General features: G+C 64.4%; 35 protein-coding genes and 2 tRNA genes (2 of these 37 only partly in view). 18 read left to right on the top strand and 19 right to left on the bottom strand.

Annotated elements, in window-relative coordinates; genetic code table 11:
• Window positions 1-8,979 carry the 3' portion of a BTAD domain-containing putative transcriptional regulator gene (locus AC5Y4T_RS03795; protein ID WP_499952121.1) on the top strand. The gene continues 1,749 nt to the left of window position 1, outside the view, so the window shows 8,979 of its 10,728 coding nt (coding positions 1,750-10,728); the start codon falls outside the window, past its left edge; its stop codon occupies window positions 8,977-8,979.
• Window positions 8,976-9,677 (top strand): Type 1 glutamine amidotransferase-like domain-containing protein, encoded by a 702-nt coding sequence (locus tag AC5Y4T_RS03790; protein ID WP_499952119.1) that lies wholly within the window; start codon window positions 8,976-8,978, stop codon window positions 9,675-9,677. Before AC5Y4T_RS03795 ends, AC5Y4T_RS03790 begins: the two co-directional genes overlap by 4 nt.
• Here the strand turns inward: AC5Y4T_RS03790 and AC5Y4T_RS03785 are convergent.
• Window positions 9,667-10,593, bottom strand: coding sequence for a TPM domain-containing protein (locus AC5Y4T_RS03785; protein ID WP_499952117.1), 927 nt, complete (start codon window positions 10,591-10,593; stop codon window positions 9,667-9,669). The genes AC5Y4T_RS03790 and AC5Y4T_RS03785 overlap by 11 nt on opposite strands.
• Before the next feature lie 217 nt (window positions 10,594-10,810).
• On the opposite strand from AC5Y4T_RS03785, the gene AC5Y4T_RS03780 reads away from it, so the two are divergent.
• Together AC5Y4T_RS03780 and AC5Y4T_RS03775 are read left to right on the top strand one after the other, a co-directional pair.
• Window positions 10,811-12,217, top strand: a complete 1,407-nt coding sequence (locus tag AC5Y4T_RS03780) for an aldehyde dehydrogenase family protein (RefSeq protein WP_499952116.1) — start codon at window positions 10,811-10,813, stop codon at window positions 12,215-12,217.
• A gap of 98 nt (window positions 12,218-12,315) precedes the next feature.
• Window positions 12,316-12,389, top strand: a tRNA-Cys gene (locus AC5Y4T_RS03775).
• Window positions 12,390-12,410: 21 nt separating this feature from the next.
• Here AC5Y4T_RS03775 and AC5Y4T_RS03770 read toward each other — a convergent pair.
• The 8 genes from AC5Y4T_RS03770 to AC5Y4T_RS03735 are packed head-to-tail and all read right to left on the bottom strand — an operon-like array spanning window position 12,411 to window position 19,346.
• A complete protein-coding gene (locus tag AC5Y4T_RS03770; protein ID WP_499952113.1) occupies window positions 12,411-12,809 on the bottom strand; it encodes a YchJ family protein in 399 nt (132 codons plus the stop codon).
• A gap of 20 nt (window positions 12,810-12,829) precedes the next feature.
• Entirely contained in the window at window positions 12,830-13,573 is a 744-nt protein-coding gene (locus tag AC5Y4T_RS03765) for a hypothetical protein (RefSeq protein WP_499952109.1), read from the bottom strand.
• Entirely contained in the window at window positions 13,570-14,490 is a 921-nt protein-coding gene (locus tag AC5Y4T_RS03760) for a vWA domain-containing protein (protein ID WP_499952106.1), read from the bottom strand. Before AC5Y4T_RS03760 ends, AC5Y4T_RS03765 begins: the two co-directional genes overlap by 4 nt.
• Window positions 14,487-15,413, bottom strand: coding sequence for a vWA domain-containing protein (locus AC5Y4T_RS03755; RefSeq protein ID WP_499952329.1), 927 nt, complete (start codon window positions 15,411-15,413; stop codon window positions 14,487-14,489). The genes AC5Y4T_RS03760 and AC5Y4T_RS03755 overlap by 4 nt, the downstream gene beginning before the upstream one ends.
• Before the next feature lie 41 nt (window positions 15,414-15,454).
• On the bottom strand, window positions 15,455-15,928 hold the full coding sequence (locus AC5Y4T_RS03750; RefSeq protein ID WP_499952103.1) for a hypothetical protein: 474 nt from the start codon (window positions 15,926-15,928) through the stop codon (window positions 15,455-15,457).
• Window positions 15,918-16,784 (bottom strand): DUF58 domain-containing protein, encoded by an 867-nt coding sequence (locus AC5Y4T_RS03745; protein WP_499952102.1) that lies wholly within the window; start codon window positions 16,782-16,784, stop codon window positions 15,918-15,920. The genes AC5Y4T_RS03750 and AC5Y4T_RS03745 overlap by 11 nt, the downstream gene beginning before the upstream one ends.
• An 18-nt stretch (window positions 16,785-16,802) precedes the next feature.
• Window positions 16,803-17,804, bottom strand: a complete 1,002-nt coding sequence (locus AC5Y4T_RS03740; RefSeq protein WP_499952098.1) for an AAA family ATPase — start codon at window positions 17,802-17,804, stop codon at window positions 16,803-16,805.
• A 51-nt stretch (window positions 17,805-17,855) separates the two neighbouring features.
• The gene (locus AC5Y4T_RS03735; protein WP_499952095.1) at window positions 17,856-19,346 is read right to left on the bottom strand and encodes a hypothetical protein; all 1,491 of its coding nucleotides are present in this window, start codon (window positions 19,344-19,346) and stop codon (window positions 17,856-17,858) included.
• Window positions 19,347-19,827: 481 nt separating this feature from the next.
• Here AC5Y4T_RS03735 and AC5Y4T_RS03730 point away from each other — a divergent pair, with 481 nt between their 5' ends.
• The 4 genes from AC5Y4T_RS03730 (at window position 19,828) to AC5Y4T_RS03715 (ending at window position 35,323) form a co-directional block, all read left to right on the top strand.
• Complete coding sequence (locus AC5Y4T_RS03730; RefSeq protein WP_499952091.1) at window positions 19,828-20,568, top strand: TylF/MycF/NovP-related O-methyltransferase; 741 nt, start codon at window positions 19,828-19,830, stop codon at window positions 20,566-20,568.
• 164 nt (window positions 20,569-20,732) lie between these two features.
• A complete protein-coding gene (locus tag AC5Y4T_RS03725) occupies window positions 20,733-33,179 on the top strand; it encodes a BTAD domain-containing putative transcriptional regulator (RefSeq protein WP_499952087.1) in 12,447 nt (4,148 codons plus the stop codon).
• A 45-nt stretch (window positions 33,180-33,224) separates the two neighbouring features.
• Window positions 33,225-34,349 (top strand): glycoside hydrolase 5 family protein, encoded by a 1,125-nt coding sequence (locus AC5Y4T_RS03720; protein ID WP_499915614.1) that lies wholly within the window; start codon window positions 33,225-33,227, stop codon window positions 34,347-34,349.
• A gap of 104 nt (window positions 34,350-34,453) precedes the next feature.
• The gene (locus AC5Y4T_RS03715; protein WP_499915612.1) at window positions 34,454-35,323 is read left to right on the top strand and encodes a DUF1206 domain-containing protein; all 870 of its coding nucleotides are present in this window, start codon (window positions 34,454-34,456) and stop codon (window positions 35,321-35,323) included.
• On the opposite strand, the gene AC5Y4T_RS03710 is transcribed toward AC5Y4T_RS03715, so the two are convergent.
• Entirely contained in the window at window positions 35,308-37,878 is a 2,571-nt protein-coding gene (locus AC5Y4T_RS03710; RefSeq protein ID WP_499952084.1) for an excinuclease ABC subunit UvrA, read from the bottom strand. The two genes, AC5Y4T_RS03715 and AC5Y4T_RS03710, sit on opposite strands and share 16 nt — an antisense overlap.
• Before the next feature lie 121 nt (window positions 37,879-37,999).
• Between AC5Y4T_RS03710 and AC5Y4T_RS03705 the strand changes: the two genes are divergently transcribed.
• Entirely contained in the window at window positions 38,000-39,160 is a 1,161-nt protein-coding gene (locus AC5Y4T_RS03705) for an alpha/beta fold hydrolase (RefSeq protein WP_499916709.1), read from the top strand.
• Between the two features lie 53 nt (window positions 39,161-39,213).
• Here the strand turns inward: AC5Y4T_RS03705 and AC5Y4T_RS03700 are convergent, their stop codons facing one another.
• Together AC5Y4T_RS03700 and AC5Y4T_RS03695 are read right to left on the bottom strand one after the other, a co-directional pair.
• On the bottom strand, window positions 39,214-40,344 hold the full coding sequence (locus tag AC5Y4T_RS03700) for a BTAD domain-containing putative transcriptional regulator (RefSeq protein WP_499915607.1): 1,131 nt from the start codon (window positions 40,342-40,344) through the stop codon (window positions 39,214-39,216).
• Between the two features lie 27 nt (window positions 40,345-40,371).
• The gene (locus AC5Y4T_RS03695) at window positions 40,372-41,790 is read right to left on the bottom strand and encodes a serine/threonine-protein kinase (protein WP_499915605.1); all 1,419 of its coding nucleotides are present in this window, start codon (window positions 41,788-41,790) and stop codon (window positions 40,372-40,374) included.
• Window positions 41,791-42,016: 226 nt separating this feature from the next.
• Here AC5Y4T_RS03695 and AC5Y4T_RS03690 point away from each other — a divergent pair, with 226 nt between their 5' ends.
• Together AC5Y4T_RS03690 and AC5Y4T_RS03685 are read left to right on the top strand one after the other, a co-directional pair.
• Window positions 42,017-43,267, top strand: a complete 1,251-nt coding sequence (locus tag AC5Y4T_RS03690) for a hypothetical protein (RefSeq protein ID WP_499915603.1) — start codon at window positions 42,017-42,019, stop codon at window positions 43,265-43,267.
• Between the two features lie 181 nt (window positions 43,268-43,448).
• Window positions 43,449-43,628: a hypothetical protein gene (locus AC5Y4T_RS03685; RefSeq protein ID WP_499915601.1), complete on the top strand. Its 180-nt coding sequence runs from the start codon at window positions 43,449-43,451 to the stop codon at window positions 43,626-43,628.
• 135 nt (window positions 43,629-43,763) lie between these two features.
• On the opposite strand, the gene AC5Y4T_RS03680 is transcribed toward AC5Y4T_RS03685, so the two are convergent.
• A complete protein-coding gene (locus AC5Y4T_RS03680; protein WP_499915600.1) occupies window positions 43,764-44,534 on the bottom strand; it encodes an alpha/beta fold hydrolase in 771 nt (256 codons plus the stop codon).
• A gap of 186 nt (window positions 44,535-44,720) precedes the next feature.
• Here AC5Y4T_RS03680 and cax point away from each other — a divergent pair, with 186 nt between their 5' ends.
• Window positions 44,721-45,878, top strand: a complete 1,158-nt coding sequence (gene cax / locus AC5Y4T_RS03675) for a calcium/proton exchanger (RefSeq protein WP_499915598.1) — start codon at window positions 44,721-44,723, stop codon at window positions 45,876-45,878.
• Between the two features lie 101 nt (window positions 45,879-45,979).
• On the opposite strand, the gene AC5Y4T_RS03670 is transcribed toward cax, so the two are convergent.
• From AC5Y4T_RS03670 to AC5Y4T_RS03655, 4 genes are all read right to left on the bottom strand, one after another.
• A complete protein-coding gene (locus AC5Y4T_RS03670) occupies window positions 45,980-47,152 on the bottom strand; it encodes a CaiB/BaiF CoA transferase family protein (RefSeq protein ID WP_499915595.1) in 1,173 nt (390 codons plus the stop codon).
• 67 nt (window positions 47,153-47,219) lie between these two features.
• Window positions 47,220-48,743, bottom strand: coding sequence for an aldehyde dehydrogenase family protein (locus AC5Y4T_RS03665; RefSeq protein WP_499915593.1), 1,524 nt, complete (start codon window positions 48,741-48,743; stop codon window positions 47,220-47,222).
• A 15-nt stretch (window positions 48,744-48,758) separates the two neighbouring features.
• Entirely contained in the window at window positions 48,759-49,964 is a 1,206-nt protein-coding gene (locus AC5Y4T_RS03660) for an amidohydrolase family protein (RefSeq protein WP_499915591.1), read from the bottom strand.
• A 64-nt stretch (window positions 49,965-50,028) separates the two neighbouring features.
• Window positions 50,029-51,255 (bottom strand): cytochrome P450, encoded by a 1,227-nt coding sequence (locus AC5Y4T_RS03655; RefSeq protein ID WP_499915589.1) that lies wholly within the window; start codon window positions 51,253-51,255, stop codon window positions 50,029-50,031.
• 320 nt (window positions 51,256-51,575) lie between these two features.
• Here AC5Y4T_RS03655 and AC5Y4T_RS03650 point away from each other — a divergent pair, with 320 nt between their 5' ends.
• The 6 genes from AC5Y4T_RS03650 to AC5Y4T_RS03625 all read left to right on the top strand — a co-directional run bounded on the left by AC5Y4T_RS03650 (window position 51,576) and on the right by AC5Y4T_RS03625 (window position 57,083).
• Window positions 51,576-52,265, top strand: a complete 690-nt coding sequence (locus tag AC5Y4T_RS03650; RefSeq protein WP_499915587.1) for a TetR/AcrR family transcriptional regulator — start codon at window positions 51,576-51,578, stop codon at window positions 52,263-52,265.
• A 212-nt stretch (window positions 52,266-52,477) separates the two neighbouring features.
• Window positions 52,478-54,826: a CaiB/BaiF CoA transferase family protein gene (locus AC5Y4T_RS03645; protein WP_499915586.1), complete on the top strand. Its 2,349-nt coding sequence runs from the start codon at window positions 52,478-52,480 to the stop codon at window positions 54,824-54,826.
• 3 nt (window positions 54,827-54,829) lie between these two features.
• Window positions 54,830-55,030 (top strand): ferredoxin, encoded by a 201-nt coding sequence (locus AC5Y4T_RS03640; protein ID WP_499950367.1) that lies wholly within the window; start codon window positions 54,830-54,832, stop codon window positions 55,028-55,030.
• Window positions 55,027-56,142, top strand: a complete 1,116-nt coding sequence (locus AC5Y4T_RS03635) for an NDMA-dependent alcohol dehydrogenase (RefSeq protein WP_499915583.1) — start codon at window positions 55,027-55,029, stop codon at window positions 56,140-56,142. The genes AC5Y4T_RS03640 and AC5Y4T_RS03635 overlap by 4 nt, the downstream gene beginning before the upstream one ends.
• A gap of 91 nt (window positions 56,143-56,233) precedes the next feature.
• Window positions 56,234-56,647, top strand: a complete 414-nt coding sequence (locus AC5Y4T_RS03630) for a limonene-1,2-epoxide hydrolase family protein (RefSeq protein ID WP_499915582.1) — start codon at window positions 56,234-56,236, stop codon at window positions 56,645-56,647.
• Window positions 56,648-56,687: 40 nt separating this feature from the next.
• Window positions 56,688-57,083: a nitroreductase family deazaflavin-dependent oxidoreductase gene (locus AC5Y4T_RS03625; protein WP_499916707.1), complete on the top strand. Its 396-nt coding sequence runs from the start codon at window positions 56,688-56,690 to the stop codon at window positions 57,081-57,083.
• Window positions 57,084-57,368: 285 nt separating this feature from the next.
• Here AC5Y4T_RS03625 and AC5Y4T_RS03620 read toward each other — a convergent pair.
• Together AC5Y4T_RS03620 and AC5Y4T_RS03615 are read right to left on the bottom strand one after the other, a co-directional pair.
• Window positions 57,369-57,442: transfer RNA gene (locus AC5Y4T_RS03620), tRNA-Ile, on the bottom strand.
• Between the two features lie 118 nt (window positions 57,443-57,560).
• Window positions 57,561-57,671: the end of a hypothetical protein gene (locus tag AC5Y4T_RS03615; RefSeq protein ID WP_499916705.1), read on the bottom strand. Its footprint extends 270 nt past the window's final position; 111 of the gene's 381 nt are visible here — the last part of the coding sequence; the start codon falls outside the window, past its right edge; the stop codon is at window positions 57,561-57,563.

The raw sequence follows: 57,671 nt of genomic DNA, 5'->3' as shown, positions 1-57,671 counted from the left end.
GAAATCGCCTCCAAGAGCGCGCCGGTGGTGATGATCGTCGACGACCTGCACTGGGCAGCCAAGCCGACACTGCTGCTGTTGCGACATCTGCTGCGGTTCGGCGACCACGCCCGCGTGCAGATCGTCGGCACCTATCGCAGCACCGACCTCGACCGCTCACATCCCCTCGCCGCGACGCTCGCCGACCTGCATCGCGACGGGACGGCGAACCGGCTCACGCTGAGCGGACTCGACGAGGACGACGTGACGGCCTACGTGGCCGAGGCGGGCTACGACGACGAGGAACTCGCCCACGCATTGGCGTCTGTCACCGGTGGTAACCCCTTCTTCCTCATCGAGGCTCTGCGCCATGTCGACGAGAGCGGCGGCGTGTGGGACCAGAGCACCCTGCCCCAGGGTGTGCGGGAAGCGGTCAGCCGCAGGCTTTCTCGGCTCCCTGCCGACACCAACAAAGCCCTTGCCGCGGCCGCTGTTGTCGGCAGCCGGTTTGCCCTTGATCTGGTCGAGCAGGTGGTAGGAACTGACCTCATCGACGCGTTCGACGAAGCGCGCCAGGCCGGCATCGTCATCGAAGAGCCCGGCGGGTACTACCGCTTCAACCACGCGATCGTCCGGCAATCACTGCTGGCCGAGCTGGCATCCGTGCGGCGCATGCGACTGCACCAGCGCATCGCCACGACACTCGAGACGCTGCCCGGCGCCGACGACGAGTTGCTGGCCGAACTGGCGCATCACTATTTCGAATGCGCTTGGGCGGGAAACGCAGCCAAGGCGGCCTTTTATTGTCGGCGTGCCGCCGACCAGGCGATGGCTCGACTCGCCTACGAGGGTGCCGCCGATCTTTACGATCACGCCCTGCACGCGCTCGAGGACATCGACGACGAGCTCCCCGACCGTGACGACCAGACCGTTGAATTATTGGTCGCGCGCTGCGAGGCTCTGCTGGCCGCGGGTGACGTGGCCCCCGCAGCCGGTGCAGTCTCTCAATTGCAAGCCGCCGCAGCGGATTCGGCCCGGTTAGCGGCGTGGGCGACGTGCTTCGACGGTCAGCTGTCGATGCTGATTCATCCCGAGCGGCTCGACGAGGTGGAGATCGCGTTGGGTGCGGCTGCCGCCAAACTGGCGGAGCTGGACGACGCCGCCGGGGAAGCCAAGGCGCACACCGTCCGGGCCGGGTGCCTGGCGCGTCTCGGGCGAATCGGCGACTGCGAGATCGCTCTGGACGACGCCCTCACCGCGGCGCGTCGGGCGCGCGAACACCGCCGGGTGAACGCGGTTTTGGCGGGCGCGCCGCTCGCGGCGCTGTGGGGCCCCAATCCTGTTCCGCGCGCGGGCGGAAGGTGTCTTGACGTGGTGCGGCTGCTTCGCATCACGACCGACTCCCCCGCCGTCGAGGCCACCTCGACGCGATGCCAGGCGGTGTTGGAGGCGTTCCGCGGCCGCACGGCGGCGGCCCGGCGGATGATCGACTCGGCCCGGCGAACACTGACCGAGCTCGGCCTGCGCCACGCGTTGCTGGAAGTTGAGCAGTTCGCCGGCATCGTCGAACTCATCGGCAATGATGCCGCCGCCGCGGAGTCCCATCTGCGCAAGGCCTACAACGGCTTTCGCCGCATGGGCCTGGACGCCGATACCGCCGAGACCGCAGCGCTGCTGGGCCGGGGCTGCCTTGCGCTCGGTCGAGATGACGAGGCTCGTGAATTATGCTCGGAGAGTGAGCGTCTCGCCGGCCACGCGCTGAAGGCGTCGATCGCATGGCGGACGCTTCGGGCGCATCTACTGGCGCGAGACAATGATTTTGACGCGGCTCGACGGGTCGCCGAGGAGGCGGTCAATCTGGCCGAACGCACCGACGCCCTGGTCGATCACGGCGACGCATGCCTGACGCTGGCGACCGTTCTGGGCGCCGCCGGCGACATCGCGGGAGCGCGCATCGCCGCCGAGCGGGCGGTCGATCTGTATGAGCGAAAAGGCGCTGCGGCGCTTGCGGACGTGGCGCGGCAAGTTCTCGGCGAGCCAGCTCAGCCGCCCACCCCGGCTCCTCCCGAAGTGCCTGTTGTCGAATTGGACAGCGAATGCGTGCGAGTGGGCGAACGCGTGATGGCCGCCGTTCATCGCAAGGACTGGGATGAGTTCGAGCGGTTGTTCGCCCCGAATGTCTCGATCGAGAATCGGCGGAAGATCGTCGGCGTTGACCACCCATCGGACGCGGGGCGACGTGAGGTGAGGCGTGAGCTGGAAGCGGGCGCCACGCGCATCGACTATGTCATGGTCGCTGCGCGAGGCGAGCGGCTGGCTCTGTCTCGTTTGATGACGAGCACTGTCGACGAGAGTCCCGGAGCGCCGCACGACGAGCTGCTCCAGCTATACGCCATCGACGAGAATGGCCAAGTCGTGCGACAGGTGTGGTTCGACGTCGATGACATGGACGCCGCGATGGCCGAACTCGACGCGGCCTACGCTCGACTCGAGCACGAGCATGTGCGGAGGCTGGATAATGCTGCGACGCGGGCATACGAGCGCCTGCACGCGAATTTCAAAGCCCGCGACTGGGACGCGATAACCGAGCTCCTCACCGACGACTACTGCGGCGACGATCGTCGTTCGGTGGTAGGTTCCGGGATCCGACGCGGCCCGGATGCCGCGATCGAAGACTACCGGTCGGCCGCCGACATCGATGTGACGGATGCGCGTTCGGAGACCGTTGCAACCCGTGGGGAGCGTTTGGCCCTCACTCGTGCCCGCTACGCGCGAAGCGCCTTGGAATCGGAGACATTCCGCGTCGACTTCCTCCAGATCGTCGAACTCGACGCCGACGACCGGATCGCGGCGATGGCCGCGTTCGACCTCGACGACTTCGACGCCGCCGTCGCCGAACTCGATGCCCGGTATCTCACCGGCGAAGCGGCGCCGCACGCTCACACGTGGTCGGTGATCGCCGGAACTTACGCCTCGATCAGGCGGCACGAATTCCCCGCGCTGACAACCGATTGCGTGACTATGGATCAACGGCGGACCACCGCGTTTGCACCCGGTGAGCTACCCGCATACATCCGTGCCGGGTGGGACATCGGGCAAGAGATCCAACCGTACGTCGCGGTTGTACACCGGTTGACCGATCTCGGAGCGGTCTGCAGCGCTGCGTCGCATGGATTTTCGCATGAGGGCCTCGACGCCGAATGGCGACACCTTGCCCTTTCGACGGTCCAGGGCGACATGGTCAACCGCTGCGAGATGTTCGACGAGGCCGACCTCGCCACCGCGCTCGCGAGATTCGAACAGCTCGACGCACCGGCACCGCGAATGGAAAACGCGGCGGCGCGCGTATTCGACCGCGTCTGGTCTCATTTCGCGACTCGCGACTGGGACGCCATGGCTGAAATGGTGAGTGACGACTACGTCGGAGTCGATCACCGACGAATAGTGAGCGCCGAAACTCAACATGGGCGGAACGAAGTAATCAGGGACCTGCAGGCGGCGGCAGGAGTCGGATTCACGCTTTCAATGGTGAGCGCCATAGCGATTCGTGGAGACCGCCTGGTCCTCGCACGGACTCGCGCCACCGGCCGCGACCCCGACGTGGCCCAAGACGATGCCCTCAACGTCGTCGGGATCGACGCCGATGACCGGATCGCGAGTGTCGTCTCGTATGACGTCGAAGACTTCGACGCCGCCATCGCCGAGCTCGAAGCTCAATACCTCGCCGGCGAAGGGGCCGTCCACGCGCGCACGTGGTGCGCCGTTGCACGCAGTTACACCGCGCTCAACCGGCACGAGTTGCCGTCGACTACGCCGGACTGCGTGAATGTCGACCACCGACGGGAAACCGCGTTCGGGCCCGGCGATGTGAACGCATACATCCGCGCGGGATGGGACTCCGAGCAGGACATCACCGTCTACGTCGAGCAAGTGCATTGGGTGAGCGACGTCGGGGCGGTCATCACCTATGCGGCGCATGAAACTTCGCAGCAGGGCTTGCTCGCAGAGTGGCGTGGGATCGCCGTGTTCACGGTCGATGGCGACATGATCAACCGCACTGAAGTTTTCGACGAATCGGTTCTCGACGACGCGATCGCGAGGTTCGAGCAGCTGACCCGACCGGCGCCGCAACTGGAAAATGCGGCAAGCCGCGCGAACAAACGCATCCAGGAGAGGTTCGCGGCCCGCGACTGGCCAGCTCTCGCACAAGGACTGGCCGACGACGTTTCGCACGACGATCGTCGGCGCGTCGTCGGCATGGGATTGCGGCACGGCCGCGAAGCCATGCTTGCCGAGGCTCGGGCGCTTGTGGCGATCGGCGTTACCAACGCAACCTCGGATGTCATCGCTATCCGCGGTCAGCGCCTCGTCTTCAGCCGAATCCGGACGTGGGGCCGCGACCAGCGTCCCGAGGGCTTCCATACCGATGCCCTCGAGGTTGTCGAGATCGACGCGGACGAGCGGATCGTGGCACGCGTCGTGTTCGACGTTGACGATTTCGACAGCGCTATCGCGGAATTCGAAACTCGCTATATTTCAGGCGAAGCCGCCGATCATGCCCATACTTGGGCGGTGATTAGCGAGGCGTACGCCGTACTCAATCGGCACGAGCACCCGCTGACGACAGCTGATTGGTCGAACATCGATCACCGGCGAGGAGTGTCCTTTGCGCCAGGTGAAACGTCGGTGTTAATTGCTAATTGGGACGCCACGCATGGCCTAAGAAGTTTCGTCGAGGCAGTGCATCGGCTTAACGACCTTGGCGCTGTGGTTACCTCGGTGACGCACGAAACCTCGGATGATGGCTTTCATGCCGAGTGGCGAGTAGTCAGCCTGCTTACTGTTGAGGGTGACCTGATCGACCGCCTGGAAGTTTTCGACGACGCCGACCTCGACGCCGCGATCGTCAGGTTCGAGGAACTGCACCCGCTGCCGCGGCGGCTGGAAAACGCCGCCAGCCGCGTGGACGAGCGCTTCCAGACATGCTTCGCGGCCCGCGACTGGGCCGCGATGCGCGAAATATTGGCCGACGACATTTGTGCCGACGATCGCCGCCGCGTGGTGAACGCCGGAATCCGACACGGTCGGGACGCCAAAATCACGGACATGCGGGCGACCGCCGACCTCGGGACCACGAAGAGTACGTCGACCGCAATCGCCATCCGCGGACAGTGCCTCGCCCTAGTGCGTATCCGCCTCTCGGGACGAGACCAGCGGCCGGACGCATTCCAGACCGAGATGCTCGGCATCACCGAGGTCGACGCCGATAATCGGATGACTGCGCGGGTTCTTTTCGACCCCGACGACATCGACGCCGCCTTCAACGAACTCGAGATCCGTTACATGGCAGGCGAAGCAGCCACTTATGCGGATACGTGGGCGGCGGTGGCAGGCGTGCACGCGACGTTCAACCGGCATGAATTTCCCCCAGAGGACTGGGTGACCATCGACCATCGGCGAGGCACCCTATTCGCCGCGGACGACATGACATCGGCCGTTCACAGCATCTTCGATCTCACCCCAAATTTTCACGTGCACATCGAACAAGTACATAGACTGAGCCGTTTTGGAGCGTTGATCACCAATTGTCCACACGGATCCTCGCCCGACGGCCTAGACGTCGAATGGCGCATGATGATGCTTCTCATCGTCGATGGCGACCGGCTAAGTCGCTGTGAAGTGTTTGACGAGAACGATTTAGACGCCGCGAACGCGCGATTCGACGAGCTCAGCCGGCCGGCATCGCGCCTGTCCAACGTCACAACCCGGGTGATCGAGCAATTCCTGGCGCACTTTTCGAGCCGCGACTGGAATGCCATGGCGGAACTACTCGCCGACGACTTCTTCTCAGAAGATCGCCGTCGAGTCTTGAACGCCGGGACGCGACAAGGCCGTGACGCCGAGATGGCGAATTGGCTTGCCACCAGCGACGTCTGGATGAGCGATGTTAGGGCAACCGTGGTTGCGACCCGCGGAGCGCATCTCGCACTGTTTCGTTTCGCCTTCGCGAGCCAGGAGCAGGAGCCCGAGGCATTCCAGGCTGCGGCGCTCGGCATCGGGGAAACCAACGACGACAATCGAGTCACGGCGTCCATAGTGTTCGATGTCGATGACATCGACGCCGCCTTCGAAGAACTCGACGCTCGCTACCTCGCCGGTGAGGCGGCCGCCTACTCTCGCACATGGTCGGCGATTGCTGCTGGCTACGCCGCACTCAACCGGCACGAGGTACCTTCGACAACGCGGGATTGGGTGAATGTTGACCATCGACGCGGCATCTCTTTTGCGGTGGGCGAATTAGCGCCTTACATCCGTGCCACCTTCGACGTCGCGCCTGACATCAAAATTCGCATCGATTTTGTGCATCGGCTGACGAGTCACGGTGCGGTCGTCTCGTATTCGGGGCACGGGACCTCACAAGACGGCTTCGATGCCGTTTGGCGAGAGACCGCCCTATTCATAGTCGATGGCGACCTCGTCAGCCGCTGCGAGATGTACGAAGAGGCAGACGTCGACGCCGCGCTTGCCCGCTTTGAGGAACTGCAACCGCAGGCGCGACAGCTGGAAAACTCGGCAAGCCCAATACTCGACCGATACCAAGCTTATTTCTCGGCCCCAGACTGGGGCGCCATGGCAGAGCTACTGGCCGACGACCTTGTCGTAGACGATCGCCGTCGTGTAGTGAACGCAGGAGTTCGTCGGGGTCGAGATCTGCACATCGCGGACCTGCGAGCCGCCGTAGAGGTCGGCGCAAAGACCATATCGCTGAGCCTCTTTGCGACCCGCGGAGAGCGCCTTGCCCTCGTCCATGCGCGTGCCTTCAACCGCGACATGCTCGGCGAGGTCGGCGCCGAGTGGCTCGGCGTCGTTGAGATCGACGCCGGCGAGCGGATCGTTGCGATGGTCATATTCGACACCGACGACATCGACGCTGCCTTAGCGGAACTCGACGCGCGCTACCTCTCCGGCGAGGCTGCCGCATACCTGCGCACTTGGACGGTAATCACTCGGGGCTATTCCAGGGTCAATCGACACGAACTTCCAGGCATGACACCGGAATCGGTCCTCATCGACCATCGAGCGGTCTTGACGACCGAGTCAGAGGGCCTGGCCGGATACCTTCCTAGCTTGTGGGACCTCATGCCCGACATCAGCGTCTACATCGAGGCGGTGCACCGGCTGACCGACAAAGGGGCGGTCATCACACAGGCTGCGCATGGAACTTCGCAGGAGGGCTTCGACGCTGAGTGGCGGGCAATCGTTATCGGCATACTCGAAGGCGACCTCTACACCCGTGTCGAGGTCTTCGATGAGGCAGATCTCGACGCCGCGCTCGCGCGGTTCGAGGAACTCAGCCGGCCGGCGCAGCGGCTGGAAAACGCGGCCACGCGCGTATACGAGCACCTGTTGGCGTACTACGAGGGATGCGACTGGGCCGCAATGACCGAGATTCTTTCCGAGGATCTATTCAGCGACGACCGCCGACGCGTGGTAGGGGACGGGGTCCGGCGCGGTCAGGAGGCTCTAGTCGAAGACCTGCGTGCCGTCGCCGCCGTCGAGGTCACACATGCGAAATCGGTCGCCGTTGCCATCCGCGGGACGCGCCTTGCCCTCACTCGTGCCAGGTACTCACGCAGCCACGCAGAGTCCGAAGCGTTCTACGTCGATTACCTACAAGTAGTCGAGATCTCAGGCGAAGCGCGGATCACGGCCCTCGTTGCATTCGACCCAGAAGACATCGACGCCGCGGTCGAAGAGCTCGAAACACGTTACCTGGCAGGAGAAGCGGCCGCTCATAGGCATACGTGGTCGACGCTGTTGCGCTCTTTCACCGGGTTCAATGAACACCAGCTCCCCTCGACGACACCGGATTGGGTGAATCTGGACCACCGGCGAGGGCGAGCGTTTTCGCCGGGCGATCTGGTTCCGTACATTCACGCCACCTGGCAAGTGATGCCGCAAGCCAAGATCTACGTCGATGCGATACATCGGCTGAGCAATCTCGGAGCGGTCGTCACACAGTCGACGCATGGGACTTCGCCGGACGGCTTCGACGCCGAGTGGCACGAGGCTACCCTTCTGACTCTGGAAGGCGACCTGATCAACCGCATTGAGGTGTTCGACGAGGCAGACCTCGATGCCGCGCTGGCGCGCTTTGATCAACTGGAAGCGCAGACGCCGCGGCAAACCGAAAACGCGGCAAGCCGGGTACTTGACCTCTACTATGTCTACTTCCGCGACCGCAATTGGGTGGCTTTAGCCCGGATACTGACCGACGACAGTTTCGTCGACGATCGTCGTCGCGTGACGAGTTCCGGGTTCTGGGACGGTCGCGACGCCGTACTCGCCAACCTACGAGCCCTTGCCGACGCGGCGCCCGCAACGTGGGCGGTCATCGCGACCCGGGGAGAGCGCCTCGCCCTGACTCGCATCTGTTCGCCCAACCGCGATGTGCGGCAAGGGGAGTTCAGCGTCGGCATGCTCGTCCTCGCCGAAATCGACGGCGAGGCACGTATTGCGGCGCAGGTCGCCTTCGATGTCGAGGACATTGACGCCGCCTTTGACGAACTCGAAACCCGCTACCTAGCCGGTGAAGCAGCCGCCCAGGCCCGCACGTGGTCAGCCGTCGTCGAGAGTTATGCCGCACTCAACCGGGGCGAACTTCCAACGACGACAACAGACTTCGTTGACATCGACCACCGCCGCGGGGCGGCGATGGCGCCCGGGGAGCTGATGAAATTCCTCCGCAGCGCGCTGGACCAAACGCCCGACCTCACCATCCGCATAGTTGCGGCGCATCGGTTGAGCCAGCGCGGCGCCGTCGTCACTCACGCGGCGACCGGAAGGTCGCCCGACGGTTTCGAAGCCGAGTGGCAAGAGGTCAGCATTTTGACGGTTGGTGGCGACAGGCTCAACTGCATCGAGGTCTTCGACGCGGCGGACCTCGATGCAGCACTCGCGAGGTTCGACGAGCTCACCGGCGAAAACCAGGCAAAGTGACGGCGCCCCAACCCCAACCGCTCTTTCTGCTGGCGGACAGCCAGCTGCTGTTTTGGAAACGTGACGACAGGCTGCTGCTTGAGTGCGCCCTCGATGGATTGGCCCGGAACGCACCGCTGACCGCGGCGTACATCGGCGCCTCCAACGGCGATCGTTGCGAGTTCTACGAAATCTTCGAAGCGGCAGTGGATGCCGTGGGAATCAGCGATCGCCGCATGATCGACTCGTCGTTTGGCCCGGACGATCGCGCGTTCCTCGATCATGCCCAGTTGATCGTCCTCGCGGGCGGCGATGTGCGGCTCGGCTGGACTACGTTCGAGGAAACCGGCATGAAAGGCGTGATCCTGGACCGGTACGCCAAAGGTGCTGTACTGGTTGGCATTTCGGCCGGAGCGGTTCAGCTCGGGCGTTATGGCATCGTTGAAACACCCGACACAGAGGGGACGGAGTTGCTCGATGTGTTCGATCTCGTTCCCCTGATTGTCGACGCGCACGACGAGCGAGCCGGGTGGGCGCGGCTGACGCGAGCGATTCAGACGCTTGACGAATCGGTCGCCGGCCTCGGAATTCCTACCGGCGGTGGCGTTATCGCGCACACAGACGGCACCATCGAGGCCCTGCGTCGCCCCGCGCGCAGACTGACTTCCGAAAGCGCTCGCGGGGTGCAGTCCGAGTTGATCCCGCCGATCACCGGGTAGAAGTACTCCCTCGTCGTCGTGGCGTGCGGTGCGCTTCGAGGACGTCAGCGTTGGCCAACGTTTGTGCCTGAGCGGCTAAGGCCGATGCCCGGTTGGCATACGCGATTGCGTCAGAGCCGTTCCCCGCTGCCGTGCCGTGTGCCGCTGCCAAATGCCGTTTCGCCTCGTCGAGCCGCGCCTGGGCCTCGGAGCCGATGTTGGAGCGATATCTGGCGACGTAATCGGAGATTTGACGCACCCTCGCGTCCGCGGTGGACAACGCCTGCTGCGCCGGATGATCGCCGGCGCCAATGTCCACCTGCCCGCCACTCCGGGCGGCGCCGGCGCGCCGACGCCGGCGTGCGCGCCATAGCACCAATAGCAAGAGGAACACGAGGATAAGCACCACCACGACAACGCCGATCGCGATCAGCGGCCAGAGCGGTTTCGACGAACTTGCCGGCTTGGACGAGCTCGCCGACTTGTCCAACCCGTCGGCCGCGGCGACCGCGGCGCCGCTCCAGTCTTTAGCGCCCAGTACCGGTTCAATCTGGGTAGTACGCAGTTTGTTCGACTCGGCGGCGGTGAGGATCTGCGGCGGCACGTCGAACGCGTACGACTTTGTATTCGTGGCCACCGCCAGCAGCGCGTCGTGGTCGCCCATCCCACTTGCACTGCGGGTTCGGTCGGCCCAGTTGTCGGGCTTGAACCTGGAGAAGTTGTCGACGTAGACCACCCACAGTTGGATGTGGCGGTCGCGGTTGAGGCGGTCGAGGGCATCGCTGACCGCTGCCCGGTCGGAACCCGACAACACCCCGGTGTTGTCGGTGATGTGGTCGGTGAGCTTGGAAGGCGGCTGCGCGCCGGCGGGGCTTGCCCAAAGCAGCACCGCTGTGAGAATTGTCAGGACGACGCCGAACAGGCGAAAAACCCGCATATGCGTAATCTAGCCGCCAATCCGAGGCGGCGCGGGCGTAGCTTGAACGCCCCGGCCAGCGGATTGAGCATTCCTTAACAGCACCGCGGTGACCAGCAGAATCCGCCTGCGTCTTCCATTCGGCATGATCCCCGCACACACTGGACACCCTCTGGTTAAGCGCGTAACCTCTGTCGCGCGGCGACAGCGATTTTCGAGTGAAGGGCCCTGAGGGACATTGAGTAACACCATTGCGGTCTTCAACCCGTCGAACGAGGAGCAGATCGCGGAGGTCCCCGATTCGGACCAGGCGGCCGTCGACGCGGCGGTGGCCCGGGCACGCGAGACCTTCGAGTCGGGCGTGTGGCGCAAGGCGCCGGCGTCGCACCGCGCGAACGTCCTCTTCCGCGCCGCGCGCATTATCGAGGAACGCAAAGACGAACTGGCCGCGCTCGAGGCCCAAGACAACGGTATGAACCTGACGGCCGCCGGCCACATCATCCCGGTGTCGGTGGACATGCTGAAGTACTACGCCGGTTGGGTCGGCAAGATTCATGGCGAGTCGGCCAATCTTGTGTCCGACGGCCTGCTCGGCACCTGGGAGACCTACCACACCTTCACCCAGCTCGAGCCGGTCGGCGTCGTCGGCCTCATCATCCCTTGGAACGGGCCATTTTTCGTCGCGATGCTCAAGGTTGCGCCCGCGCTCGCGGCGGGGTGCAGCGCGGTTCTCAAGCCCGCCGAGGAGACGCCGCTCACCGCGCTGAAGTTGGAAGAGATCTTCCGCGAGGCCGGTCTGCCCGACGGTGTCCTGAATGTCATCACCGGCTACGGCGAGACCACGGGTGCCGCGCTCACCGCGCATCCGGACGTCGACAAGATCTCTTTCACCGGGTCGACGGAGGTCGGGCGGCTGATCGTGAAGGCGGCCGCGGGTAACCTCAAGCGACTGACGCTCGAGCTCGGCGGCAAGTCACCGCTGATCATGTTCGACGACGCCAACCTCGACAAGGCGATCATGGGGGCCGGCATGGGCCTGCTCGCCGGCTCCGGCCAGAACTGCTCCTGCACCTCGCGGATGTATGTCCAGCGCGGCATCTACGACAAGGTGGTCGACGGCCTCGCCGGATTCGCGCAGATGCTGCCGATGGGCGGCAGCGATGACCCCGATTCCGTTCTGGGACCGCTGATCAGCGACAAGCAGCGCAAGCGCGTCGAAGGCATTGTCAACGACGGCGTGGCCGGTGGAGCGCAGGTGATCACCGGGGGTAAGCCGATGGACCGCAAGGGCTACTTCTATGAGGCGACGATTATCACCAACACCACGCCGGACATGCGGCTCATCAAGGAGGAGATCTTCGGCCCGGTCGGCTGCGTGATCCCCTTCGACGACGAGGACGAGGTGATCGCCGCCGCGAACGACACGCACTACGGGCTCGCCGGCTCCATCTGGACCGAGAACCTGTCCCGCGCGCACCGCGTCGTCAACGAGCTTCGCGCGGGCCAGATTTGGGTGAACTCCTCGCTTGCGGCGGACCCGTCGATGCCGATCAGCGGTCACAAGCAGTCGGGGTGGGGCGGCGAGCGCGGCCGCAAGGGTATCGAGGCCTACTTCAACACCAAAGCGGTCTACATCGGCCTCTAATCGGCTAGCAGCGCGGTGACCGCCGCCGGTGCACGAAATGATCGCGCCGAGGGAAACTCTGGGCTACGCCGACGTGCGCTGGCATGGTTACGAGTTGTGCGGGTGTGGCTGAGCGGCTAGGCAGCGGCCTGCAAAGCCGTATACACGGGTTCAAATCCCGTCACTCGCTCCAGGCTCTCGACGCGAAAGGCGGCTACAGATCTTCCGCGGCGGCGTCGAGGTAGAACCATCGACCGGCGCGGCGCTCGAAGCGACTGCGCTCATGCAGGCGGCCCGCGCGGCCCCCGGACTCGTAGTCGGCGGTGAATTCCACTTCTCCGCAATCATCGTCTGGCCCGCCGGCCTGCGTGGCGATCACCCGCAAGCCGGTCCAGGCGATGTCCGGGTCGGCGGTCACATCCGCCGGGCGGGTTCGCGGGTGCCACGTGCGAAACAGGTAATCCGAATGACCGTAGGCGAAGGCCGAGTACCGCGATCGCATCAATTCCTCGGCCGTCTGGGCCTGTGTCTCGCCGTGGTGAAGCGGCCCGTAACAGGCGCGATAGCTTCTGTCGCTGCCGCACGGGCACGGCGGCCCGAGAAGGTCGTTCACATCAAAAGCTTGACAGACCCTTAGGGCGAGTCGCCCGGGGGTGCGGCGCCTGCGGCGTCCTGCAGCACCTGTTGCAGCTTGTCGAGCGGATCGCCGCCCGTGGGATCGAGCCGGCGTGGAGGCACTTCCCGGCCGTCGCCCGTGATGACAGCGAGGGGCGGTGGCGGTGGAGGCAGCGCGGCCGGTGGCGGTGGTGGCGGAGGCGGTGGCGCAGGCGGCGTAGCAGCCATCGCAGTCCTCTTGGCCGCCAAGCGGTTTGCGGCGTCATCGCGGATCAGGTGCCGCTGCGGGTCCGGGTCGGTGTTGGCGGCGAAGCACCCTCGCGGCGCGGCACCGACGACCGCCAACGCACTCGCGTAGCGTTCGTCGGCGCGTGCGCGGTCCCCTGCCGCTGCCGCCCGGTCGCCCTGGGTCTCGCGGACCAATTCGAGGTTGACCCGCGCCGGACAGGAGCCGACGGTGCCGCTGCGCGCCACCGCGTCGGTGAAGTGGGCGTCCGCATCCTCTAGTCGGCGGTCGAGCACGGCGGCTGTGCCTTCGGCGAACGGCGCTCGCGCCGGTTCCACCACATTGGCGACTCCGAGGATCGCCGCATCGGCCCGTACCGCGCTTGCGTCGCCTCTGGTGAAGGCGTGGCCTGCCGAATTACCGAGTAACACAACCGAAAACAGCTTCATCGCGACCAGCAGCGCGATGGCGACGACGGGGGCCGAGTAGGCCAGGAGCCGTCGTCGCAGCCGCAGTCGCGCCGGCCCGGGCGTCATGACGCCAAGTCCCGTCGCGCGATGCGGCCACGACGAAACTCGCGGACGGACAGGTAGATCTCGGCGAGCAGCAGCCCGGCGGCAAGCAGCGCGGGTAGCCAGTACAGCTCGGTCCGGTTCAGGGCGTCCGCCCGGCTATGCGGTGTGTCGGGCAGGTTCGGTTGCAGGGGCTGTCCGAGATCGCGGTGTACGTACGGAACGCCGAGTTGTGCTGCGATTCTGTGCAACTCGCCCTCATCGATCGCGTCGGAGCGGCCGTAGCCCAGCACCGCTCCGCCGGCCACCGACCCCCGCATGACGTTGAAGTCGCCCTGCGGCGCGCGCGATCCCGGCGCACCCGATCCGAGGTAGAACACCGCGTTCCGCGAACTCGGGTATTGCTGTGTCGCCTCGATCAGCTGGTATCGCAGCACATTGTCCGCCGCTCCCGCGTTGGCGTCGGGACTGACCGGCTGGGAGCCGAGCGCGGCGATGGTTGGGCGCAGGCTCCAAACATCTTGAGATAGCGGCCAATTCAGTGAGGCCTTTGAGGCGAAGCCGACCAGGGCGTACCGGGCCGCCGGGTACTGCTTGATCAACGCCGCGATGTCGTCGCGCATGCCCGCGATCCGCGGTTGACCATTGCCATAGTCCTCGACGCTCGAATTGGCCGACTGATCGACGACGAGAAACACGTTGAGGTTCGCTCCGGCGACGGCCGTTGCGCCCTGGCGGTTTCCGTCATCGAGAAGTGCCGGACGAGTGGTCGCAGCGATGAGCAGCAGCACCGCGAACGTCACCCCGGTCCACCGCAGCGCGGCCCGCTTTCGGCGTCCGGCCGACAGGAGCGCCTGGCGCGGCGCCACCAGGCGCGCCAGCAATAGTGCAGCAGCAACGACAGCCAGGATCGGCCAGGGCAGCACGGGCTGAAATGTCATCGGCGCAACACCAACAGGGCCACCGACAGCACTGCCGCCGACACTAAGGCGATCACCAGTGGTACCACCGGCGCATCGCGGAGGTCCGCTGTGAGGATGGTGCCGTCGGCGCGGCGCGCCGACGGTGTGTGGGCGCGAATCTCGTTGAGAATCGCCGCAACTGACTTCGTGGTCGGCACGGCGTACCGGCCACCGGTCCGCTCGCTAAGCGCGACCAGCGCGCCGCTCGCGGGTGACGGGGCGGTGTCGATCACATTCACTTGGGCCCCGGCGCGCTCGGCCAGGGCTCGGACACTGCCATCGGTGAACAAAGCGGCACGCTGCTCCCCGGCGGCGCGAAGATCCGACGGACCGAGATAGATGACCGAGCGCCGGTCACTGCTGTGCTGCTCGTCGGACGGAAACCCCGAGAGGCACAGCGCGAGAACGTCGTTGACGCTTGCGGCGTAGTCGGTGTAGGACACCGGCGGGGCGAACGATGCCGACTGCGTCTCATGGGCGCCGGTATAGTCGCCGAACCGCTCGGCTGCATACTGATGGTCGCGCGTCAGCGGCACCAAACGGCGGTTGGCCGATGTCAGGCCGATGCGTTGGCGTTGCGGGGACGCGAGGGCTTGTCGCGCGAAGTAGTCGAGCAGCTCAGTCGTCGTCGCATCGGTCGCCGGCTGCCCGACGCACAGCATGATGTCCTCGGGGTGAGCAGCGTCGAAATCCTTGCTCGCCACGGTGGGACGGGCCGCGGCCCAGGTCGCGGCGCCGAACATGACCGTCAGCACGACCAACGTCACAATCGTCGAGAGCGAGCGCAGCCGAGCGACTTTCGCGTACTCGGGCAGCCGGGTAAGCCGTGCGACGTTGGCCAATGGTCGCAGCCGTCTCCGAGCGGCGGTCATCGGAAGCAACGCCGCCAGCGCGACAATCACGACCAAGCAGGCCGCTCCGATGGCAGCTACTGGCCACCACTTCAAGTCCACGAGCGGATCAGCTCCTGCGCCCGGCTACTCACGTCGGCGACATCGACGCGCGACTCGGCGTTGAATTGCGCGTCACCGAGCCGGGTGAGCAGCGCCGCGGCCGGGGCCAAGTCCCCGTCGACCATCGCACCGATCTGAAGGTACTGGGCGCGCGTGCCGGTCGCTTGATGCAGAAAACTGCGCACCGTCCGGCTGATTGCGGCGCACGCCGCCGGAGCCGACAGTCGCCCGACCTCGTGCTCGCCGGCGATGCGCTGCACGCAGCGGGCGAATCGGTTGCGGATCAGCCGGGCGTGCATTCGCCGTACGGCCGGGATGCGCCGCAACCGATGTGATGGCAGCGTCCACACGAAAACGCCTACGTACCAACCGATCACAGCCAGAACCAATAGGATGGCCAACCACAGCCAGTATGACGAGTACGGCTGCGGACCGAACACATGGCGCAGCAGGTCATCCGGCACGGGCGGCCACCTCGGTCAGGCGAACGAGCTCACGCCGGATGTCCGTACTGCCGCCGATCGTCGCGTGCGCGATGGCGTGAGCGGTCAGGAACGCATCGAGGCGCTCGCGGCGCTTCTGCTCGGCGCGGCGGTACGCGGTGACGACCCGTGGGCCGAGGTCGGCTCCGTTCAGGACGAAACGACCGGTGTTCACGTCGTACCCGTCGAGGTCGTCGGGACCCACCGCAGGCATGTCCGACACCATCGCCCACATGATGTCGTGGCGCCCCGCCAGCCTGGTGAGCACTTCGCCCAGCCGATCGTCGACGTCTGGCTCGTCGGACACCACGATGATGAGCATGGTATGTCGGTAATGCGTTGCGACGTAGTCGAGTTGGGCGGTGACCTCGCTACGGCCGGCACGGGCCGTGGTGTGCTGGTACCAGCGGTGCAGCAGGCCCTCGATGTGCGACTCGCCGCGCCGCTGCGGAATGTTCACGCAGCCGCGACGGTCGCCGTAGACCATGCCGATCTGGTCGGACCGTCGTAATCCGATCAACCCCACCGCGCCCATAACGTGCGCGGCGACATCGCGTTTGCACTCTCCGCTCGGGGCCAGCGCCGACATGTTGCGGCCGGCGTCGGCGACAAGCAGGATCTTGTGATGCTTTTCGGACACGAATCGTTTGATGAGCACGCCGCCAGAACGGGCGGAAGCCTTCCAGTCGATGTCTCGCACGTCGTCGCCGGGAACGTAGGGGCGAAGATCGTCGAATTCCATGCTGCGCGTATGCAATAGCGCGTAGCGGCCGCCTTCTAGCAGACCGCGGGTGTCGGTGCCGAAGTGCGCCTTTGCCCGGTTCAGGTGCTTACCCACGATTGGCCTTTCGGCGCCTCAGGGAACCCGGACAGCCCGTAGCGCGGCATCGACCACGACCTCGGCGGTGATGTCGGCACTGGCCGCTTCGAAGCCGAGGATGAGCCGGTGCCGCAGCACCCGGTGTGCGAGCTTGGCGATGTCCTCGGGCAGCACGTGCGCACGCCCGGCCAGCACCGCCTGCGCCCGGGCCGCCTTGCAGAACGCGATGGTGGCACGTGGGCTGGCGCCGTACTCGACCAGCCGCGCGATCTGCGTGGGCAACGCCCGTGCGGGGTGGCGCGTCACGTCGACCAGTTGACTGGCGTAGAGCATCAGCGCACGGTCCATGTGAACGTGGCGCACCACCTCCTGGACGCGCACCACGTCCTCAAGGCTGACCACCGGCGCAGTGGGCCGTGCCTTGTCGTAGATACCGGCGTCGATCCGCGCCACGACCTCTACCTCTTCCTGCGCGGAGGGGTAGCGCACGATTTCCTTGAGCAGGAAGCGATCGGTCTGCGCCTCGGAAAGCGGGTAGGTGCCTTCCTGGTCGACGGGATTCTGAGTGGCGATGACCAGAAATGGATCCGCAAGGGGGTGAACTTGTCCGGCGATCGTGGTCTGCCGCTCCTCCATCGCCTCGAGCATTGCGCTCTGTGTCTTGGCGCTCGATCGGTTGATCTCGTCGAGCAGCACGATGTTGGCGTGCACCGGTCCTAGTTGGGTGACGAAAGAGTTGGTCGCCGAGTCGTAGATTTGAGTGCCGATGATGTCGCTGGGCAGCAGGTCGGGCGTGCACTGAATGCGCTGAAAGCGGCCCCGAATCGACTCGGCAAGCACCTTCGCGGCGGTGGTCTTGGCCAAACCCGGAACGCTTTCGAGCAGGATGTGGCCGCCGGCGAGCAGGCCGATCAGCAGCGACTCCCGTAGCTCGCGCTGCCCGACGATCTTGGCTGCGAATGCCTGGGAGATGGCATCGACGGTCCCCCGGACGCTATCGATTTCGCGCTGATCCGGTTGTGTTCGTGCTGTAGACATACGCCCGCTGGGATACCCAGATGCCGTGGAACGACACGGCGGATTGTCCGCTTACGGTTTGTCGCGTTGCCGTTTCGCCTTGGCTTCAGCCTCGAGGCGCAGCCGGATTGCGCGCGCCCGCGCCTCGGCGGCCACCGCTTGCGCCTCGGCGGCTTGCGCTCCCGCCCAGATCTCGGCCGCCCGAGCTCGGGTTTCGGCGGCTTCCGCGCGCGCCCGCCCCTCGGCGGCCACCGCTTCGGCGTCGGCGGCTTCCGCGCGCGCCCGCTCGCGTGCCCGCGCCTCCGCGGCCAGCGCCTGGGTTTCGGCGGCTTCAGCGCGCGCCCGCGCCTCGGCGGCCAGCGCTTCGGCTTCGGCCAATTTTGCCCGTTCCCGCGCTTCGGCGGCCTGGGCCTGAGTTTCGGCAGCTTCAGCCCGCTTCCGCGCCGCGGCGGCCAAGGCCTCGGCTTCCGCCGCCTCCGCCTGCTTCCGCGCCTCGATGGCGCGAGCTTCGGCTTCGGCGGCTTCTGCGCGCGCCCGCTCTCGCACCCGCGCCTCGGCGGCCAGCGCTTCGATTTCTTCGGCTTCCGCCTGCGCCCGCGCCTCGGCGGCCAACGCTTCCGGTTCGGCGGCTTTGGCCTGCTTGCGAGCTTCGGCGGCCAGCGCCAAAGCTTCGGCGGCTTTGGCCTGCTTGCGCGCTTCGGCGGCCAGCGCTTCGGCTTCCGCGGCCTCTGCGCGCTTGCGCGCCTCGGCGGCCAGCGCTTCGGCCGCCGCGGCTTCGGCGTGCGCCCGCTCTCGCACCCGCGCCTCGGCGGCCAGCGCTTGCGCTTCGGCGGCCTCTGCCTGCGCCCGGGCCTCGGCGGCCACCGCTTCGGGTTCGGCGGCCAGCGCTTCGGCAGCCGCGGCCTCTTCCTGCGCGCGCGCTTCGGCGGCCAGCGCTTCGGCCTCCGCGGCCAGCGCTTCGGCTTCAGCCGCCAAGGCTTCGGCCGCGGCCGCGTCTGCCCGCGCCCGCGCCTCGGCCGCCACCGCCTCGGCTTCGGCGGCCAGCGCTTGGGCCGCCGCGGCTTCTGCCTGAGCCACCGCCTCGGCTTCGGCAGCTAGCGCCTCGGCAGCCGCGGCTTGTGCCTGCGCATCAGCCTCGGCCTCGGCGGCCAGCGCCTCCGCGGCAGCAACTTGTGCTTGCGCTTCAGCCTCGGCTTCGTCGGCGAACGCCTCGGCCGCCGCGGCTTCTTTCTGCGCCCGCGCCACTTCTTTCTGCGCCCGCGCTTCGGCTTTCAACTCCCGTCGCGACGGTTTGGGCTTGGTCTGGGTGGTGAGTTGGCTGGCGCGCGGCTGAAGGTTGCGCTTCTGCGGGCCGGCCGCGACCCGCGCCTTCTGCTCAACCGCCCGGTACGGCCCGGCCAGGAAATCAAATAACACCAAGGCCACGCCGGCCAGCAACACCAGCGGCAGGGCCAAGGAAGGGCAAGTGACCATCCCCCAGATGCCGGCGACCGCCAGCGGCACCGCCAGCAACACCGCGGCCCCCGGATACCGAGTGCCTAGTTGGAGGATTGTCGCGGGCACCGCGGATGACCGTGCGACCAATGGAAGCCGATCCGGCCGACTACCGACGACTTTCTGCGATCCCACGATCCCTCTCCCTCACGGAGACGCTGGCACATAAACAGTACTGTGCGCGCGGTCGCGGCGGAATCTTAATTCTTGGTGTTTCCGTACAATGTCGCCGCAAGACTGCGTCACGTTGACGCCCGCGCGGCGAGGGGTGCCGCGATGGCGGGCCTAGGCAATAACTCATCGGTCACGCCAGTCACAGGTGACACTTCAGTCATAACGCGACGGGTGCGCTCCGGCGCCGGGCGCGCAATCCCCGCAATCCATCGTCAATTACGCGCCAACCCTCTACGCTGCCGACTAATCGTGCTGTGTCATCCGGCGAGGAGGCTGAGCGCATGAAATTTCCGTCCGTCCCGGCGTCATTCCTGTCGGTTGATGTTGGCGTGTCCGGTCCGCCCTCACGGCCACTCGACGCAACGCGACACCGCAGATGACCCCAGAACTGACGCACACCAACGGGTTCGACTGGGACCGCTTGGTGAAGATGCCGTCGGCGAGCGACGAGTGGCACAAAGGGCACCAAGTTCTCAACTTTTACCCGATGGACAAGGACTATCGAGATTCGCCGACGGCTCGGGCAATGGTGACGGAATACTTTGCCGATGCAAAGGCTTTGGACACCGATGCGGCCGTGCTCAAGTTCGGTTCTGATGCCGTCACGCTGCGCGGCGCGTACTTGGAGATGGGGGTGTGCACCGGAAGGACCATCAATTTCATTGCCGCGCTCAATCCAGAGCAACGCATCTGGGGGTTCGATTCCTTTGACGGGCTTCCGGAAGAATGGGCTCGCACCGATCTCACCGTCCCCCAAGGTACTTTTCGGGTCAACACCGAGGGGTGGATGCCACCGGTTCTGCACAATGTGAGCCTGGTGAAAGGCATGTTTCGCGACACCCTTCCACAGTTCAAATCTGAGATCCTGAAATCTTCGCCCATCGCGTTTCTACACGTTGATTGCGATATCTATACCTCCGCAAAGGAAATCTTCGATCAGCTCGTCGAAAATATTGTGTCGGGCACGGTAATAGTTTTCGACGAATTCTACAATTACCCCGAAGCCGCGGAACACGAATTCAAGGCATTCCAGGAGTTCCTGGAACGAACCGGGAAAAAGCCTGTCTACCTCGCGTATAACCAGTACTTCGAACAAGCGGTCGTCCAAATAATCTGAGCACCGGCAGAGCGGTCAGCGGCGGGCCGACGATGCCTCAAGCGCTCAGTAGCGCCCGCGCGGACTAAAGGGTTGCCGTTCACCGGCGGCAAACGCCTTTACTCGGCCTTGACCGTGTGTTGATTCCCCTCCGTGACTATCGGAACGTGAGTACGCTTCATGCGGTGGAACTGGGGGTTTTGGGACCTCTCCAGGTGCGGCGGGACGGCGCCCCGGTCGCAATCCCGGGCGCCAAACCCCGCGCGATCCTGACCATGCTCGGGCTCCACGGTTCTTCGATCGTGTCGGCCGAAACCCTGCTCGAGCTCCTGTGGGGCGACGATCCCCCGCGCACCGCCGCCAAGGCGCTCCAGACTCACATCTCGTCGCTGCGGCGCGCGCTGGATGACGGCTTCGTCTTGACCGCGGGAACCGGCTGGGTCCTCACACAATCCGATAGCGATGCTTCGCGCTACAAGCTGGCCACCAAGATGGGCCGTGATGCCGCAGCCGCCGGCGACAGCATCCAAGCGGTAGCCCGCTTCGACGAGGCGCTGACCCTCTGGCGCGGAATCCCCGAGCTGCCCGATACCCGCCGCGGAGTATCCGAGAAGACCCGCTGGATAGAGGGCCACGCCGCGCTGGTCGAGGATCGCGCCGATGCCCTATTGGCGACCGGGCGGGCCGCGGAGATCATCGGCGAGCTCGAGGCGGCGGTGTCCGACGCGCCCCTCCGCGAAAGGCGTTGGGGCCAGCTGATGCTCGCCCTCTACCGCGCCGGCAGGCAGGGCGAAGCGCTGGCCGCTTACCAACGAGCACGCTCACTGCTGGCCGACGAGCTGGGCGTCGACCCGGGGCCGGAGCTTCGGCGGCTGGAAGCCGCGATCGTAGCGCAGGACGCATCGCTGGAAGTCCCGGTAGGACAACAGCTTACGACGGTGACACGCGCCGTGACCTTTCTGCTCACCGACATCGAGGGCTCGACCGCCGCCTGGGAGGCCGATGCCGAAGCCATGGCGCTCGCGCTCGCGCGCCACGACGAGCTTGCCGAACAAGTCGTCACATCCCGCGGCGGAAGGCTGATCAAGACCCGCGGCGAGGGCGACGCCACCTTCTCGGTCTTCGATCGGCCGTCGGCGGCGGCCACGGCAGCGCTGGAGCTACAGGATGCGATTGCTAAAGAACCATGGGCGCTGCGCGAACCCATGCGCATTCGCATCGCGCTGCATACCGGCGAGGTCGAGCTTCGCGACGGCGACTACTTCGGTCGGGCAGTCAACCGCGCTGCGCGCCTGCGTTCGCTGGCGGTGGGTGGCCAGATTCTCTGCTCCGGCGCGACCGCCGAACTCGTTATCGACTCACTGCCCGACGATGTCGTATTCGCCGACTTGGGAATGCGTCAGCTCAAAAACTTGGCACGCCCAGAGCACGTCTTCGAGCTTCGCTTGCAAACCACCGAGGACAGTTCTGCGGAACAGACGGCCGATGCACCCGTCGAGCGGCCCGGCCTTCCCGCGGTACTGATTGGTCCCGGTCCGTTTGTCGGGCGCAACGATGAACTCGAAAGCCTTGTGTCCGTTTGGGAGACCGCGCTCGAAGGCGGGATGCACGCGGTTCTGATCGCCGGCGAACCCGGCGTGGGTAAGACGCGTCTGGCGGGCGAGTGGTCGGGGCGGGCCTATCAGCAAGGCGCGGTTGTGCTTTACGGCCGCTGCGACGAGGATCTCGGGGCGCCGTACCAACCCTTCGCGGAGGCACTGCGTTCGCTCGTGCCGTGCATCGGCGCCACACGGCTGCGCGGATTGCGCGGTGTTGAAGCACTACTCGCATTGGTTCCCGGGCTTACCGATGTCCTACCTGATCTGACCGCGCCAACCGCCGCCGATCCGGACACCGAGCGCTACGCACTTTTCGACGCGGTCGTGGCGCTGCTGGCGGTCGCTTCCGCGAGCGCACCCGTCGTCGTTGTTCTCGACGACCTGCACTGGGCCGCCAAACCCACGCTGCTCTTGCTGCGTCATCTCCTGCGCTTCGGCGACCAGGCACGCGTACAGATCGTCGGGACGTACCGCAGCACCGACCTCGACCGCTCGCATCCGTTGGCGGCCATGCTCGCCGACCTTCATCGCAGCGCCGATTCCGGCACCGCTAATCGCCTGCAGCTCAGTGGTCTTGACGAGGGGGACGTGACCGCGTACGTCACCGAGGCCGGCTACGACGACGAAGAGCTCGCGCGGGCATTGGCGTCGGTCACCGGTGGCAACCCGTTCTTCCTCATCGAGGCGCTACGCCATGTCGATGAAAGTGGCGGGGTCTGGGATCCGACTACCTTGCCGCAAGGGGTCCGGGAAACCGTGAGCCGCCGACTCTCTCGGCTTTCGGCAGAGACCAACAAGGCACTTGCCGCGGCCGCCGTCGTCGGCAGCCGGTTCGCCGTGGACCTTGTGGAGCGGGTGGTCGAGCAGGATCTCGTTGACGCTTTCGACGAGGCCTGCAAGGCCGGCATCGTCATCGAGGAGCCCGGCGGTCGATACCGGTTCAACCATGCCATCGTGCGACGGTCGCTGCTCGCCGAGCTGGCGTCGGTGCGCCGCATGCGGTTGCACCAGCGCATCGCCGCGACGCTGGAGACCGAGCCCGGGGCCGACGACGAGCTGTTGGCCGAATTGGCGCACCACTACTTCGAATGCGCATGGGCGGGAAACGCGGCCAAGGCCGTCGAGTACTGCCGGCGCGCCGCCGACCAGGCGATGGCACGACTCGGCTACGAAGGTGCCGCGGAACTCTACGACAGGGCACTGCATGCACTCGAGGAGCTCGACGACGAACTACCCGACCGCAACGACCAGGCCGCGGAATTATTGGTCGCGCGCTGCGAGGCTCTGCTGGCCGCAGGCGATGTGACATCGGCGGCGGGGGCTGTCGCGCAATTACAGGCAGCGACAATCGATTCGGCCCGACTGGCTGCATGGGCGACGTGTTTCGACGGCGAGCTGTCGATGCTGATTCACCCAGAGCGATTGGACGAGGTCGAAGCCGCGCTAGGCGCGGCCGCGGAAAAGCTGGCCGGATTGGACGATGCCGCGGGAGAAGCCAAAGCGCACACCGTGCGCGCCGCGTGTCTGGCGCGGCTCGGGCGAATCGCCGATTGCGAAATCGCCCTGGACGAAGCTCTCACCGCGGCGCGCCGCGCGCGTGAACACCGGCGGGTCAACGCGGTGCTGGCGGGCGCTCCGCTCGCCGCATTGTGGGGTCCCAATCCTGTTCCGCGTGCAGGCGGTCGGTGTCTTGACGTGGTGCGGCTACTGCGGATAACAACCGATTCGCCTGCGGTCGAGGCGACCTCGACGCGATGCCAGGCGGTGTTGGAGGCCTTCCGTGGCCGCGGCGCCGCGGCACGACGGATGATCGACTCGGCCCGGCGCACCGTCACCGACCTCGGTCTGCGCCATGCGCTTTTAGAAGTCGAGCAGTTCGCCGGCATTGTCGAGTTGGTCGTCGACGATCCTGCTGCTGCCGAGCCCCCGCTGCGTAAGGCCTACAACGGTTTTCGCCGCATGGGCCTGGACGCCGACACCGCCGAGACGGCCGCCCTGCTCGGTCGCGCGTGTCTCCTGCTCGACCGAGACGCCGAGGCCGCCGAGTTGTGCACGGAAAGTGAGCGTCTCGCCGGCCACGCGCTCAAGCCCTCGATCGCATGGCGCACCCTGCGGGCGCAGCTGCTCTCCCGCGGCAACAATCACGTTGAGGCACGCAAGATGGCCGAGGCCGCTGTCAGTCTGGCCGAGCGCACCGACGCGTTGGTCGACCACGGCGACGCATGTCTGGCGCTGGCAACGGTTTTGGCCGCCGCCGGTGACGTCTCGGCGGCGCGAGCCGCCGTCGAGCAAGCGGTGAGTCTGTGGGAACGAAAGGGAGCCGCCGCGCTTGTCGAAAAGGCGCGTCTCGTTCTCGGCCAGCGTGAGATGCCGACCGTTCCAGTGAGTCCGGCTCCGGCCGATGCTCCGGTTGTCCAGCTCGAGAATGCGTGCGTACGCGTGGGCCAACGCGTGATAGCTGCCCTTCATAGCGAGGCCTGGGACGTGGTCGAGGAGCTCTATGCACCCGACGGTCTCGTGGAGAGTCGCCGGAAGATCGTCGGCTTCAGGCAGAGCGACCTGCCCTCGGCCGATTGGGCGCATCAAAGCAGACGCGCTATCCAGACGGACGACCTACGGTTCAACCAAGTCGTTGTCGCCGTGCGAGGCGAGCGCCTGGCTTTAGCTCGATTGGTGATAAGCAGTGCCGACGTCAGTCCTGGGGCGCCGCGCGATGAAATTCTCCAGCTATACGGCCTCGATGAGGACGGGCGAATCGCGTTGCAGATGTGGTTCGATGTCGATGACATCGACGCCGCGATCGCCGAACTCGACGCCATCCACGCCCGATTCGAGCAGGAACAACCAAAGCGGCGGCTCGAGAACGGCGCTAGTCGAGCCGATGATCGGGCTATAGCGTGCTTCGCTAGTCGGTCCTGGGATGAGATGACAGCACTGTTCGCCGAAGATATCCGCATTGACGACCGCCGCCGAGGATTTCGCCAAACGAGCAACGACCGCGCAACAGAGGTCGCAAGTATCCGGGCGATCGCCGCCCTCGGCGCAACCAGTATCATTCCAACGCCCCTGGCTGTGCGAGGAGATCGCCTGTGCCTGAGCCGCTTACGGTTCGAGGGGCACGACGCTCGGCCGGAGGCAACCGGTGCCGACAGGGTGATCGTTGAGGCACTGTCAATTATTGAGGTCGACTGCGACGGAATCATACTTGCCAGGACCCATTTCGACCTCGACGACTTCGACGCCGCGATCGCAGAAATTGATGCGCGCTATCTCGCCGGCGAAGCGGCCGCGTACCGGCACACGTGGTCGACGATTACCGAGGCGTACGCCGCCATAAGCCGACACGAACTTCCACCGACGACGCCAGACTGGGTGAACATCGATCACCGGCAAGCAAGATCGTTCGCACCCGGCGAAATGATTTCATACATCCACGCCACCTGGGATGTAGCGCCGCAATCTCGCATCCATATTGAGACGGTGCATCGGCTGACTAGTCGCGGAGCAGTGGTAACTAATGCGATGATTGGCAGCTCGCAACACGGTTTTGATGCCGAGTGGCGCGAGGTTTTCCTCCTGATGGTCGAAGGCGACAGCATCGACCGGTGCGAGCTGTTCGATGATGCAGATCTCGACGTCGCGATTGCCAAGTTCGACGAACTCAGCCGACCGATGCCTAGGCTCGAAAACTCAGCAACCCGAACCTACGAGCGCATGTGGCAGTACTTCGAAGTCCGCGATTGGGCGGCGATTATCGCGATGGTGGCCGAGGATGAGTTGATTGATGATCGTCGTCGAGTGGTGAACGGCGGACTCCGACACGGTCGCGACGCTGGAGTCGGGGAAATGCGGGCGGCGGCCGACATCGGCTTCACCATAACGGTCGTAGATGTCAGGGCCATCCGCGGCGACCGTCTGGCTTTGGCGCGTGTTCGCGCTGCGGGACACGATCCCGCTGCGATCCAAAACGATGTCTTGCAAGTCGTCCAGATCGATTCGGACGAACGGATCGCGGTAGTGATCACATTCGACCTCGACGACTTCGAGGCCGCTGTCGAGGAGCTCGATGCACGCTACCTCGCGGGAGAAGCGGCACATTACTCGCGGACATGGTCTGCCATCTTGAGCGCATACGCGGCGATCAACCGACGCGAACTCCCTGTCACGACTGTCGATTTCGAGGACAAAGACCATCGGCGCGGGGCAGCTTCCGCGCCTGGCAACATGATCGCTTATCTCCATGCTGGGTGGGAGCTCGACCAAAACATTCATTTCTATGTCGAGGCCGTGCACAGGCTGAGTGATCTCGGAGCGGTCGTCACTCACAACGGACGTTGGACTTCGCGGGAGGGCTTTGAGGCTGAGTGGCGAGAGGTCATGCTTCTCACCATTGATGGCGACTCGTTCGACCGCTGCGAAGTATTCGACGAATCAGACGTCGATGCCGCGAACTCGAGATTCGAACAGCTGAGCAGACCGGCGCCGCGGCTGGAAAACGCAGCAACGCGTGTCTGGGAGCGCCTTTTCGCCTACATTGCGGCCGACGACTGGCAATCCGTGGCACAAATATCGGCCGAGAACGTCTGCGTCGACGATCGCCGTCGGGTGGTCAACGCCGGAATCTTGCATGGTCGAGATGCGAACATAAAAGATACTCAGGCGACCATTGGCGTCGGCTTTGCGATGACGGTTGTCGGCGCCCCGGCGGTCCGCGGTGAGCACCTCGCACTCATACGTGTTCGGGTGTCGGGCCATGACCCCGACGCGATTCAAAATGACGCCCTGAACATCGTCGAGACCGATACCGACAATCGGATCGCCGGGAGTGTCGTGTTCGACCTCGACGACTTCGACTCCGCCATCGCCGAACTCGACGCCCGCTATCTGGCGGGCGAAGCGGCTCCGCACGCACAGATATGGGCGGTCATCACGCGGGCCGAAGCCGCGCTTAATCGTCACGAGCTCCCTCCGACGACGCCAGATTGGGTGAACATCGACCACCGTCGAGGAACCTCGTTCGCGTCTGGCGACATGCCCGCATTACTCGATGTCGCGTGGGACCTCACAGGTAACCTCAGCAACTCCATCGAAGCAGTGCATCGGCTGAATAATTTGGGAGCGGTTATCACCAGCGCATCGCATGAGATTTCGCATGAGGGCTTCGACGCGGAGTGGCGGGTGATCGTCGTTGTAACGGTGGAAAGCGAAATGCTTAGCCGCGTTGAGGTATTCGATGAGGCGAACCTCGAGGCCGCGCTCGCCCGCTTCGAGGAACTTAACCGATCGGCACCGCGGCTGGAAAACGCGGCAAGTCAAGCGTACGAGCGGTTCCGAAGGCACTTCGCCGCGCGCGACTGGGATGCCATGGCCGAGCTGCTGACCGCCGAAACATCTGTCGACGACCACCGACGGGTCGTAAGCGCCGAGATCAGGCGCGGTCGAGATATCGAAATTGCGAACATGCGGGCCTTCGCCGATATCGGCGCCACAACGAGTACTGCGACGGTCATCGCGACCCGAGGCGAACGACTTGTCCTCTGCCGGACGTGTGTCTCGAGTGAAGACCACCAACCAGGCGCATTCCATATCGAGTTTCTGAACCTTGTAGAAATCACCGCCGACGAGCGAATCACAGCGCGCAGCGCGTTCGACCTCGACGACTTCGAATCCGCCGTCGGCGAACTCGAAACCCGCTACCTCGCAGGCGAAGCGACCGCGCACGCGGACACATGGTCGGTCATAGCAGGTATCTATGCCGCGTTTAATCGGCGCGAACTCCCTGCGACAGACTGGATCACCGTAGACCGCCGGCGAGGCACACCGTTCGCGTCCAGCACCATGCTCGCGTCTATCCGTGCCATCTGGGACGTAACCCCAGAGCTTCACATTCACGTCGAAGCGGTGCATCAGCTCAGCAAGCTCGGAGCCGTCATCACCCATGTGCAGCATGGCACTTCATCACGAGGCTTTGACGCCGAATGGCGACAGATCCAACTTTTAACTGTCGAAGGCGACCGCATCGACCGTTGCGAAATCTTCGACGAGGCTGACCTTGACGCGGCGCTCGCCCGCTTTGAGGAGTTGCATCCGCATCTTCCTCGCCTGCATAACGCGGCAAGCCAAGTGCTTGAGCGGGTCTTCACGAACTTCGCTGCCCGCGACTGGATTGCCCTGGCGGAGCTGGTGGCCGACGACATCTGTTCAGAGGATCGCCGTCCAGTGGTGAACGCCGGCATCCGTCACGGTCGAGATGCCGAAATCGCGGACATGCGGGCGATCGCGGACGTCGGGGTTGAGTTCATCACGGCTACGGCGGTAGCAACACGTGGTGAGCAGCTGGCCCTTTCTCATGTCCTTCTTCCGGTTGAAGACCAAGGGCCAGAGTCGTTCCGCAACGAGGCGCTCTGTTTGGTCGAAATCAACGCCGACAACCGGGTCGCCGCCCGCATCTTGTTCGACCTCGATGACATGGACGCCGCCTTCAAGGAGCTCGACGCGCGCTACCTCGCCGGTGAAGCCGCACCGTGCGCACAGACGTGGTCGATCATCACGCAGTGGTTCACCGGGCTCATCCGGCGTGAAGTACCGCCGACGACACCGGACTGGGTGGCCGTCGATCATCGGCGGCTCCCCACTTTCGAGGGCAGTGATCTGCCCGCAGCTTTGAACGCCGTTTGGGAGGTCACGCCAGACTTCGGCATCTACGTCGAGGCTGTGCATCGGCTATCCAATGACGGAGCCGTGGTCACCTTGAGGGCGCATGGGACCTCGCCAGAAGGGTTCACCGTCGAGTGGCGGATGAACGAGATCATGACTGTCGAAGGCGACCGATGGAAGCGCTGTGAAATATTCGATGAAGCAGCCCTCGATGCCGCGCTCACCCGCTTCGAGGAACTGCAACCGCATGCACCGCGCGACATCGCGCTCGCGAGGTTCGACGAACTTCACCCGCAGGCGCGGCGGCTCGAAAACACGGCAAGCCAAGTGTTCGAAAGCTGTTTGACGCATTGGGTCGCCCGCGACTGGGACGCCTTGTCGGAGGTGCTCGCCGAGGACATTTTCAACGACGATCGCCGTCGAGTGGTAAACGCGGGGGCACGACACGGTCGAGATGCCACGATCGCAGGCATGCGGGCGTCAGCCGACTTTGGGCTTTCGTCAGTCACATCAACGGTTATCGCGACACGTGGCGAGCACCTTGCCCTCAGTCGTGATTGCTTCTCTATCCGCGACGAGCAGTCCGAGGCGGTTGTTGCCGAGGTGCTCGGGATCGTTGAGATCGACGCCCGTGGGCGGATCGCGGCACGCATCGCATTGGAGCTCGACGACTTCGACGCGGCGTTCGCTGAGCTGGAAGCCCGCTACGTCGCCGGCGAGGCGGCACCATACGCGAAGACGTGGTCGGTGATTACGGGTATCCAGGCCGCGGTCAATCGGCACGAACTTCCCGCCATGACATCCAATCCCGGTTACGTCGATCATCGCCCGCTCGTATCGATCGAAGGGGCCGATCTGGCCGCATCTATTCGTGCAGTTTTCGACCTCTTTTCGGACTACCGCGTCTACGTCGAGGCGGTGCATCGGCTGGATGAATTCGGAGGCGTCTACACCCAGGCGCACAAGGGAACGTCGAACGACGGCGTTGACGCCGAGTTCCGAATGATCGAAGTTCAGATAGTCGAAGGTGGTTTGCTCAGCCGCGCTGAAGTCTTCGACGAGGCAGACCTCGATCTGGCGCTTGCACGCTTTGAGGAATTGCACCCGCCGACGACGCGTTTGGAAAACGCGGCAAGCCGAACCTACGCGCGCATGTGGAAGCACTTCATGGCTCGCAATTGGACCGCAGTGGCCGAGACAATAGCCCACGACATCGTCGACGAGGACGGACGTCGTCTCGTCGGCCATGGGATCCGCCGCGGCCGCGACGCCGAGCTGGAAAATCTGCGCGTGACTGCCGAACTCGGGATCACGGATGTCACGCCGACTGTCATCGCTACCCGCGGGGAGCGTCTCGCGCTGCATCGTGTCCAGTTATCCGACCCCGACCAGCAGCCTGGGGCGTTCTTCAACCCGGTACTCCGCGTGGTCGGGACCGACGCCGACGAGCGCATTGTGATTGCGGTGCTATTCGATAATGACGACATTGACGCCGCCTTCGATGAACTCGACACGCGCTACGTCGCCGGCGAAGCGTCCGCCCACGCGCACACGTGGTCGATCATCGCAGGGGCGTATACCAGCATGAGCCGACACGAACTCCCTGCTATGACACCGGATTCGGTGCTCGTCGATCATCGACCGGCGCAGAGAATCGAGGCGGCCGATTTGGCCACACTGGCTCGCTCCGCGTGGGACCTCACGCCGAACATCAGGTCCTGCATCGATGCGGTGCATCGCCTAAGCGAACACGGAGCGGTCGTCACCCACACGCTAGAAGGAACCACACCTGAGGGCTTTGACGCAGAGTGGCGGATGATTGAAGTTCTTACGCTCGACGACGACCGAATCAACCGTTACGAAATCTTTGGCGAGGCAGATCTTGACGCCGCGCTCGCCCGATTTGATGAGCTCCACCCGCGAGCACCACGGCTCCAAAACGCAGCGAGCCAAGTGGTCGAGCGCTTTGAACGGTCCTACGCTGCCCGCGACTGGGAAGCCATGGCCGAAACGATGGTTGACGACGTACTCGACGACGATCGTCGAGTAGTGACCAACGCCGGTGTCCGGCGCGGTCGCCATGCCGAAATCGCGAACATGCAAGCCGTCGCCGATATCGGCGCCGCGAAAATTTCGTCGACCGTCATCGCCACCCGCGGAAAGCGCCTCGTCCTACGCTTAGTCCACCCGCGCAACGACGCTCGACCCGAGGCCTTCCAGTTCCATGACGTCCTACAGGTCGTCGAGATCGACGACACTGAGCGGATCTCGGTGGTCGTCACGTTCGACCTCGATGACATCGATGCCGCCTTCGATGAACTCGACGCTCGCTACGTCGCCGGTGAAGCGTCCACCCACGCACAAACGTGGACGGCTATGACGCAGGTCCAAGCCGCCTACAATCGACACGAAGTCCCTCCGGCGACGAAGGACATAGTGAACCTTGATCATCGCCGGATTAGAGCGTTCGCTCCTGGCGACGCGGTCCCCTACATACGCGCCACCTATGACGTCGCCCCAAACGTCAAGGGTCATCTCGAAGCCGTGCACCGGCTTAGCAGCCTCGGGGCGGTCGTCACAGAGGTAGTCACTGGGACCTCACGTGAGGGCTTCGATTTCGAGTTGCGCGAGATTGCCCTTTTTGCTTTCGACGGCGACATGGTCTGTCGGTTCGAGATGTTCGACGAGGCAGATCTTGATGCCGCCCTCGCCCGTTTCGACGAGCTGAGCCCGGAAACGCGTCGTCCACAGAACGCGGCGAGTCGGGCGAATGCCCGCTTCTTCGCCCACACGCGGGCGCGCAATTGGGCTGCGGCGGCCGAGATACTGGCCGTCGATAGCGTCGTAGGCGATCGCCGCCGCGTCGTGAACATCGGTGTCTGGGAAGGGCGCGATGTCGTAATCGCAAATATCCGAGCTCTAGCCGATGCCTTAACAGACGTAACGTCGACCGCCATTGCGATTCGCGGAGAGCGCCTCGCCCTGACCCGTATCTCTGCACCGAACCCCAACGAAGAGGAGGGAGATTTCCGCGTTGAAATGCTTAGCGTCGTCGAGCTCGACACCGACGAGCGGATCGCGACGCACGTCATGTTCGACCCCGACAACATCGACGCCGCCATCGACGAGCTCGACGCTCGCTACCTCGCTGGTGAAGCCGCCACCCACGCCGCCACGTGGTCGCTCGTCAAGCAGTCATACGACGCGCTCAACCAACGCGAAATACCCGCAACGACACCGAACTTGGTGAACTTGGATCACCGGCGGTTATTGGCATTTGCGCCCGGTGACGCGTTCGCCTACATCGGCGCCGCCTGGGACCTAACGCCGGACCTTGCCTTCCAAGTCGAAGCCGTTCATCGGTTGAGCAACATAGGAGCGGTCGTCATCCACAGGGCGCGGGGCAGCTCACACGAAGGCTTCGATGCCGACTGGCGAAACGTAAGCATTTTCACGTTCGAAGGCGACAAGATCAGCCGCTTTGAGATCTTCGACGATGCAGATCTCCATGCCGCGCTTGCGAAGTTCGACGAGCTCGGTCGGCCAGTGCCGATTGACAACGCTGCATCCCGGACTTGGGCACGGTTGGCCGAAATGTTCAACCGCCGCGATATGGAGGGTTACCTTGCCCTAGGCGCTACTGACATACGGTATGAAGACCGCCGAATAGGCCTCCGCGATGATTTCGAGGGCGCGGCCCAACAGCGAAAGTCCGTGCAGGCGTTGTTCCAGACCGCGCCTGACAATGTGCAGATGACGGCGGAGCCGCTTGCCATCAGGGGATCTCGCCTAATGTTGGCACGCGTCTGTTACCGCGACACCGATTATGGGGATCTACCAACCGCCGTCGAGATGTTGCAGATAGTGGAAGTAGGCCACGACGGCCTAATTGACTACAGCGTGAGCTTCGATCCTGACGACATCGACGCCGCCTTCCAAGAACTGGAAGCGCGCTACCTCGCCGGGGAAGCTGCGGACCACGCTCACACATGGTCGGTGATCGCGCGAACATATGCCGGGTTCAACCGGCACGAACTTCCTGCCACAACGCCCGACTGGGTCATGCTCGACCGTCGATCACTCGTAACGAGCGAAACGGTTGATTTGGGCGCATCTCTTCGCGCCGTGTGGGACCTCATTCCGAGCATCAGCATCTACATCGAGACCGTGCACCGGCTGAGCGAACGCGGGGCCGTCGTCACCCAAACAGTCAGAGGAATTTCGGATGAGGGTTTCGACGCCGAATGGCGGATGATCGACATCTACACGGTCGAAGGTGACCTTCTCAGCCGCTCCGAAGTCTTCGACGAGCAAGACCTCGACACCGCGATCGCAAGGTTCGACGAGCTCGACCAGCCGCCGCTGACACAGACTTAAGCAGTTTTCACAACAGCGCCGAAACGGATCTCCTATCGTCACTACGTGAGGCGTCGAACGGTGCTGAAGATACCGCTGCTAGTCGCGGCGGGCACTACGCTCACCCCGACGCCGCGCGCCGCCGCAGTCCAAACTCCATGGTCGTCGGACCGGGCCAATCGCTGGTACCAGGCGCAGGGATGGCTCGTCGGCGCCAACTACATCACCTCGAACGCCATCAACCAGCTCGAGATGTTTCAGTCCGACACCTTCGACCCCCGGCGCATCGATATCGAGCTCGGCTGGGCCCAGACACATGGGCTCAACGCTGCGCGAGTCTTCCTCCACGATCAGCTGTGGGCGCAGGACGCGCGAGGCTTCCAAAAACGTCTGGCGGAGTTTGTGGCCATAGCGGCCCGCCACAGGATCAAACCACTGTTTGTCTTCTTCGACTCGTGTTGGGATCCGTTCCCGAAAGCCGGACCGCAGCGCGCACCCAAACCAGGAATTCACAACTCCGGCTGGGTACAAAGCCCTGGCGCGGAGCGGCTCGATGACCTCGACTACCGTCGCACCCTGCGAGACTATGTCACGGGCGTCTTGAACCAATTCCGCACTGATGAGCGTGTTTTGGGATGGGACCTATGGAACGAGCCCGACAATCCCGCCCGTGTGTACCGAAAGGTAGAGCGAACAGACAAGCTGGACCGCGTGGCCGACATGCTCTCGCTGGTGTTCGGGTGGGCACGTTCGGTTGATCCGAGTCAACCATTGACCAGTGCCGTGTGGGACGGAGTGTGGGGAGATCCTTCGAGGCGAAGCGAAATCGCAAACATTCAACTGAACAACTCCGACGTGATCACCTTCCACTCTTACGACAAACCGGCGGGCTTCGAGGACCGGATCGCCGAACTGTCCCCGATGGGACGCCCCATCCTTTGCACCGAGTACCTCGCTCGGACAGCGGGCAGCACCGTGGACGGCGTTCTGCCAGTCGCCAAGCGGCACAACGTCGGTGCGATCAACTGGGGGCTGGTGGCCGGTAAGACCCAAACCTACTTTCCGTGGGACTCCTGGGACCACCCGTACACGGCGGTTCCGCAGCTCTGGTTTCAGGACTTGATTCAACCCGACGGGCGACCCTACCAAGACTCTGAGTTTCAAACGATTGGCAATCTGACCAAGCTGTGACGACGGGGCCTGGAAGCTTAAGGACCAGCGCGCGCGTGGCTCAGCAGGAAAAGGGGTAGTCGCCACTCGGCGCATCACTGGCATCCAAAGATAAGGACACGCTGATGAGCGGCGCGAATGAAGCCCGGAATGAGCTGCCGGGGAGCGCCAGCGACAAGGGCGGGGGGATCAATCCCACTGATGTCGTGCGACGCGCTACATCTGAGCGGGCCCCACAGATTGCGGCGCGCGTCGGGTATGTCATCAGTGGGCTGATGCACCTGTTGATCGCTTACCTCGTCGTCCGCGTTGCGCTAGGAGGCAAGGCCGATGCTGATCAGACCGGTGCCTTGAGAACTATCGCCGACACCACTGGCGGTTTCATCGCGCTGTGGGCAGTCGCGGTAGCGCTGGTTCCCCTGACGCTATGGCGGCTTGCGGAGACCGTTGTCGGCCTCCACCCGGCCGAACGTCGGCGTGATCCCCGAGATTTTCGACCGATCAACCGGCTCAAGGCCTTTGGCCTCGCCATTGTGTATACGGCGGTCGCAGTCACCGCGATGCAGTTCGCACTGGGGAGGCGCAAATCGAGCGCAGTGCAAAACGCCGGGCTCAGCGCGCGGTTGATGCAGTCTGCGCAGGGCAAAGTGGTCCTCGTCGCGGTCGGCCTGGTGATCGTCATAATCGGTGGTTACTTCGCCTGGAAGGGAGCATCACGGCGGTTCTGCAATGATCTCACCGTTTCGCCGGGGCGCGCGATCACCGCGTTAGGCTTTTGTGGGTACGTCGCCGAAGGCACGGTGTTGGCCGGGGCCGGCCTCCTGGTCGTCGTCGCCTCCATCCGCGCCGACCCATCGAAGGCGACGGGTCTGGACGGCGCGGTGAAGACGTTACGTGAGGCCCCGTTCGGCACAGGGCTGATCCTTCTGGCAGGATGCGGATTTGCCGCCTACGGCCTGTACAGCTTCGCCCTGAGCCGCTATTCGCGGATGTGACTCGGACTCACCGAGTCTCGAACAGCACCAACCGCTTTCGCCAGATAGGGCGCCGTACGACTGTATTTCGCACGCGCCACCTTCTTCGGCGGCCCCACCGCAACGACCCGACCGCCGTCGCTGCCGGCTCCCGGTCCCAGGTCGATCACCCAGTCCGCACCGGCGACCATCCGCATGTCGTGTTCGGCCACCACGACGGTATTGCCCGCATCGACCAGGCGGTGCAGTTGACGATCGAGCAGGTCCACATCGGCAGGGTGCAGCCCGGTGGTCGGCTCGTCGAGGACGTAGAGGGTGTGCCCTCGCCGGGGCCGCTGCAGTTCGGAGGCGAGCTTGATTCGCTGCGCCTCGCCACCCGACAGCTCGGTCGCGGGTTGTCCCAGACGGAGATACCCCAGCCCGACCTCTTGCAACGTCGTCAGGCTCCGCGCTGCGTTGGCGACGTCGGCAAAAAATTCCGAAGCCTCGTCGACGGTCATCGCGAGCACGTCGGCGATCGTACGGTCGCGGTAGCGCACCTCGAGCGTCTCGTCGGAGTAACGCGCTCCGTGACAGGCCGGGCAGGTTGCGTATGTGCCTGGCAGGAACAACAATTCGACCGAGACAAACCCCTCCCCCTGACAGGTCGGGCAGCGGCCCTCGGCCACATTGAAGGAAAACCTGCCCGCTGTCCAACCGCGGCGACGCGCCTTTGGAGTCGCGGCGAATTCGCGGCGGACGGCGTCGAACAAGCCGGTGTAGGTCGCCAGCGTCGACCGCGGGGTGCGTCCGATCGGGCGCTGGTCGACCGATACCAACCGGTTGATATTTTCGGTCCCCTCGGCCGTCACTCCGACGCTCGCGTCGTGATCGAGATCGATGATCCCGTTGTCCGTTTCGTCGTCATCGGATTCGGTCGGCTCCACAACCCGTCCCGTGCCGAGATGGCTTTTCACGACATCGCCGAGGACCTTGACGACGAGCGTCGACTTGCCCGAACCGGACACTCCGGTGACCGCGGTGTACACACCGAGCGGTAGGTCCACGTCGAGGTCTGTCAAATTGTGGAAGCAGATCCCGCGCAGCCGCAGCTGCCCCGACTGGGTGCGGGCTTCGCGCGACTGCGGCCTGGCCCCGTCGAATAGGTACCGGCGGGTGACCGACCCTTCGACGTCGGCCAGACCCGGCACCGGCCCGCTGTAGAGCACGCCGCCGCCAAGCTCCCCCGCCCCGGGCCCGACGTCGACGATCCAGTCGGCACGGCGCACCACGTCCATCTCGTGCTCCACCACGAAGAGCGAATTGCCCGCGCGCCGAAGGCGATCGAGCACCTCGAGTAGCGGTTCGGCGTCGGCGGGGTGCAGTCCGGCCGACGGCTCGTCGAGCACATAAAGCACGCCGAACAGGCCGGCACGCAGCTGAGTGGCCAGCCGCAACCGCTGCAGTTCGCCGGGCGACACCGTCGGAGTGCGGCGACTAAGAGTGAGATAACCGAGGCCAAGATTGATGAGTACCTGCAGGCGTGCGACCAGGTCGGCGGCGATCATGGTCGCCACTTCTGTCAGCTCACCGGATTGCGTTGACTCGTAAGCGGCGGCGGCATCGGTCCGAGAAGCCGTCGGGCGCAACGCGTCAGCAAGCTCGGCCAGCGGCATCGCCGTGTAGTCGGCGATGGTGCGGCCGGCGAAAGTCACCCTCAGCGCCTCGGGCCGCAGCCCGGAACCGTCGCATACGGGGCACTCGACGCTGTCGACGAATTGCAGTACGCGACGACGCATCATCGCGCTATGCGAGTTGGCCAAGGTGTGGCGGACGTGGCGTTCGGCGCTGGAGAACGTGCCGTTGTAGTAATAGTCGGCCTGCACGGGATGCTGGCTGGGATCGATCTCGACCGTTGGCTGCTCATCGGTGAACAGGATCCAATTGCGTTGCCGCTTAGGCAGTTTCCGCCATGGCTTGTCGATGTCGTAGCCCAGCGTGACGAGGATGTCGCGGAGGTTCTGGCCCTGCCAAGCGCCCGGCCATGCGGCCACCGCACCTTCACGAATGGTCAGCGAGGGGTCCGGCACCAGTGTCTCTTCGGTCACCCGATGAATCCGTCCCAGCCCATGGCATTCCGGGCACGCACCGACCGCGGTGTTCGGCGAGAACGCATCGGAGTCCAGTCGTTCCGTGGCGCCTCGGGGATAGGTCCCGGCGCGGGAGAACAGCATCCTCAGCAGGTTGGACAAGGTGGTCACGGTGCCGACCGTCGACCGCGACGTCGCCGAACCACGGCGCTGCTGCAGCGCTACCGCGGGCGGGAGACCGGTGATGTCGTCTACCTTTGGCGCGCCGGTCGGCAACAGCAGGCGACGGGCGTACGGAGCGACCGATTCGAAGTAACGGCGCTGCGCCTCGGCATAGATGGTCCCGAAGGCCAACGACGATTTGCCGGAACCGGAGATCCCGGTGAACGCGACCAGCGCGTCACGCGGCGCTACCACGTCGACACCCCGCAGATTGTGGACCCGCGCCCCGTAAACGCGCACGCAAGGGTCGATGTCGTCCGTGCTTCGATGGGACATTTGCGTCATCTTGTTCAGCCGAGTACCCCTGCCGCGGCGCCCGCAAGCGCGAGGCGTGCTGGTCGACACCGGGACCGACGCCTCGAGACGCCGTTTCAACGCCCGGCCGGCCGGGAACTCCGCCGTGGCCATGACGCAGACATCATCAAGCCGCATCCGCCTGAGTCATCACGTCGTGGAACTCGATGACGGGCGCCGGATCGGGCTTTCAGTCGGCGGCCGCGGAGTGCCGTTGCTGTTCATGCACGGACTTCTGCTGAGTCGTAAGGCATATCTACGGATGCTCAGCCGCATCGCCGGTATGGGATTTCTGGTCGTCGCCGTCGATGCCGCCGGGCACGGCGACACCGGGCGACTGCCCGGCGACGCCTGCGGCTTCAGCGATCGCGCCGATTCGGTATTACGGACGTTGGACGCGCTCGGCATCGGGCAAGCAGTGTTCGTCGGCCATTCGATGGGTGGGCGAATGACAATCCAGCTGGCCGCGCGGGCGCCCGAGCGGGTACTCGCCGCCGTGCTGTTCGACCCGGCGGCCGGCGGGCGGTTCGACACGACCATCCCGGAACTGGTGAAGTCGCCCACGAAGGCGTTGGGTGCGGCCTACACCGCCGTTCGCGACACGCTGGGCGACCCGACGCAGCTCTCGGCCGCGGAGCAGCTCGGGTACTTTCGCGTGCTTGCGGCGGTAGCGGTGCCGAACCTGCGTTATCCCATTGGAGCCGTCCGGACGATCAAGGCCATCATCGAGTCGGGTGATTACACGCCGATGCTGCACACCATGCGCGACGAGGGGATGCCCACGATGGTTGTCCACGCCGAAAAAGACATGATTGTGCCTTTCCCGCACGCTCGCGACATCGCCAACGAGGCCGACGCCACGCTATACCGGGTGCCCGACGCGTACCACTCGTGGATGATTGCCAATCCGCGGCAGGGCGCCGACGCGTTTCGTCAACTGCTGGACGGCGAACTCGGCGAGGTGCTGCGCAACGCGGCCGATGCGATGGGAATCGCGGACGTCGATGACCACGAGGCCTGGGAGCGCGAACTGCTGGATCCCGATGCGCTGGTGTTGGAGTTCATCCACGGTCGGGAGCGAGTTGAGATCGGGGCGGGCGAGCTCGACCATGTCGAACTCGAACTGGTGCGCCGTACCGAGCGTTCGCAGGAGCGGCTGTCGTGGGCTCGACGCACGTATCGCAGGTGGGCGGCCAAACACCTGCATCAGGCACGATCGCTGATCCGGCAGAACACCCGGATTGAGCCGGACCGCCGCGAGAAGCTGCCCTGACTTTGGCGGGCAGTACCGGCGCAACGGATGGCCACGAAAATTGCGATAGTCGACTACCGCGCGATCTCGAAGGTGAATCCGTGGCCGCAGATGCAGATCTGGTCGCCATCGGCCAGCGTCGCGCTGGCGCGAATCCGCTGCTCCCCGACGTCGACACCGTTGGCTGACCGGAGATCGGTAAGCACGAAAGTATTTCCGGTGTCGACAATCACCGCGTGGTAGCGACTGACGGTGTCATCGTCGAGAACGATGTCATTCTCGGGGAGGCGGCCGATCCTGGTTACTGTTCCTCGCAGCGGATAACGTCTTCCTTCGGTGTCGCGCAGGTGTGCGACGTCGGAGTCGTGCGCAGGCTCGGCGGAGCGCCGACGAGTCACCGCAGCGCGTTTGGCTGTTGCGCGCGCAGCCTGTTCGACGTTTAGCGGCTCTTGGCGAAGGATCCGTTGATGAAGACGCTGCAATGTGGGGCCGGGGTCAATGCCCAAATCGTCTGCGAGCGCAGCCTTGAGCCGCGCGTAGGTATCAAGCGCGTCGTATTGGCGTTCCGTCAGATAGTAGGCGGTGATCAGTTGCGCCCACAGCGGCTCTCGGTATGGATGCTCGGTCGCCAGGGATTCGAGCTCACCGATAATCGAACGGGCTCGACCGCAAGCCATTTCGGCCTCCGCCCGCGCGGTGAGTGCCACCAACTTGTCCTCCATCAGAGCGGCGTCGAAGGCGTCCACGAACGGGAAGTCACGCAGATCCTCGAGCACCGGTCCGCGCCATTCGGCCAGCGCGGCCGACAAGTGACCACTGGCCTGTTCGAACCGTCCGGCGGCCGCCGCCTCAATTCCTGCTTTGCTTTCGGTCGTGAAACGGCCTAAATCGCAATCCTTTTCGGCCACGCTAAGCCGATAGCCCGGCTGGATGCTGGCCAGGATCGCGGCGGGGTCGGCGCCCGCACCGCTGATCAATCGGCGGATCCTGGACACATGCGCATGCAGGCTCGCTCGTGCTTCGGGCGGCGGGCCTTGTTGCCACGCAGCCTCGATCAACGAATCAACCGCAACGGTGCGGTTGCGGTTGATCAACAGCAAGGCCAGCACCGCTCGCTGTTTCGCCGCGCCCAACGGTAGGTCGGTACCGTCGGCGCTCATCTGTAACGGCCCCAAGAGCCCAAACCGCAACGCGCTGAGCGTCATAGCGATCGCAATCCGTTCGCCATTCCCTCACCACAGGTACACACGCGCGCTGCTCCCGCCGACGCAGGTGATCCAGCTGTCCCCCGGTTGCTGCTGGCAGTGCATGAGAAAGTTGGAGCCGTTGCACAGCGCACCGGACACCGTTGTGCAGTCGACGGCACCCGGCGCCGAGACGGCCCGGGGTAGCGGGCTGGCGTTGCCGTATTCCGCCCAGTAGGTGGTCAAAACGCTGTTGGCGAAAAGGCATGAGGTTTCGGGGGTCCCGCGGCCGGCGTGGGTGCCGAAACCCGTGGCATTCTGCAACGAAAAGCCCTGATCGCAGGACTGGTGCAGGGCGCTCAGGTCGGGGCCGGTCACCAGCGGAGGCAGCGAAGCACGCGCGGGGGTCTCCCGCTGGGCGCTCGGCCCGTTGGTGAACAGGCCGATGTCCAAACCGATGCCGGCCAGCACCAGAGCCGCCGATATCGCGATCACGCTCGGCAGCACCCACCGGCGCCTGCCTTGGCTGCGAGGCTCCGCGGCAGTGCGGCCCGATCGGGCTCCCGCGGCGAGCGGCCGGGTGCCGTCGAAGTAATTCCATGCTTCATCCGGTGCCGCTGTGGGACCGGTGGTTTCGCCACCGCTCCCCAACGCGCGTTGGGCCGCACGGGCGAGGGCGCCCGCCGATCCGTACCGGTCGTCGGGATGTTTGGCCATGCCGCGGGCGACGACGTCGTCGAGCGCGGCGGGAATTCGCGGATTGGTCGCGCTGGGTCGCGGGGGTGGCAGAGCTAGGTGGGCGGCGACCACATGCTCGAGGCTGTCTCCGGCAAACGGGGCGTCTGCGGTGAGCGACTCGTACAACACGCACGCCAGCGAGTAGACGTCGACCGCGGGTGTGGCCACTTCGTTGCGAAATCGTTCGGGCGCCATGTAATTCAACGTGCCGATCTGAGTTCCCACCGTCGTCAGCCGAGGATCGCCTCGGCCCTCGGCTATTCCGAAGTCGACGAGATATACAAAGTCGGCGGCGGTGACGATGATGTTCTGCGGCTTGATGTCTCGATGGATCAATCCCTCGCCGTGTGCGGCATCCAGTGCGGCGGCGACCTGACTGATGATGGCCACCGCGCGTGCGGGCGTCAGCGGACCGTTCGCGATCAATTCCTGAAGGGTCTGCCCCTGCACCAGCCGCATTTCGATGTACAGACTGCCGTCGATCTCGCCCCAGTCGTGGATCGGAATGACATGTGGTTCCTGCAGAATTGCCGCCGCCTGCGACTCCCGCTGAAATCGTGTGCGAAACGTGGGGTTGGTTGAAAGCTCGTCGGCCAGGATCTTCACCGCAACGGTTCGCTGTTTGCCCGTGTCAAAGGCCTCATAGACCGCCCCGCCCCCGCCCTTGCCGAGCAGGCGCGTGAGGTTGTACTTACCGAACGTCATACCGACGCGCGAGTCCACCACCATCCCCTTGATTGCTTCGGGTACCGACGCAGTATCTCGCTCACGGCCCGCCCACGCACCCGTTTGCTGAGGAAGCCGTCGGATGCGGGTCGCCCGGCCGGCACAAGCCCGGCGCAAGAAACACGCAAGGCATGCGGCGCAGCCTCTACGTGACCGGGCAACGCAGCCCCCAGCACATAGCCAGCCACGCCGGAGCCCAGGTCCGGCCATGTTTTTCGAAGGACACGAAATGCTCAACCCAACGCATCGCGCACACCCGGGAGACCGCGACCTTCGTAACGTCAGTCCGCGCACGGGTTTCCGGCGACGGATTGGGCTGGCGACGCTCCCGCTGGCCATTGCTACGTTCGCGGCGGCAATCGCCCCGCCGCCGACCGCACACACCGAGCCCGATAGCCCGCCAGCGATGGCGGCCCACGGCGTCGAGGCTCCGCTGACGACCGTTTCCTGGTCGCAAGTTGGCCCGGGTTGGATGCTCGCGGTGTGGAGCCCGGTTCCGGGCTTGCATCCCGGTGAAGCGCCTCCCCCCGGGTCACCAACCTGGGAGACGGCCACCACGACGCTGTACCTCGTCGATCCTGCGGGTGGCCGTTACCCGATCACCACCTTCCCGCCGCCGGGCCAGGGTTCGCGTTCGAGGTTGGTCGACTGGTCGGGCGACGGGACACGCGCCCTGGTCCTCAGCGAGCAGAAGGGCCACAACACCGTCACAGAGGTCGACCTGCGCAGCGGCGAGAGAACAACGTTCGCCATCGACGGTAGCCACGCGTCCCCTCGCTACACACGCCCGGACGGCAAGGCGATCCTGCTGGACAGGTCGGACCTGTCGGGGCCTGCATCGCTCGAACGCGTCGACCTCGCGGGTAACCACCAGCTGACGTACCCGCTGGGCCAAGACGTTGACGGGTACCTCTCGACCCCCGATGGCACGCAGCTGGTGCTGGGCACACACTCCGGCCTGGCTTTGATGGGCAACGACGGGGTTGCCGGCAACACCCTGCCGATCGCGGGGCAGAAGGACTGCAGGCCTGTGCGCTGGTGGGACACCGGTGTTGCCCTCGCCCATTGCGGTACCTCCACCGGGTCGCAGCTGTGGTTGGTGCCTATCGACGGCGGGACACCGACGGCTCTGACCGCGCCCAACGACGGGCACGGGCCCGACTACGGTGACCTGAACGCGTGGCGGCTCCCGGCGGGGACGTTCCTGCAGGCCACGGGGGCGTGCGGCGTCGTGTTCGTCGCCAAGCTCAACGACGACGGCACAACGTCGCAGGTCTCGGTGCCCGGCGTGAAGAGCCGCAGCGTCGTGGTGGTCGGCGTCAACGGGGGCGACCTCGACCTTCAAGCCAGGGCCGGGTGTGGAGGCGGCCAGTCACTTATCGACTACAACCCCTCGGCCGGAACCTCGACGGTGCTGCTCGGCGAGACCGTCAACGGCGGTGGCGTCGTCAGCGCGGTGCCCTACCCGGGGCAGCGGTAGGAAGTTCTGAAATGAGACAACCGGCTCGCCTAATCGCCCTAACCGCGGGATCGGGATTGCCGCGGCGGGATGTGCCAGCGGCGACCCCGGCGCGCCGACCGCCGCGACGCCTATAAGCACTACGCAACCGTCCCATCCCAGAAGCTATGCGCCCCAAATTGTTCTGCCGTTCGGAAAGTTGATGAATCACCCTGCCGGCGTAACGATGGAAGTCGCTGACAACGTGCACGTTGCTCTCGCTCCAATCGTGTTGCCGTTCAACAACATCAAGGATCCTGCCAGTGCGGCCGTCGACGGCAAGGGCAACGTGTACCTGAACGACGGCCTGCACTTTCGGATTCTCAAGCTGTCGGTCCAGTGATGACGACGGCGTCTCGAAACGGACGGATCGCGATCGCGGCGGTGCCCAATCGTGACTGCGGCGGTGGTCAGTTGTCGCACAACAGATCCCGTCGACGGCTTCAGGCCAGGCGAATGCTCAAGGCAACCTCGATGGCTACGCCTTTGCGGCGCACGTGACGGCGAGGATGGTGCTCGCGACCAGCTCGGGATCATCGACCGTCGGAGTGTGCCCGAGGCCGGGCAAGATGGTGAAAGTCGCGCGGGGCAGGCAGTCGCGGACGATGGGTTCGCACAGCTCGAGTGGAAGAATCCTGTCGTTTTCGGCCCAGGCGATGGTGATTGGGCACGGCAGGGGGTCCATCGGTGCGACCTTCTCGTCAGCGTTGTTGAAGATGTCGTCAGTGATGGTGCATGCAAAGGACGCTTCGTTGATTTCGATGGTTCGCTCGTAGCTGAGTCGATCTCCGTGCAGCGTCAAATCGGTCAATGAGCGTCGGCGCATACCCGGCGATTTCATCAGAAGCCGGTTAAGGGGACCCATCAAGCGGCCCATCGCTATCTGCCGTCGCACCCTCTTCGCGACCTGGGCCCGCAGATCGTCTGACCACAATCCACCCGGTGAAAATGCACAGACGGATGCGGCCCGGCCACGGCGCGCCAATTCGAGCGCCGTGAAGCCACCCATCGAGTGGCCCGCTAAATGTGGGCGGTCCAATCCGTGTTTGTCGAGATAGCGTTCTGACTCATCGATCACGTCCCAGATCGTGACGGGTCGCCGCTGCACAACCGGCCCGCCGCGATGACCGAGGGCTGACGGTGTGTATACGTCGTGGTGGGTGGACAGCAGCGGCGCAATGTCCCGCCATTGATCGCCAGACCAGGTTCCGCCATGCAGGAGTACAAGAGGCGGCAGCTCGACGGACACCACCGAAGTTTGGCACCGCTTCCGCTCTTCGAACAGTCTGTTTGGTCGAAAACCCCGCAGAAGACGCGCCGGGGGCCTTCGGCGAAACAGGGCGGGGGTAAGTCGAGGTCGCCGCAGCGGCACCAGCGCGGTTTCGGCGCGAACCATTCGGTGTGGAAAACTTCAGCGCGATCAGAGGAGAGGCGCGTGACGACCACCCATCCCGAACGGCTACCGCTGCTGACCCGGCGCGACCGCATCATGATCACCATCACCGTGATCGCGTCCATGGCAGCCGGGGTTCTCAACTTCACCCACGCGAATTCATTGCTGACGTTCGCGATCTCCGCACTGGCGTTGGCCACACTGGCATCTCTGGTCGGCCGTTCGGTGGAGGCGGTCGGAGACCGGCTCGGGCCCAACGCCACTGGGATACTGCAGACGGCGCTGGGAAACCTGCCCGAGTTGTTCGTCATCCTGTTCGCACTCAAGGCAGGCCTTTCCGGCGTGGTGAAGGCCACCATCGTCGGCTCGATTCTGTCCAACGCCCTGCTGGTGCTCGGGCTGGCATTCGTGGCCGGCGGCATCAAGCACGGCCGCCAGCGCTTCGCCGCCGACGACGGACGCACCCTCGGACTGATGTTCACCCTCGCGGTGTTCATCTTGGCCGTCCCCTCGCTGACCGCTGCGATACACACCCCGGCGCAACACCACGAACGGGCGGTGTCGGTCGTCGTCTCCATCGTCATGCTCGCGCTGTTCGCACTCTCGCTGCCCGCCACGCTCGGAAAGCGGGCCGCCGATTCGGCGCTGCAAGCTGGTGATAAACCCTCGAGAGCGACCTCTCCCATTGTGGCCAGCCCCGATTCGGCCGAAGCTGCCAGCGTCGCGACGGCACACGGCGAGTGGCCGTTGGCGATGGCCATCGGCATGCTGGCCGTCGCCGGTATCGGTGCGGCCTTTGTATCGGAATGGTTCGTCGCCGCCCTAGAGCCAGCGATGCATGCCGCGGGCATCAACGAGGTGTTCGCCGGTCTGGTGATCGTGGCCATTGCCGGCAACGCGGTGGAGAATTTCGTCGGCATTCAGCTGGCGGCCAAGAACCAGATGGACTACGCGGTTCAGGTGGTACTCCAGTCGCCGGTCCAGATCGCACTCACCATCGCCCCGATCGTCTGCCTGGCGGCGGTATGGCTCGGCCAGCCCGGTTTCGATCTGGTGTTCTCGCCACTGCTGTTGGCGTCGATGGTCATGTCGGCGCTGGTCGCGGTGCTGGTGACCTTCGACGGCGAGTCGACCTGGTTTGAGGGAGCAGTGCTCGTCGCGCTCTACGTGGCGATCGCCACGTCGTTCTGGTGGGGATGAGCGGCTCCAACGGTCGCCACAGACGCCGAAACGCCTTGGAATGAACCGGCGCCCACCGAACCTCCTCATATATGAACCGTGAGCGAGGGAGGCGCCGGTGTTCAGATTGCACCCGACGAACGAAGGCGCTCCATTTCGGCCGCGTCGTAGCCCGCCAGGGCGCTGAGTAACTCTTCCGTATGCTGCCCAACGCGCGGCGCTGCTGGCGGTGCAAATCGTTCGTCGGGTTTTGTCTTGATGCAGGTGCCAATCAATTGCTGCGACGTCCCGTCCGGCTGAGCCTGCTCGTAGACGAGTCGGCGAGCCTTCGCGTGGTCGTCGTCGAACAGGTCTGCTCCCAAAAACGCTGGCGCACCAGCGATATCGGTCGCGATAAAAAAGTCGGTCCATTCCCTGCGCGTGCGGCTCGCAAAAATTGCCGTTAACTCCTCGCGCAGCCGGGCCTCTGCTTCGACATCCTCCCCCGGCTTCCGGCGCCCCGGTTCATAGAGATCCATCCTCTCGAGTGACTCGCAGAACCTCAGCCAGAACTTGTCCTCCAGCGCGTTGAACACCACGTAGTTGCGGTCGTTCGTTTCGTAGTACTGGTAACGAAGCGAAGCGCGGATTCCCTCACCGTAGGTGGGTTGACCGTTCGCCAGCGCTGTGAGGTGTTGAAAGTTCCAGTTGATCGCAGCATCGACCTGCGCTACTTCGACGTACTGCGGCTTGCCATCGCGCCCGGCGGCGTGCAGCGCGGCGAGTACGCCCATCGCTGCATACAGCGGTCCCGCCAGAACGCCTGTCGTCCCTGTCGCCGCCCCCGAAAGGCGTGGCGTTCCATCCGCATCGATGATCGGCGGGCTTAAGCCGGCGAAACAGTCGAAGGAAAGCCCGTGTGTGGCTAATCGGGTGTAGGGCCCATAGCTGCCCATGCCGTTGAGCACGCAGTACACAACTGTCGGGTTGACTGCGGCGATGTCGTCGTAGCTGAAACCGAGCCGGTGCGCGGTTCCGTAGCGTAGTCCGTCGATCACCACCGCCGATGTCGCGGCCAGGCGGCGAAACGCGTGTTGACCCTCAGGCGTTTTCAGGTTTATCGCCACACTCTTTTTGCCGCGATTCCAGTGCGAGTCCTGCAGTTCGCCGCCGGAAACCGCCGCACCGCGGAAACCGCCGCCGCCAGGCGGCTCCACCTTGATCACCTCTGCGCCCAGGTCAGCCAGATGCCCGCCCAGCGCATCCGCCGAGAACAGTGACACTTCGAGGACGCGGACATCCTTCAGCAGTTCCATACGCGACCTTTCCAGCCCGGAGTCCCTACGCGGACCCACGCCGCGTCGTCGAAGGCGCAGTGCTGCGCTACATCATTGTGATCGATTTCAACTCGGTGTATTCCTCAAAGCCCCAGCGCCCCTGCTCTCGGCCGAGTCCGCTTTGCTTGACGCCGCCGAACGGCCCCCCGCCGTTGAACATGCCGCGCGCCGGTAGAGACCAGCCGGGGCCCTGCCCACCACCCGGATTGGCTCCTAGATCGACACCGGGTGCGACAGTCTGCACCATGATGGTGCCGGTTCGGATCTGCCTGGCGACGTTGAATCCCCTTGCCGCATTGCGGGTCATCACCAGACCCGCCAGACCGTAGATCGAGTCGTTCGCAACGCGGATGGCCTCGTCTTCGGAGCTGTAGGTCACCACCGCCAGTACAGGCCCGAACACCTCCTCCTGACATAAACGCATGTCGCTGCGGCAGTCGACGAATACCGTTGGCTCGTAATAGAAGCCGCGTTCCAGATGGTCGGGACGTTTGCCGCCGGCCACTAGCCGCGCGCCTTCCTGCACCCCGGCCTGAACGAAGGCTTCAACTCGTTGACGCTGCTGATCCCTGATCAGCGGCCCGACGACAGTGGCGGGATCACGCGGGTCGCCGACCGTGATCATCGGAGCCATGGCTTTGAGGCCCTCGACATACGCTTCGAGCAGGTGCTCGGGCAACAGAAGTCGCGACGTGACGGTGCATGCTTGTCCGGCATGCATGAGCACTTGCCCGAAACCTATTCCGGCAACGTCACTTTCGGTGACATCGTCGAGGACGATGTGCGCACTCTTGCCGCCTAATTCCAGCTGCGCGCGTTTCATCGTTGCCGCCGAAAGCTCCCGGATGCGCCGCCCGGTCGCCGTCGAACCGGTGAACCCAATCATGTCAACGCCTTTGTGGGTACACAGCTCCTCTCCCACGTCCGCACCGCCCGCAACCACATTGAACACACCGGGCGGAAGGCCAGCTTGCTCGCCCACCTTGGCCAACTCCAGGGCGTTCATCGGAGTCCATGGGTGGGGCTTGAGCACCACAGTGCAACCGACGGCCAACGCGGCAAGACACTTCTGAATGTTGATCGAGAAAGGAAAGTTGAACGGCGTGATGACGCCGACCACCCCGACCGGTTCGCGGACCACCGTCACGCCGCCCAGGCCGGTCGGCGAAACCACGGGGCCGCCCGGTGTCTCCACCCACGTCACATCATGTTCGACGAACTCGCCGTAGTAGTGGGCGGCCTCGATGGCACCGCCAACCTGAATCAGGTCCGTGATGAAGCCGGTCGAGCCGATCTCGGCGACGACTAGCTCCCGAAGCTCCGCTTTGCGCTCATCGAGGATCTCAGCGAATCGCTTGATGATCTTCGCCCGTTCCCGCACGGACATCCATGGCCATGGACCTTCGTCGAAAGCCCGCCTGGCGGCCTCGATCGCCATGGCCGCCTGCTTTGGTCCAGCGTCGACGACTCGGCCGATCAACTCTTCATTGGACGGATCGATAACATCGATGGTGCCGATGGCGTTGTCGCTCAACCACTTACCGTCGATGAAGCTCTGGTACTCCCGCATCAAACGAGCCGTTGACTACGTCAGCGTCGGATACGGGGCGGGCTCAAAGTCGAAGACCCGCCGAGCATTACCTTGCAGCACCTTGTACTTGTCGAGGTCGGACCGGCCGTCGAGTGCCTTGTGAGCGGCCTGAAGGGAGTTGGGCCACAGGCTGTCGGTGTGCGGATAATCCGTTTCGATCATCACATTGTCGACGCCGATGGAGTCGAGATTCGCCGCCCCGAAGTCGTCCTCGATGAAGCAGCCGTACATGTGGTCGCGGAAGAGCTGGCGCGGTGACTCCGGAAAAATCTCGGGGTCGGTGGGCACCGGGGTCAAGCGCATCGTGGCCGGATCAACCGCCCAGTTGTTGGCGCGCAGGTACTGGTAGTCGGTGGCGACATGTTCTGCACGCTCGATGAGGTAGGGGATCCAGCCGATGCCGCCCTCGGCCAGCACGATCTTCAGGTCGGGGTACTTCTGCAGCTTTCCCGAGAACAACCAATCCGTGGTTGAGTTCGCGAGATTGAGGTTGATGTTGACCGCCTGAACCCCGAAAGGTGCGTCAGGCGACGTAGTGGGACTAACCGACGACGAGCCGATGTGTGTGCACAGCGGCATTTTCGTCTCGTTTACCACTGCGAAGAAATCGTCCCATGCTCCCGAGTGGATGGACGGAAATCCCAGCGGGTGCAAGTTTTCCGAGAAGGCGATGGCTTTGGCGCCCTTGCCGGCGCACCGCAGTGTCTCCTCGACTGCGAGTCGGGTATCCCACAACGGGACGATGACCATCGGGATGTAGCGACCGGGCGCCGCCGCGCACCACTCATCTATGACGAAGTCGTTGTACGCCCGAACGCACTTGAGACCCAGGTCGCGGTCACCGAGGTGGGCGAACATCTGACCACAGAACCGGGGGAAAAACGGAAAGTTCAGTCCCGCGATCACATGATCCTCGTCCATGTCAGGGATGCGGGCCACCGGGTCGAAGTATGCGCGGGGCATATCGTCGTAATTCACTGGCAGCGGGGAATACTCGGCCGGCCTTTGGTGAGCCGCAACCAAGATGCCCAGCACCGACGCGCGCGCTTGCTCGTAGACCCACGTATCGACGCCGTCGATGCGCTCGACATGTGGCACTCGATCGCGGTCGGCGGCCGACGCGCGGTCGACCCATAGGTTTGGTGGCTCGATGATGTGGTCATCGACGGAGATCATCCATTGAAGATCTTGCTTGTCCACGGTTCCTCCCTGATTCCGCTATTACGTTGGCTGCGAGACGATCTCGGCGGTCGCCTGCCGCCTTTTACCGGCCGATGCGGGCACCCGGCGTGAAGACGACGGGCAGGGCGCGGTAGCCCCGGGTGACCGAATTCCCGTGAAAATCGACTTTTGCCCCAGTGGGGATGGCGTAGTCGGGTATCCGATTCAGGGTCTGTTCGACGCCCACCCGAAACTCGAGCCGGGCGAGATTGGAGCCCAGACAGCGATGGACTCCGGCTCCGAACCCGAGGTGGCGGTTTGTCTGCCGGTCGAGAATGCACTTGTTCGGCTCGTCGAACTCGCGCGCGTCGCGGTTGGCGGCCGCATAGTTCACGACGACCGTCTCACCGGGACAGAATTTGTGGTCGCTTAGTTCAACCTCTTCGGCGACTGAGCGATGCAGTCCGTGGACCGAACCGGCGAACCGGATGAATTCCTCTATCGCCGCGGGCATCAACCCGGCTTCGCGTACGAGTCGGTCGCGGTCCGCGGAATGGGTGCCCAGATAGAAGAAGGCGAACGACATTGCACTAGAGGTCGTTTCGAGCCCCGCTTGCACCAGCAGCATCACATTGGCGACAACGTCGTCGAAGCTCAATTTCTCGCCGTCGATCTCGGCGGCGAGTAGGACGTCGATCAGGTCGTCACGCGGCGGTTCACTACGACGCTTGTCGATCTCCTCGCGTACGCGGAGGTACAGATTAGTCATCGAACCGTTTCGGACCTCTTCGCTCTCACCATTGATCGCGAGGTCGGCCGTCTCGATGTAGAGCGGCACGTCCTCGACGGGCATGCCGAGTACATACCGGAAGAACACGATCCCAGGTTGCTGCCATGCGATGTCGGCGAGATCGCCGCGGCCCAGTTCGATGAAGTTGTCGATCAACCCATCGGTGACCGCACGCACCTGGGGTTCCAGCTCCTTCATCCGGCCCGGCGAAAAATAGGGGTTGAGGACCTTGCGAAGTTGTTGCTGCCGTGGCGGATCCAGGGTGATCACGATGTCGCCGAACGACATCGGGTTGCCCTGCAGCCCCATGGGCTTGCTGGAGAAGCTGCGCCAATCACGCAAGATCTCATAACAGTCGTCGTAGCGGGTGGCGACCCACGCGCCCCCCGGCGTGGGGCCCAGGAATGGCACGTCCTGGTGACTGAACGGCCCGTTCTCCCGCATCACCGAGTAGACCTCGTAGAGGAATTCTTGATCGTTGAAATCCTCGTGACGAAGGTCGAGGTTCCGGGCGTGTTCCTCCGGTGATTTGCTCACCATGAGTAGTCCTTTCCGCCCCCGCCGATCTCGAGACACCGCCAGCGGTCAGCCCGGCCAGACAGCCACCACCGAGGGGCCGGCCACATTCCACGCACGCCGCAATCGTGCCGTCCACGTGCCATCTGCACCGGCCCTCGGATTTCTCGCACACGCCGAAATCTGCTTTGGCAGCACAGTAAATCGTCGACCCCGGGGAGTCAAGTCGCACTCGATAACTACCTGAAAGCGGTTAGGATCGACGCGCCCGCGCAGTGCGCGCGAAGGGGCGGCACACGTGCAGGCTTTCCCTCAGCCGGCGGCTGCTCGCTAAAGTATGTGTGATGACCACAGGCGCGCGGCGGCGGGTTCGCGACAAGGACGGCAAACAACGAGCCCTCCTTGAAGCCGCCGCTGAGGTGTTTGCCGAAGCGGGATACGCGGCCGCGGCGACGAAGGAGATCGCCCGTCGCGCGGACTGCTCGGAAGCGATGCTGTTCCACTACTTCGTAGACAAGCGAGGCATCTTCGAGCAAGTCGTTTCTCGCCAGATCGCGGACCTGGTCAGTGAGGCAGAAGAGCAAGTCGTGGCGGACCTGCCTACGCGCTTCGAGGACTATATCGAGCGGCTTTTCTTTGCGAGATTAAGGATCGATGACCGGGACAGCGGCGTTCCCGGCTGGGACATCTCCGGTCGGGCGTTGTCAGATCCCGACTTCTCGCTGCGGGTGCTGCAACCCAATCACGCACGCCGTACTGCCGTGATCGCGGAAGGCGTTCGCCACTACCAGGCCGCGGGGCAGATCCGCGCCGACGTGGACGCCGACCTGTTCGCCGAGCTGCTGGCCAATTTCATCATCTTCACAACGAGCCTCGGACCGCGCTGGTTTGGTACGGCCGAGTCAGATATCCGCGCGCAGATCGAACTGGGATCGCAAATCCTCGCCAAAGGGGTAAGCACGTCGACTACGAAGCCGCCCGCCAAACGCAGCGGGCGGGTCCAACGGTCCCCCAAGGTGCGTGCGGCCGACTGAAAGCCCCAACGACTCAACCGCGGCCAGTGTTATCGAGTCACACTTGACACGTCAGCTTTCCCGTCGCTAGCGTCGTTGCCAACCAAGCCGCAGCCATGCGGACGCAGAACACCCTGCTCGATCGGCACGAGCGTGAAGACAGGAAGTGGCGTGTGTGCACTTATCCGGGTGGCTAACTCACTTCAGCCGACATTGACGCGGAAAGCAGCACGATGACCGCTCTGCGTGGGGTTCGTGTCGTCGAGTGGGCGACGGAAATTTCGGGCCCGTACTGCACCAAGTTGTTCGCCGACCTCGGAGCAGAGGTCATTAAGATAGAGGATCCAGGCGGGGATCCGTTCCGCCGCAGAACGTTTGGCGCGCAAAGCGACGCCGGCGCGCTGTTCAAATTCTTGAACGCCGGCAAGCGTTCAGTCCTTGGCACTTCGCTGACCGACCTAGAGGCGCTGATCGTTTCCGCCGATGTGTTCGTCGATTCTCTCGGCCCTGGGGCACTCGACCGCGAGGCCCTCCTACGGCGCGCGCCACACCTGGTGATCGTGGCATTGACTCCGTACGGATTGACCGGACCCTACCGAGACCGACCCTCGACGGAGTTCACGATCCAGGCCGAGAGCGGAACCCTGGCGTTGCGAGGCCGTCCGGACCAACCACCCATTCAAGCGGGTGGTCGAGTATTCGAATGGGTCATGGCCAGCTACGCCGCCGTTGGGGCGCTTGGCGCATTGCGGCGGGTTCAACTCGGCGGTGCTGGTGAAATCATCGACTGCTCGTTGCTGGAGACGTGCCACCTCAGCGCCAGCGGATTCGCCGACCTCTACCACGAGTTGGCCGGTCGTCCCCCTTTGCCCGTGCCGGCCCGACAGGTGGAAACCCCTTCCATCGAACCGACCGCGGACGGATGGGTGGGCTTTAACACCAATACCCGCCAACAATTCGAGTCGTTCCTGGCGATGATCGGCCGACTGGACCTGCTCGACGATGACCCGGCGTGGGCCCTCGCCACGACGCGGTGGGAACGGCGGGAGGAGTGGAATCAGATTGTGCGGGAATGGACGACGCAACATTCCACAGAGGAGATCGTCGCGTTGGCCTCCGATCTGCGGATCCCGGTCTCACCGGTAAACAATGGCCAGACCGTGTTGGACCACCCTCAGTTCGCGGCGCGCGGTGTGTGGGGCACGTATGCCGACGGCAGCTTCACCCACCCGTTGGCGCCCTACCAGATCAATGGCCGACGACCCGCCCCAACAGCCGGTGCTCCTTTCCTCGGCGAAATGGCAAAAGCGCCCACCCACAGCAGGATTGCGACCGCCGCCGACCGTGCACCGCGACTTCCTTTGGAAGGGGTACGGATTCTCGACGCGACAGCGTGGTGGGCGGGCCCCTCCTCCACCCACATTCTCGCCGCGCTCGGCGCTGAGGTCATTCACCTGGAGTCGACGGACCATCCTGATGGCGCACGGATGGCGGCCGCAGCGTTCGCCGATCAAGCTCAGTGGTGGGAGCGGTCGGGGATGTACCTGGCGACCAACGCCAATAAGCGGGGGCTCACCCTCGACCTGTCCTCTCCCGACGGGCGGGAACTGTTGTTCGGACTCGTCAGATGTTCGGACGTTCTGGTCGAGAACTTCTCGCCCCGCGTCTTCGACAATTTCGCCATCACGTGGGAGGCCGTCAGTGAGCAGAACCCCCGAATCGTGATGGTCCGGATGCCTGCGTTCGGACTCGACGGACCATGGCGCAACAACGTGGGTTTCGCGCAAACGATGGAACAGATGACCGGAATGGCTTGGGTGACCGGCCACGAGTACGACCAGCCGCGAATCCCCCGCGGCCCGTGTGACCCACTGGCAGGAATGCACTCCGCATTCGCCATGCTCACCGGCCTCCGCCAACGGGATCAAACGGGCCGCGGCTCGTTCATCGAAGTCTCAATGGTTGAGGCCGCGCTCAACGCAGCCGCCGAGCAGGTTGTCGAATCCACCGCCTACGGGAACCTGATATCGCGACTGGGAAATCGGAGCCGCGACGCCGCCCCACAAGGGCTCTATCAATGCGAGGGGACCGAGCGGTGGCTGGCGATTTCGGTCGCCACGGATGAGCAGTGGCGACGACTGAAGTCGGCTCTGTGTGAACCGGATTGGGCGAGTGACCCCACGTTGGACACCCACGATGGGCGGTTGCGGGCACACGATGTGATCGATAAGCATCTCGAGCAATGGGCCGGCAACCAGGATTCCGCGGCCGCGGCAGAGTTGCTCGTTGAATATGGTGTTCCGGCTGCGGATTTGGCAGACGCCAGGGTGGGTTCGATGCACCCTCAGCTTGCCGCACGGGGCTTCTTCGAAAGCCTGGACCATCCCATCGTGGGACGGCATCACGTGCCGGCGATTCCCTTCAAGTACCGCAGCGTTGAGACGTGGTATCGGTCAGCAGCGCCGACCTTAGGGCAGCACAACGCGAGCATCCTCGGCGACCTACTCGGCCTCGACGCCGCATCGATAGCGGCGCTGACAGAGCACGGCGTCATCGGGAACCGACCGGGCGGATTGGACTGAACGGTGAAGCTTCGTGTCGACGCGGAAATGTGTCAAGGCCACAGCCGTTGTTACGCAACATATCCGGAGATCTTCGATATCGACGACGACGGAATCGCATTCGTCACCGTCGAAAATATTCCTCCCGGATGGGAAGACCGGGCGCACAATGCCATCGCGAACTGCCCCGAGCGTGCCATACATATCATCAAGGAGTCGCCATGAAGAGCAATGGTGCAGTTCTGTGGGGGCTGAACGAGCGGTGGTCGGTGGAAGAGATCGAACTCGATCCGCCACAGGAAGGCGAGCTACTCGTCCAGTTCGAAGCCACCGGCCTTTGCCATTCCGACCACCACATCCGCACCGGCGACATGTTCGGGGTGAGTTTTCCCTTGATAGGTGGACACGAAGGGGCGGGCATCGTCCAAGAGGTTGGTCCGGGAGTGCGCGATCTAGCGGTGGGCGACCATGTGGTCACGTCGTTCCTGCCGGCGTGCGGTCGCTGCCGCTGGTGCGCCACGGGCCGTCAGAACCTTTGCGATTACGGGGCGATCATCCTGGCGGGGGTCCAGGCCGACGGTACCTTCCGGCGCCGAGCCCGCGGCCAGGGCATCGGAGCACTTTCCGGCGTCGGTAGTTTTGCGCAGTGGGGCGTGTTGTCGGAGGCCTCCGTCGTCAAGATCGACAAGGATGTGCCGTTGTCGCGCGTGTGTCTGCTCGGCTGCGGCGTCACCACCGGCTGGGGTTCGGCCGTCAATACCGCGAACGTCAGTCCCGGCGACGTGGTCGTTGTTGTCGGTTGTGGCGGGATCGGCAGCGGCGCCATTCAGGGCGCGCGGCTGGCAGGGGCGGAGCAAATCGTCGTGGTTGATATCGAGCCGAGCAAGCGCGACAAAGCGTTTCAGTTCGGGGCCACTCACTTTGCCGCCTCGATGGAGGAAGCAACGCAGTTAGTTGGCGAGATTACGCGCGGAGTCATGGCCGACTCGGCCATCCTCACGCCAGGCGTGCTCGAAGGCGCGATGATCAACGACGCGCTCAACGCGGTGCGGAAGGGCGGTGCCGTGGTGGCCACCGCCCTGGCATCGATGTCCGATGTGACGCCGACGCTGCCGCTGACGTTGTTCACGCTGTTCCAGAAACGCCTGCTGGGCAGCCTGTACGGCGAAGCCAACCCGCGGGCCGACATCCCTCGACTGATCAGCCTCTATCGAAGCGGCAAGCTGTTGCTCGACGAAGCCGTCACCACCGAGTACAAGCTCGACGACATCAATGAGGCCTACGACGACATGCTCGCCGGCCGCAACATCCGCGGGGTGATCATTCACGATCACTGACTCTCAGGAAGTGTGAAGGACCAACCGAAATGTCCGTCACGTCTCAGCCGAAACAGTGTCAGCCACCTCAACGCCGTGAAGGGATTCACTCATGTCGTCACCAGCCGACGTAGTTCGCAACTTTTGTACCTTGATGGAGCAGCGGGACGCCGAAGCGTTGCGTCCTCTCCTCGCCGAAGGCGCCGTTTATCAGAACGTGGGAATGCCCGCCTTCACTGGACCGGACGCCATCGTAGAGAACATGGCCGCCCAGTTCGCGATGTTTCCGGACGCCTACGCCTTCGAAATCGTCAACCTCGCGAGCGATGGTTGCGTGGTGCTCACCGAACGCCTGGACTATATTCAGGCTCCCGACGGAAGCAAGCCGGCCATCCCAGTGATGGGGACCTTCGTCGTCGATGACGATGGGAGAATCACTCGCTGGACCGACTATTTCGACCTGAATCTGACGGTGCGGCTTCTTCAAGGCGAGGACATCAGCGCCCTCGTTCCTGCGTCCGCGTGAGTCGGCACATCACCAGGTTGGTCGTGAACGAGGGGGAATGATGCGGGTGCCAAGGGCGGTCGCAGACTTCAACAGCCAAGTCACCAATCCAGCAGCTCGGTCGATCGCGCCGTGGCTTCCAGGCCTGTGCACACTCGAACATGTCGGACGCAAATCAGGCAGGCGTTATCGAACGCCGCTGTTAGTTTTTCCCATCCGCGAAGGCTTCGTCTTTCTCATCGGGTATGGGCTGAAGTCGGACTGGTTGAAGAATGTATTCGCCGGTGGACAGGCAGTGCTGCACAAGCGCGGCAAGAGTACCGCGCTAGCCAACCCCCGCCTCCTAAGTAAGGCTGCGGCCGCAACGCTCGTCACGGGGCCATCTGGTGTCTTCTACCGCCTGTTTCCGTACAACGAAGCGGCGCTGGTGTTGACCAAAGTCAATTCCACTCAGTGACTTTGGGCGGCAGAACGAAGAAGTTGAGCCAGTGGGGTTGCGAGCGCCGCAACTCCAACACCGCGGGGCACTTATGCTGACAACCCACCGACCGGTGCGACCGGTCCCCTGCGACACCGACAACGCATCGCTGATTACCGCCAACCTGCTCGGCGACGGTTAACTCACTCGTCTAGGGAGTGTCAAGGATCAGCCGAAGTAACTGTCAAGCATCAGCCAAAACACTGTCACCTATCAGCCGAAGACGAAGTGTCACGCATCACCCGAGGTCATACACCTTTTCGGTGGGGCGGGCGGGGCTCGAACCCGCGACCAACGGATTATGAGTCCGCGGCTCTAACCAACTGAGCTACCGCCCCCGACGGAGTAGTTCCGTAGGAAACCGTAGCGGAAGACCGGAACCAACGTCCGTCGGGCGGCGGCACATCCTTAAGGACTGAGGCGCCCAGCGGGCGACCCGCCTCATATCCCGCGCGGCTATGAGGGAGCCGGCCCTGCCTGCCCGGCTTGAGCCTTGATCTTGGGAATCAGCTCTGGCGCGTAGACGAAAATCGCCGACTCGACCTCCCACTCCGCCTGCGCCTGGGT

It is taken from the genome of Mycobacterium sp. NGS11 (assembly GCF_059813315.1).
Note: the sequence above shows the minus strand (reverse complement) of the source record. Positions and strands in the feature narration are given on the sequence as shown.

Coding starts and splice junctions, on each gene's coding strand:
- AC5Y4T_RS03730 (WP_499952091.1), top strand. CDS start 19,828: ATGACCCCAGAACTGACGCACACCAACGGGTTCGACTGGGACCGCTTG.
- AC5Y4T_RS03685 (WP_499915601.1), top strand. CDS start 43,449: ATGAATCACCCTGCCGGCGTAACGATGGAAGTCGCTGACAACGTGCAC.
- AC5Y4T_RS03695 (WP_499915605.1), bottom strand. CDS start 41,790: ATGGTGGTGGACTCGCGCGTCGGTATGACGTTCGGTAAGTACAACCTC.
- AC5Y4T_RS03690 (WP_499915603.1), top strand. CDS start 42,017: ATGCTCAACCCAACGCATCGCGCACACCCGGGAGACCGCGACCTTCGT.
- AC5Y4T_RS03710 (WP_499952084.1), bottom strand. CDS start 37,878: ATGACGCAAATGTCCCATCGAAGCACGGACGACATCGACCCTTGCGTG.
- AC5Y4T_RS03705 (WP_499916709.1), top strand. CDS start 38,000: ATGACGCAGACATCATCAAGCCGCATCCGCCTGAGTCATCACGTCGTG.
- AC5Y4T_RS03740 (WP_499952098.1), bottom strand. CDS start 17,804: ATGTCTACAGCACGAACACAACCGGATCAGCGCGAAATCGATAGCGTC.
- AC5Y4T_RS03645 (WP_499915586.1), top strand. CDS start 52,478: ATGACCGCTCTGCGTGGGGTTCGTGTCGTCGAGTGGGCGACGGAAATT.
- AC5Y4T_RS03635 (WP_499915583.1), top strand. CDS start 55,027: ATGAAGAGCAATGGTGCAGTTCTGTGGGGGCTGAACGAGCGGTGGTCG.
- AC5Y4T_RS03765 (WP_499952109.1), bottom strand. CDS start 13,573: ATGACGCCCGGGCCGGCGCGACTGCGGCTGCGACGACGGCTCCTGGCC.
- AC5Y4T_RS03665 (WP_499915593.1), bottom strand. CDS start 48,743: ATGCGGGAGTACCAGAGCTTCATCGACGGTAAGTGGTTGAGCGACAAC.
- AC5Y4T_RS03630 (WP_499915582.1), top strand. CDS start 56,234: ATGTCGTCACCAGCCGACGTAGTTCGCAACTTTTGTACCTTGATGGAG.
- AC5Y4T_RS03700 (WP_499915607.1), bottom strand. CDS start 40,344: ATGACGCTCAGCGCGTTGCGGTTTGGGCTCTTGGGGCCGTTACAGATG.
- AC5Y4T_RS03670 (WP_499915595.1), bottom strand. CDS start 47,152: ATGGAACTGCTGAAGGATGTCCGCGTCCTCGAAGTGTCACTGTTCTCG.
- AC5Y4T_RS03760 (WP_499952106.1), bottom strand. CDS start 14,490: ATGACATTTCAGCCCGTGCTGCCCTGGCCGATCCTGGCTGTCGTTGCT.
- AC5Y4T_RS03785 (WP_499952117.1), bottom strand. CDS start 10,593: ATGCGGGTTTTTCGCCTGTTCGGCGTCGTCCTGACAATTCTCACAGCG.
- AC5Y4T_RS03625 (WP_499916707.1), top strand. CDS start 56,688: ATGCGGGTGCCAAGGGCGGTCGCAGACTTCAACAGCCAAGTCACCAAT.
- AC5Y4T_RS03655 (WP_499915589.1), bottom strand. CDS start 51,255: ATGGTGAGCAAATCACCGGAGGAACACGCCCGGAACCTCGACCTTCGT.
- AC5Y4T_RS03650 (WP_499915587.1), top strand. CDS start 51,576: ATGACCACAGGCGCGCGGCGGCGGGTTCGCGACAAGGACGGCAAACAA.
- AC5Y4T_RS03715 (WP_499915612.1), top strand. CDS start 34,454: ATGAGCGGCGCGAATGAAGCCCGGAATGAGCTGCCGGGGAGCGCCAGC.